General features: G+C 67.6%; 37 protein-coding genes and 2 pseudogenes. 13 read left to right on the plus strand and 26 right to left on the minus strand.

What is annotated here, in order from left to right:
• Both GKO32_RS40660 and GKO32_RS29800 read right to left on the minus strand, forming a co-directional pair.
• The coding region (locus tag GKO32_RS40660) for a transposase (RefSeq protein ID WP_376766011.1) at window positions 1-312 on the minus strand (312 nt) is incomplete at its 3' end.
• A gap of 528 nt (window positions 313-840) precedes the next feature.
• Window positions 841-1,134, minus strand: coding sequence for a hypothetical protein (locus GKO32_RS29800; RefSeq protein ID WP_154760241.1), 294 nt, complete (start codon window positions 1,132-1,134; stop codon window positions 841-843).
• A gap of 23 nt (window positions 1,135-1,157) precedes the next feature.
• Between GKO32_RS29800 and GKO32_RS29805 the strand changes: the two are divergent.
• Window positions 1,158-2,392, plus strand: a pseudogene (locus tag GKO32_RS29805) (IS3 family transposase).
• Between the two features lie 80 nt (window positions 2,393-2,472).
• Window positions 2,473-2,880: pseudogene (locus tag GKO32_RS39395) on the plus strand (DUF4291 domain-containing protein); the annotation flags it as partial.
• Window positions 2,881-3,065: 185 nt separating this feature from the next.
• Here GKO32_RS39395 and GKO32_RS39400 read toward each other — a convergent pair.
• From GKO32_RS39400 to GKO32_RS29875, 16 genes are all read right to left on the minus strand, one after another.
• Complete coding sequence (locus tag GKO32_RS39400; RefSeq protein ID WP_246244927.1) at window positions 3,066-3,563, minus strand: HEAT repeat domain-containing protein; 498 nt, start codon at window positions 3,561-3,563, stop codon at window positions 3,066-3,068.
• Window positions 3,564-3,668: 105 nt separating this feature from the next.
• Complete coding sequence (locus tag GKO32_RS29815; protein ID WP_154760242.1) at window positions 3,669-3,884, minus strand: hypothetical protein; 216 nt, start codon at window positions 3,882-3,884, stop codon at window positions 3,669-3,671.
• A gap of 467 nt (window positions 3,885-4,351) precedes the next feature.
• Window positions 4,352-4,657 carry a contact-dependent growth inhibition system immunity protein gene (locus tag GKO32_RS40665; protein WP_376766012.1) on the minus strand — a complete coding sequence of 102 codons (306 nt, stop codon included), beginning with the start codon at window positions 4,655-4,657 and terminating at the stop codon, window positions 4,352-4,354.
• Complete coding sequence (locus GKO32_RS40670) at window positions 4,644-5,021, minus strand: RNase A-like domain-containing protein (protein ID WP_376766013.1); 378 nt, start codon at window positions 5,019-5,021, stop codon at window positions 4,644-4,646. The genes GKO32_RS40665 and GKO32_RS40670 overlap by 14 nt, the downstream gene beginning before the upstream one ends.
• A gap of 79 nt (window positions 5,022-5,100) precedes the next feature.
• A protein-coding gene (locus tag GKO32_RS29820) for an IS3 family transposase (RefSeq protein WP_312868776.1) occupies window positions 5,101-6,290 on the minus strand; the annotation gives its coding sequence in 2 pieces (ribosomal slippage) (window positions 5,101-6,038 and window positions 6,038-6,290; 1,191 coding nt in all).
• 52 nt (window positions 6,291-6,342) lie between these two features.
• Window positions 6,343-6,624, minus strand: a complete 282-nt coding sequence (locus GKO32_RS29825) for a hypothetical protein (RefSeq protein WP_154760243.1) — start codon at window positions 6,622-6,624, stop codon at window positions 6,343-6,345.
• 479 nt (window positions 6,625-7,103) lie between these two features.
• Window positions 7,104-11,360 (minus strand): protein NO VEIN domain-containing protein, encoded by a 4,257-nt coding sequence (locus GKO32_RS40290; RefSeq protein WP_166459781.1) that lies wholly within the window; start codon window positions 11,358-11,360, stop codon window positions 7,104-7,106.
• Between the two features lie 168 nt (window positions 11,361-11,528).
• Window positions 11,529-14,321 (minus strand): pPIWI_RE module domain-containing protein, encoded by a 2,793-nt coding sequence (locus GKO32_RS29835; protein ID WP_154760245.1) that lies wholly within the window; start codon window positions 14,319-14,321, stop codon window positions 11,529-11,531.
• 21 nt (window positions 14,322-14,342) lie between these two features.
• Window positions 14,343-17,774 carry a pPIWI_RE_Z domain-containing protein gene (locus GKO32_RS29840; protein WP_154760246.1) on the minus strand — a complete coding sequence of 1,144 codons (3,432 nt, stop codon included), beginning with the start codon at window positions 17,772-17,774 and terminating at the stop codon, window positions 14,343-14,345.
• Window positions 17,767-18,873 (minus strand): pPIWI_RE_Y domain-containing protein, encoded by a 1,107-nt coding sequence (locus GKO32_RS29845; protein ID WP_154760247.1) that lies wholly within the window; start codon window positions 18,871-18,873, stop codon window positions 17,767-17,769. The genes GKO32_RS29840 and GKO32_RS29845 overlap by 8 nt, the downstream gene beginning before the upstream one ends.
• Window positions 18,874-18,904: 31 nt before the next feature.
• Window positions 18,905-20,404 carry a PD-(D/E)XK nuclease family protein gene (locus GKO32_RS29850; protein WP_154760248.1) on the minus strand — a complete coding sequence of 500 codons (1,500 nt, stop codon included), beginning with the start codon at window positions 20,402-20,404 and terminating at the stop codon, window positions 18,905-18,907.
• 813 nt (window positions 20,405-21,217) lie between these two features.
• Window positions 21,218-22,414: a tyrosine-type recombinase/integrase gene (locus tag GKO32_RS29855; RefSeq protein WP_154760249.1), complete on the minus strand. Its 1,197-nt coding sequence runs from the start codon at window positions 22,412-22,414 to the stop codon at window positions 21,218-21,220.
• Between the two features lie 123 nt (window positions 22,415-22,537).
• Window positions 22,538-22,876: a helix-turn-helix domain-containing protein gene (locus tag GKO32_RS38545; protein ID WP_208024586.1), complete on the minus strand. Its 339-nt coding sequence runs from the start codon at window positions 22,874-22,876 to the stop codon at window positions 22,538-22,540.
• 237 nt (window positions 22,877-23,113) lie between these two features.
• Window positions 23,114-24,001, minus strand: a complete 888-nt coding sequence (locus GKO32_RS29865) for a hypothetical protein (protein ID WP_154760250.1) — start codon at window positions 23,999-24,001, stop codon at window positions 23,114-23,116.
• 314 nt (window positions 24,002-24,315) lie between these two features.
• Window positions 24,316-25,311, minus strand: coding sequence for a TRM11 family SAM-dependent methyltransferase (locus GKO32_RS29870; RefSeq protein WP_246244929.1), 996 nt, complete (start codon window positions 25,309-25,311; stop codon window positions 24,316-24,318).
• Window positions 25,311-26,024: a hypothetical protein gene (locus GKO32_RS29875; protein WP_154760251.1), complete on the minus strand. Its 714-nt coding sequence runs from the start codon at window positions 26,022-26,024 to the stop codon at window positions 25,311-25,313. The genes GKO32_RS29870 and GKO32_RS29875 overlap by 1 nt, the downstream gene beginning before the upstream one ends.
• 1,121 nt (window positions 26,025-27,145) lie before the next feature.
• Between GKO32_RS29875 and GKO32_RS29880 the strand changes: the two genes are divergently transcribed.
• From GKO32_RS29880 to GKO32_RS39420, 10 genes are all read left to right on the plus strand, one after another.
• A complete protein-coding gene (locus tag GKO32_RS29880; protein WP_246244930.1) occupies window positions 27,146-27,976 on the plus strand; it encodes a hypothetical protein in 831 nt (276 codons plus the stop codon).
• Window positions 27,977-28,210: 234 nt separating this feature from the next.
• A complete protein-coding gene (locus GKO32_RS29885; RefSeq protein WP_246244932.1) occupies window positions 28,211-28,546 on the plus strand; it encodes a pilin in 336 nt (111 codons plus the stop codon).
• A 3-nt stretch (window positions 28,547-28,549) separates the two neighbouring features.
• Window positions 28,550-30,646 carry a TrbL/VirB6 family protein gene (locus GKO32_RS29890; protein WP_154760252.1) on the plus strand — a complete coding sequence of 699 codons (2,097 nt, stop codon included), beginning with the start codon at window positions 28,550-28,552 and terminating at the stop codon, window positions 30,644-30,646.
• A complete protein-coding gene (locus GKO32_RS29895) occupies window positions 30,646-31,680 on the plus strand; it encodes a PrgI family protein (protein WP_208024587.1) in 1,035 nt (344 codons plus the stop codon). Before GKO32_RS29890 ends, GKO32_RS29895 begins: the two co-directional genes overlap by 1 nt.
• A gap of 3 nt (window positions 31,681-31,683) precedes the next feature.
• Window positions 31,684-33,561, plus strand: coding sequence for a VirB4 family type IV secretion system protein (locus GKO32_RS29900; RefSeq protein WP_154760254.1), 1,878 nt, complete (start codon window positions 31,684-31,686; stop codon window positions 33,559-33,561).
• Window positions 33,558-34,793: a hypothetical protein gene (locus tag GKO32_RS29905; RefSeq protein ID WP_154760255.1), complete on the plus strand. Its 1,236-nt coding sequence runs from the start codon at window positions 33,558-33,560 to the stop codon at window positions 34,791-34,793. The genes GKO32_RS29900 and GKO32_RS29905 overlap by 4 nt, the downstream gene beginning before the upstream one ends.
• A 28-nt stretch (window positions 34,794-34,821) precedes the next feature.
• A complete protein-coding gene (locus GKO32_RS29910) occupies window positions 34,822-36,243 on the plus strand; it encodes a type IV secretory system conjugative DNA transfer family protein (protein WP_154760256.1) in 1,422 nt (473 codons plus the stop codon).
• Window positions 36,244-36,299: 56 nt separating this feature from the next.
• Complete coding sequence (locus GKO32_RS39410) at window positions 36,300-37,241, plus strand: replication-relaxation family protein (protein WP_154760257.1); 942 nt, start codon at window positions 36,300-36,302, stop codon at window positions 37,239-37,241.
• A gap of 10 nt (window positions 37,242-37,251) precedes the next feature.
• Window positions 37,252-37,830, plus strand: a complete 579-nt coding sequence (locus GKO32_RS39415; protein ID WP_154760258.1) for a hypothetical protein — start codon at window positions 37,252-37,254, stop codon at window positions 37,828-37,830.
• Window positions 37,831-37,836: 6 nt separating this feature from the next.
• Window positions 37,837-38,259 carry a M23 family metallopeptidase gene (locus GKO32_RS39420; protein ID WP_312868778.1) on the plus strand — a complete coding sequence of 141 codons (423 nt, stop codon included), beginning with the start codon at window positions 37,837-37,839 and terminating at the stop codon, window positions 38,257-38,259.
• A gap of 442 nt (window positions 38,260-38,701) precedes the next feature.
• Here GKO32_RS39420 and GKO32_RS29930 read toward each other — a convergent pair whose 3' ends face one another.
• Together GKO32_RS29930 and GKO32_RS29935 are read right to left on the minus strand one after the other, a co-directional pair.
• Window positions 38,702-39,505 (minus strand): restriction system modified-DNA reader domain-containing protein, encoded by an 804-nt coding sequence (locus GKO32_RS29930; RefSeq protein ID WP_154760259.1) that lies wholly within the window; start codon window positions 39,503-39,505, stop codon window positions 38,702-38,704.
• 1 nt (window position 39,506) lies between these two features.
• Window positions 39,507-40,013: a hypothetical protein gene (locus tag GKO32_RS29935; RefSeq protein WP_154760260.1), complete on the minus strand. Its 507-nt coding sequence runs from the start codon at window positions 40,011-40,013 to the stop codon at window positions 39,507-39,509.
• Window positions 40,014-40,300: 287 nt separating this feature from the next.
• Here GKO32_RS29935 and GKO32_RS29940 point away from each other — a divergent pair, with 287 nt between their 5' ends.
• Window positions 40,301-40,897 (plus strand): MarR family transcriptional regulator, encoded by a 597-nt coding sequence (locus GKO32_RS29940; RefSeq protein ID WP_154760261.1) that lies wholly within the window; start codon window positions 40,301-40,303, stop codon window positions 40,895-40,897.
• A gap of 674 nt (window positions 40,898-41,571) precedes the next feature.
• Here GKO32_RS29940 and GKO32_RS29945 read toward each other — a convergent pair.
• From GKO32_RS29945 to GKO32_RS29970, 6 genes are all read right to left on the minus strand, one after another.
• Complete coding sequence (locus GKO32_RS29945; RefSeq protein WP_154760262.1) at window positions 41,572-41,934, minus strand: hypothetical protein; 363 nt, start codon at window positions 41,932-41,934, stop codon at window positions 41,572-41,574.
• Between the two features lie 765 nt (window positions 41,935-42,699).
• Window positions 42,700-42,957: a hypothetical protein gene (locus tag GKO32_RS29950; RefSeq protein WP_154760263.1), complete on the minus strand. Its 258-nt coding sequence runs from the start codon at window positions 42,955-42,957 to the stop codon at window positions 42,700-42,702.
• A gap of 52 nt (window positions 42,958-43,009) precedes the next feature.
• Window positions 43,010-43,309, minus strand: coding sequence for a hypothetical protein (locus GKO32_RS29955; protein WP_154760264.1), 300 nt, complete (start codon window positions 43,307-43,309; stop codon window positions 43,010-43,012).
• Window positions 43,310-43,326: 17 nt separating this feature from the next.
• Window positions 43,327-43,608, minus strand: a complete 282-nt coding sequence (locus tag GKO32_RS29960) for a hypothetical protein (protein WP_154760265.1) — start codon at window positions 43,606-43,608, stop codon at window positions 43,327-43,329.
• A 123-nt stretch (window positions 43,609-43,731) separates the two neighbouring features.
• Complete coding sequence (locus GKO32_RS29965) at window positions 43,732-43,899, minus strand: hypothetical protein (RefSeq protein ID WP_154760266.1); 168 nt, start codon at window positions 43,897-43,899, stop codon at window positions 43,732-43,734.
• 769 nt (window positions 43,900-44,668) lie between these two features.
• Window positions 44,669-46,613: AfsR/SARP family transcriptional regulator (locus GKO32_RS29970; RefSeq protein ID WP_281354402.1), on the minus strand; the 1,945-nt coding region annotated here is incomplete at its 5' end.

The raw sequence follows: 46,613 nt of genomic DNA on the forward strand, positions 1-46,613 counted from the left end.
CGGCGGACTATCTCCCGACGAACACGAAGAGGCATGGCGCATCCGGCAACAGACCGGACCGGCTAGGCTCCCGGCCGAGCCGGACGAATCCTGATAACCAAGTCTCCGGCAAAGCGGGGGAACCACAAGCACGATGCGATCGTCGTCGCAGCGCGGTATCTGTTGGCGGGCAACAACATTCCGGAACCGGCCGATGTCGATCCGACCTTCGTTCACACCCCCATACAGAGCGCCGTGACCACGCCGGTGCTCCGCGGTCGGGGACAACTCGACCAGCGATGTGAACCGGCCCCTCAGTGCACAACGCGGCATCGGTCAACTCGGTCGGCGCCACAACCCGTGCGCGAAGCGCCGTCCCGACTCGTCCGAGAGGGCCTCGTCGAGTTCACCGCGAACAAGGGTTTTGAGCGCAGCTTGCTCGCCCGGATCACGTGCCCAGGCCGCCATGTACGACCTGATTTCGGGGACATCGGGCGAGGTTACGACGATGGATATGGCTGAGTTGATCCAGGAAATTCTGCCGGCCGGCTCGTTCAGCGCGGTCGCGCTGCGGCCGAGACAGCAGCCACAAATGTCCGGCCCAGCCGCCGCCCGTCGTCACATCGGTTACGCCCCTTCATGTCTAAGCGGGTCGATGTGTATAGACCTTCGTGGCCACCAAGCTGCCAACGCCCGTGCGCGCCATGGGGACGCATTGGATCCCTGTGGCGTAACGATTCCCAGCTACGCACCACTGTGACTTTGCATGACCGGAGCTGTGACCGGTCGCGGTAGCTGGCGGAACCGGCGACGGTAGCTCGGCGGGCATAACGTTTTAAAGCTGGAGGGATCGTGCGCGCCTCATGGGGGAAGTTGACCGCCTTGACTGGGATGCGGCTCTACGTCCTGTCCCGTTTGGATGGCGTGTCGAGCAAGTAATGACACCAGCGACTGAATTGGGTCGCGGTCCCGGCTGCGAAGCGGTTGTGTCAGTTGAGCAAGATGTGCCATCGCAGGCCAAGGGGCAGTGATGGTTGGGCATCCTGCATTGTTGGCCGAAAGCCGTAATGATTCCATGATGTCCTCGCCCACCCATCGACCGTTGGCTCCGGCAATATCAATGAAGTGTTCCGTACCGGGTTTGATGGAGATCATCAAGCCTGGATGGATGAGGAGTAATGGCCGCACCGAAGAAGTACCCTGATGAGTTGCGTGAGCGGGCGACGCGGATGGCCGTGGAGGCGCGCCGGGACCCGGCGGCCGCGACCGGGGCGATCAAGCGGATTGCTGAGCAGCTCGGGATTCACCCGGAGGCGCTGCGGACCTGGGTCAAGCGCGCGGAGATCGACGCCGGGGACCGGCCGGGCACCACGAGCGGTGACACGGAGCGGATCGCGCAGCTGGAGCGGGAGAACCGTGAGCTGCGGCGGGCGAACCAGATCCTGAAGTCAGCGGCAAGTTTCTTCGCAGCGGAGCTGGACCGTCCGTCGCGATGAAGGTCGAGTTCGTCGACTCCCAGCGGGAGGAGCACGGTGTCCAGCCGGTCCTGGAGGCGCTCGAGCAGACGCCCGCCCAGATCGCACCGTCGACGTATTACGCGGCCAAGTCCCGTCCGGAGTCCGCGCGTGCGGCCCTGGACAGGGAGCTGGGCGAGAAGATCGAGCAGGTGCACGAGGACAACTACGGCGTCTACGGGGTGCGCAAGGTCTGGGCTGAGCTGAACCGGCAAGGCGTGGATGTGGCCCGGTGCACGGTCGAACGGCTCATGCGCGAGATCGGGTTGCGTGGCCTGCTGCGGGACAAGTCCCCACGCACGACACGGCCGGCGGCGGAGACCGGCAGACCAGGAGACCTCGTCAAACGTGACTTCACGGCCACGCGCGTGAACGAGCTGTGGGTAGCCGACATCACCTACGTGCGCACCGCCGCCGGCTGGGTCTACGCGGCGTTCGTGCTCGACGTGTTGTCCCGCTTGATCGTCGGCTGGCAGGTCGCCACCAGCCTCTACACGGATCTGGCACTGGACGCGCTGCAGATGGCGCTCTGGCGCCGCCAGGCCGCCGGCGCGGACCTGACCGGGCTCGTCCACCACAGCGACCGCGGAGTGCAGTACCGGGCGGTGCGCTACACCCAGCGCCTTGCCGAGGCCAGCGCGGTCACATCTGTTGGCAGCAAAGGAGATTCCTACGACAACGCGCTGGCCGAGGCGTTCAACTCGTTGTACAAGGCCGAACTCGTCCGCAACCGAGGACCATGGCGCGGGATCGACAACCTTGAGATCGCCACCGTCGAATACATCGACTGGTACAACAACCGGCGCCTGCACGGCGAACTCGGGCACGTCCCGCCCGCCGAGCACGAAGCACTACACGCGATGACCCACCCGGTCACCGCAACCCTGGAAACCAGCTAATCCAGTCTCCACCAAACCCGGTACTTGACACGGAGTCGCAGCGCCGCGTGCGTGGGACTTTCACCGACCTCACGGTCACTGTGTACCAGGCATACTCGCCACCGATCGCCGACGCAGGGCTCGCCGCAGGCACGTTCGTGTCGCCGTTCAAGCGAGATCGGATGACCTGGATCAAGCCCTCGTTTCTGTGGATAATGTATCGCAGTGGGTGGGCCACCAAGCCGAGCCAGGAACGGATCCTGGCCATCGAGATCACGCGGGTCGGGTTCGAGTGGGCGTTAGCCCACGCCGCGCTCAGCCACCATGATTCCCACGTTTACCAAAGCCCCGACCAGTGGCGGCAACGCGTGCAGACCAGCCCGGTCCGGATTCAGTGGGACCCCGACCGTTCGATCACACTCCAGGCCCTGGATCAGCGCGCCATCCAGATCGGTCTGTCCAACGAGGCTGTCGACCGGTACGTCGAGACCTGGATTCAGGACATCAACGACGTCACCGATCTCGCCACCGAAATCCATCACCACAGCGATGTCGGCGACCTGGACGCCCCCCGCGCTAATACCGGCCGAGCACACCTACCCGCTCCCGGACTCGATCCGCCAGGCCATCGGCGCCAGCACAGCGACAACAGCGTGACCGCAGTCCTCGAACCACCGGGGAGGTGGCCGGGGAATCACCGTGGTATTTCTCGAAGGACACGTTCCGCGGACGATCGAATTCTTTCCCGGTCATCCGAGGCAGCAGCCTCCTCGATAACCTGCCACGCCGCCGGGGTGCCGACAGCGAGCAGCGTGTCCAACGCCTTGAACGCGAGATCGCTGAACTCATCGAAGTCTGGTTTCCACAACAGCGCGCGCCGCACCGACGCCACGCAACCCGGATCCTTGAGGTCCTGCAGACTGAGCAGTATCTCCGCCGGCTGCGTGTGCGGATCAAGAGTGTCCAGAGCCGCCGTGAGAATCGGCACGTAATCGGGTGAGGGAAAGTGACCGGTCAGACCGGTATAGCTCTCGAAATGCCGCCAATCTTTCTCTCGAAACGCTTTCTCGAGGCCCCGCTTGATGCATAGCGTTACGTCTCCCATATTCCTAAGAGCATCGACGCGCTCCGCCCTCGAACGGGCACTTGTTGCGCTCTCATCTACCTGAACACAACGGTTCGCCGACATCATGGCAACTCCTGGACCTCAAAGTAGGCGAGGTTTTCGTTGAACAACGCCGCAGAGCCCGTGTCCCACGAACCCCTTAAACCATAAGTGAGATAGTCCGCCTCGGTCTTAACGTGGACCTGCACCGTTGCCTCGCTCCAGCACCGGAAGACTGTCGAGACCGCGCCTGGCGAGATCATTTGACGGCTGTTTATCGCGCGCACCGGCTTCGAGAAGTTTCTGCTCGGTACCCTTCTTTACGTACATTTTCACCAGGACATCATAGCCGCCCTTGTGACGACTCAGCGGGATCCGGTCGCGCTGATAGCCGGTCTCGGTGGTCACAAAGCTCTCACCATAGCAGCGCACGCCCGACCGACGCTACACAGCCGGGGTCCTTGAGGTTCTGCAGACTGAGAAGTATCTCCGCCGGCTGGGTGTAAGTGTCAAGTGCCTGCGAAAGAATCGGCATGTAATCCGACGAGGGAAAAGTAGCCGCCCAGATCGTTATAGCTCTCGAAGTTCCACCAATCTTTTTCACGGAACGCCTTCTCGAGCCCACCCTTGATGCAGGGCTTAGCGCGTCGACCATTTTCGCGAGCGACGGAAAGCCTTTGACAATTTCATTCACCTGATCACGCCGGCTCGCCGACGTCATGGCAGCTCCTGCACCTCAAGTAGGCGAGGCTTCGTTGAGCTCAACACTTCCACGTGTCACGTCAAGATCGTGACGGTCGCACGCACCCTTACCCGTTTCGAGTGCCGTCTACCCACTTAAACGTCCGACAGATTGTCTCAACCCGATTTCGCCCTCACGAATGTCGACCACTAAGGACGGTTATCATCTGCGCAAACCAGCGCGAATAGGTTATACCGTCGACTTCTGGATCATAAGAAGATTGGAGGTCCTCCAGCCAAATCTTCTTTAGATCACTATCGGACAAACCTCGGGATTGAATGATGTTCAACTCCTCGATTAACGCGTCACAAAAGGCCCCCACTTCGTTATGGGCAAACTTTTCAACGACTCCAAGAGGTGCATCGGCCTCCAAGTCAAAGTCCTCATGGAAGTATCCACTAACAAGATACTCCAGCATCCCACCGCTACGGTGTCGCATAATTGGTATAGATAAGGAAGCCACCGGGCAAGTCCGACCTCCGCTCTATCACGGTCCTCACTCCCGTCGCTTCAACGAATTTACCTTCCTCCTTCAAGTATACACGAGCCGAGATGCCATCAGGCAATTCACTACCGATGGTCAGCCTGCGCGCAGGACCCTGGAGCCATTTCTGAATCCTTTCCTCGTTTAGGACAATGTTGTAGGTCGCCGCGTACTGAGCATTGGCGAGATCTGGGAATGTAGACGCCTTAGGGATACCGCGTCCGGTTAGATAGTCATCAGACTTTCCAACATGGCGTTCGATCGCATGCCCACCATTTGGCTCGTCAACAATTAGATTGCAGTTGTTGACGGAAAATATGGTTCTACACGAATCGTCGAAGTAGTCTTCGCCAGGTGAGGGGCCCCGGTCTTCCCGGACAGCTGGTTTGTGGTGTGACCTACGCTGCGTGCTGCCGGTTCAGGTACTCGTTGTAGACCTCACTGGGGGTCTTGTAGTCGATTCCTGAATGGAGACGTTGGTTATTGTAGCGCAGTTCTATGTATGTGGCGATATCCGCCATCGCCGCTTTCCGTGTGGGGTAGATCATACGATGAACGCGTTCATTCTTCAAGGTTCCAAAGAAAGACTCGGCCATCGAATTATCGTAACAGATCCCGGTCCGCCCGACCGATTGCCGGATACCAAACGCCCGAAGCGTGTGTGCGAACTGGGACGACATGTAATTGCTGCCGCGATCGGAGTGGAAGATTGCACCAGGTTTGATATTGTAATTGCGGACGGCCATCCTGATCGCTTTCTCGATAAGTTCGGTCTGGTAATTGTCATCCATGGCCCACCCGATCACGGCTTTAGTGTGACAATCGATGACCGTGGCGAGATAAACCCAGCCTTCCCAGGTGGGAATGTAGGTGATATCGCCGACCATTTTCTCACCGGGCGCGGTCGCGGTGAAGTCCCGGGCGAGCAGGTCGGGCAGCAAGCTGGCCGAGCCGTCGGTGAGACCCAGCCGCCAGGGCCGTGGCTGGCACGGCTCCAGGCCCAGCTCACGCATGATGCCGCGGACCAGTTCCGGGGTGCAGCGCTCACCCTGACGCGCCAGCTGCGCATGGACACGGCGGTGCCCGTAGGTCTCATCCGAGTCCACGAAGATCTTCGTGATCAGCTCGGCGAGACAGGCGCGACGCTGCGCGGTCGCCGATTCCGGGCGTGATCTCCACTCGTAGAAACCCGATTTCGACACACCCAACCACACGCACATTTTCGCGAGCGTGAACATGTTCTCCCCCGAATCGTCCACCGTGTCCTTCTCCGCCTCAATGAACTCGTAGAGTTCACTCACCGGTACTCGCTCGCGAAGAAGGCCGCGGCTTTTCCCAGGAACTCCTTCTCCATCCGAAGCTCACGGACCTCTTTCTCCAACTCCCGTAGCCGAGCACGCTCCGACACGGTCAACGCCGGCTCGTCCCCGGCATGCTGCTTCCGGTAGTCATTCACCCAATTACGCAGAGTCTGCTCGTTCACCTGTAACTCCCGCGCCACCGACGCGACAGGACGATTCGACTCGACCACCAGTTTCGCCGCTTCCTCCTTATACTCAGGAGTAAACGACCGACGATTCTTCGACACCTAACACCCTCTCTTCCGGACGAAAACCCTAGTGGGTTCGCTGTCTGGAAGATCAACAGCACCTCACATCGACCGCAGTGCCCATCCGGCTGCCCTTGTTGGCCTTGCACTCGACGAGAAGCCACTCAGCCTGGCCCGATTCATCGGTGCGGGCGGCCAGGACATCCACGTCCCTGCTTTTGAAATCCGTAATCCTCATCCACCCGGTATCGTCCAGCCACCGGCAGAACAGGGCTTGGACTCGTTCTTCGTCGTAGGCGAAGTGCTCGGGTATGCGTTTCGCGGCTTCCATGCCCGCCAGGAGCCGACCGAGCTCGAAGTCGTCGTTCACCACCACCACTCCGAAAACCCGTGACCGCGTCGTCTTCGCGCACGGCATCGATTCGCAGGAACTGACGAATTCGAACGTCCTCCGTGCAACTGGCGGCCAGAATCAGGCTCATGCCTGCAGATCATGCCCGGCCGCCAGTCCAGCGCGCCACCAGGTGTCGGGCGAGATCCCGCCACGTCACGTCAAACGCCTGGCAAGCGCTACGAAGATCCGAGTGGTCGCTCACCCGAGCATCATGCCGACGCAGTCCGATGATCGTTCCGGCGGTAGCCGCGAGCACGACGATGGCGGACAGCGTGGCCCCCATTGGCGATAGCACCCTACGCCAACATCGGCCGGTGTCCCGCTCGATCGTCCTCGGTGGACCAAAACGCCGAGCGTCCGGCAGCGACGACCACGTAGGGTTCGCTGATTTTGGAGCGCCACAACAACCCGAGGGTGACGCGGGCGATGACGGCGGTGGTCCAGTAGGTGACGGCTTGTCAGTCACAGGCGGCGTCATCCCCCAGCGTGAGCGTCATCTGCGCCTTCGAGAGCAGCAGTCGGCCCTTGCCATCCTTGATCAATCCGAGCGGATCTGGCCACCTTGTGATCGTTGGCACTGAGGTGTCGACGTCAGTGATCCGGTAGATGTAGTACCGGGTTCGGCGAACCATGGCCTCGATCAGTTCGCGGTGCGAGATGTAGAACATCTCGGCGGGATCGGTGCCCCTCGTAGCCTTGACCTCGATGTAGATCAACTGGTCGTCTTCATCAACGCTGGCCATGTCGTACGGCGACAGCTCGTCGACCTTGGACACCCAATGAACCGAGTCGGGATTCTTGCCGAGCTTCTTCAATCGATTTCGTTCGGCGTGGTACGCGACTTCCTCGCCACGCCTGCCGATGCGGCGGTTCTCTTCCTCGGTGTGCATGCTTGGCGCCGTGCTATATCCGCCTCCGCCGCCGCCTCGGTAACCGTTCGGCGTGGCGTTGCCGGAGTGGGCCGACTGGGCTGGTACGCCGTTGACGATGCTGACGGCCGAGAAATCGACGGGCGGTGCGGGAGTCTTCGCCGATGGCTTGCTCGCCGCCTCCTGCGCCCCCTCGGCCGGCGCGTTGTCGGCCCGGTCATCTGTGCTGCTGCTAGCTTCGAGGCTCTGCTCCGAGATGCCGCCCACTTGACTTCTTGCCAGTGCGGCCACGTCAGGCGCAACACTCTGGCCCTCCTCGCCCGGCTTGGGCAGGAGCGAGTCGAGGATGTTAGTGAATTCCTCCTCGTCCTCGCGAGCATGTCCGAGCAGGTGGTGGGCCTCCGTGATGTCGTGTTGCTGGATCTGGCGGTCGGCCATCATGCGCCTGCGGTCGTCGGGTGAGGCCGTCAGCAGCATGGTGAATGCATCGGCCAAGGTGGGCACGTTCAAGTACTGGGCCAGTTGTCGTCCAAGTGGGAACCAGTGCGGTTGGCCGGTTGCCGGGTCGAGTTCGAGATAGGCCGTGCCGATGTTGATGGCGCGGCGGCCTCGCTTCTCGGAGCGGCTCGCGATGTAACAGACGGCATCCTCGCGGGAAATCTTCGTGCCGTCGTACTCGTAGGTGAGGACCAGCCGTTCGCAGATGACGAGTTCCAGGTTCCGAAGCGCTGGGCGGACTCGGTTCTCAGCACTCGAGTTCTCTGCACGCACCAGCGCGAAGAGGTACGGCTTGATGCTGCTGATGCGCCGCATGATGTCGTCATAGACCGCGTCGTGGTGCTCCCCGAACGGAAGTGCCGAGGTGATCACGACGTCATCAAGCTTGGCCAGCGCAAAGTAGCGGGTTAGCTTCGTTAAACCGGCCTCGGCGGAGAGCAACGGGCGCTGCTTCTCAAAGGTGTCCCGCAGCAGCGGATCGTCGGCGTAGGGCGGCTGCGCCACGAACTGGGTGAGGCCGTCTTGGCTGGCCAGTAGCCGGACTGTCGATGGTGCAGGGTGCAGTTCTCCCTCGTCCCGGAGCACATCGTGCAACGTGCGCTGGACCCAACGTGCTGCCTGGTCGATCTCACGGTTCGTGCACCCAGCCGCGTCGGACTCATCGGCGATGCTCTCGAGCAGTACCAGCAGATCAGCGACCCGTGGACGGCCGGCGTCCGTCAGACGCAGCGCCGCGGCCAGGCCAGCGCCGCCGTGGGTTTGGTACATCGCCTCGCTGATCCGCGGGATGCGCACCTGGATCCGGCGCGGCGTTTGCGCCGCCTCGATCCACGCTTCCGACGGACGGACGAGCTCCGGCACATTGCCTCGATCGACTGGCACCCACTCCTGCGACCGCAACGTGTAGGCAAACAGAGACGGCGCGGGACGTCCGCGATCGCCGACATGGCTGCCGTGGACGCAGTAGAAGAGAGCCTCCATACCATCCTCGTAGACCGAGCCCCACCGCCGGGCGAGCTGATTCCAGAAAGCCATGAGCCGCACCGGATCCTTGGACGCGATGAGCTGTTCGTGGCGGTCCAGCCGGTAAGACTCCCGCAGCTGCTGCGACTGGGTGTGACCCTGTGGGCAAAGCTTCGCGGCCTTGACCTCTGGCAGCTCGAACCACTCCCGGAACAGCCCGCCGCGGTGGGGATGCCTGCCGGTATTGACCATGTAGCCGTATGTCTCAGCTGGCTTGGCAAGATCCAGGCGCGGATACGCAGCCACACCGAGCATGCGGTAGAAGTCAAAATCATCCTGGCGCCGTTCGGACTCATCGGGCGGCTCGATGTCGAGGAACTCCGCCGTGCCGAAGGGACCGTAGATGACTTCCAACTCATCGGACCCAGACCACGGTGCGCTGAAGTAGATCTCAGCTGCTGGGCGGAGCTCGCGGACGGAGCCGTCTGCCGTTCGCGCGGGAAGGAGCACTCGGCCAAGTACCGGCTCGAGATCTTCGTTGCCCTGTAGGCGCACCTGGTGATAGGCGCGCAGACCGGCTATGGCCGCAGTTCGCGCGTCGGGATCAGCTTCGGGATCGCTGAGAATCTTGATCAGAAATTCGCGGATGAGTTCGCGCCACTCGAAAGGTTTGACCCCTAGATCGCGGAGGAGCTTCGGCACGTCATCGACGGCGGGGACATACGCGATGGGAACCGGTAGGTCTTCCGGAATGGTGACCTCACTGCGTTCCCGCGGGAAGAAGATTGTGTCCGTGGTTGGCGTCAGCATCTGCCCTGCAGTAGTCAGGACTACCGGAGCCTTCTTGAGTTCGTTGACGAGTGTGGTTCCGATTGCCTCGCGCCAAGCGGTCAGGAAGCGGTAGTAGCGCTCGGCCGTCTCTCGTGTCGGCGCCGCAAGTAACGCGATGAACTCTCCAGGCCCCATTTCATCGGTGTCGGATACGCCGGCGAGGAACTTCTTGATCGCAGTGAGCCGCTCAACGTCCGGACGCAGCGTGTGGGCTGGATCGAGGTTGGTCAACTCATGTGCCGTGGAGTAGTCCGGCAGGCTTCGCGGGAGGAGACGAATATCGGCTGGCCGACGCAACGAACTGTCAGCAGCGGGAAGGAAGGGTGAATCGAGCAGCGCTTCAGTCCAACACTTGCGCATGGCGGTTCCGCCCACGCCGCCTGGGGGGTCGGTCGCTGGGACGAGTGCCTCGATCGCGGCCGAACTCGCCTGCGTCCGCCGGACGAGGTCTGGAGCGACTGTCGACTTCAGATGATCCGCCACAGCTCGGATCAGCGCTCGGTTGAAAGGAACAGCTTCGGGCGTCGTCGCGATCTGACGGCGGTCCATGCTCAGCATCCACTCGGCGTGGACCGCCACATGGAGCCCTGGTTGTTCGTCGGTCGGGAAGTAGACGTGCAGTGGGAACGTAGCGTCGACGCGCGGCTGGCGATGTTCGTCCACCGGCACGGCGATGGCGAAGTGAACCACCTCCATCCCCCGCCAGGCTTCTCCGAGCGGCTCGAGCACGGCAGGGTCGGGTACTACGGACCCTCGATAGATGAACCACTCTTCGGCGTGGCCGTTGGTTTCGAGCAGGACGTGCTCGGTGCCGGCGTCGGCGTTGCGGACAATCGCAGACGAGAAGTCGCCGCGTGTGCCATCCAGCTCCAGATGATCAACGTGCGGCAGAAAGAGCAGCAGCCGAGATGCGAGGTTCTCAAGAAGATCCTCTTCAACAGTCGACCGTTCGACGCCATCCCGAAAAGGAAGACGGATGACCGTCGTAAAGCCGCTCGCGCGCAGCGTCTCGACCTGCGCAGCGTCGGGACCGAGGTCCGCTCGCTCGACGGCGAACGGGAAGGCGTAAATCGGCAAGTTCTGACGCGCTGGCAACGAGCCGAGATGTTCGGTGACCGCAGCACGCACGCGCTCGGCATGGAACTGGAACGACGACAGCGCCGAAACGATCTGTGGATGGTCGGTGATCTCCCCGACGGACTTGAACCCGAGCCCCTTGTGACCGACCGATTCGCCCGGCCCCTTGGAAGATCTTCCAAGCGAGCAGATGGCTTCGACCTGCGGATCCCCAAACCCAGAGCCGTTGTCGGCCACGATCAAGGCGGTCTCGGTCAGGAGGAAGTGGGCGCGGCCGTGCGTACCGGTGTCGCGTGCGGCGTCGTTGGCGTTCTGCAGCAACTCGAAGGGGTAGCGGCCGGTGTACTGCTGTCGAACCAGCTCCTGTGCGCTACCACGCTCATCCAAACTCTTGAGTACGCTCTCTCGCAAGTCGTTGTCGACCTGGACGCGGATCGACGCCAACTCGCGCTCACGAAGTCTTGTTGTAACGTCCACTTTGCCCCTCTCCGACGAGCAGCCCATCGGAGCATGCTGGTTTGGTCCGACAAAATTCTCGGCGCCTGACAAAGCTAGCCACCGGACTCGAGGTCCGTGGGCACAGTATCTGGTCCCGCTCCGGGCCTCGTCTTGATTCGCGGCCAAGATCTGCTGGGACGCTCAACCTCACGCTGGCCGGTGTTCAGCTTGATCATCGTCGGACTCGGCCGGTTCGTCCGCGCCGTCGGGCTCATCGTCGTGCGGTAGTCCGTACTGGGAGGTGAGTTCTGCGACGTGCTGGATGAGCGGGAGCGCGAGCGCGTCGCGGTAGTCTTCGGCGAAGCGTTGTTGGTGGAGGAACATGGCCCAGTATTCGGCTTCGCTATCGTCGGGGAATCCAAGCATGGTCATTTCGAGGAGTTCAGGGTTGAATGCATTCTTTCCTGGACGGATTTCAGGCTCACCCTTGGCATTGATCCGATGAGTCAGCTTGGTTGCCTCTACGGAGAGGGTGTGCGTGCCCGGCTTGTCGCTGGTGCTGTAGAAGACGCGGCCACCCCCGTCACCGTTCGGTTGTTTCCACAGGCCCTTACTGATGCCACCGGATTCGTTACCCTTGGGCGCCCACCATTGTGGTGTTTCGTCGCGGTCGTTGGTGGCGATGCGGGCGAGGCGCAGGTTGTGGCCGAACAGCTTGATGCGTTGGGTCGGACCGTCCGAGCCGCCGAGTTGGATGCGGTCTGGGATGAGGCCGGTGTTGGTCAGCCACGGCCAGCGGCTTCGGGTGTTGTGTGCGTGCGTGACGACCAGGGTGGGTGTGCTGCGCATGGCGTACAGGATGTTCTGGACAAACGCGGCGACGGCCTTGGTTTGCTGGTCCTTTGTGGAAAGCTTGTCGGGGCGGACTTGGCCGGTGAGCGCGATGAGAAGCTGAGGATAAGGAACCCATTCGGTCATAGTGGGCGTGCGGCCGAGTATGCCTTTCCGCCCGGGCCGGATGAGCACGGCGACCGGGGTGAACTGGGCTCGTTCTGTTTCGCCGGTGACTTGTCGTTTGACGAGCCAGAATGCGAGCTGGTTCAGGTTGTCGGGGATGTTGTCGCCGAGCGTGTGGGGCGGGACGAGGCGCATTCCTAGTTGGCGTAGCCCGTCGGCCCATGCTGCGGCGACCCGGAACGGTGAATCATCGTCGTCGTCATCGCCGGGTTTCTGGTCGGCGGGGGTGAAGAACTGGCTGACCATGCCCGCGTCGGCGCAGCCAAGTCGGATGGCGAACTTGGGGTCGGTGGTGCGATGTTTGAATTTGTCCCGCCCGTCGAGCTCGACGAATGTGATGGCGGTGGTTTCGCCAAGGTCGGCGGCGAGGTCGCGCAGGCGGGCGGCGACGGCTGCGCGGCGTTGGCCGATCGCGGTGATGTGCTCGTCGCCCTTCTTCGGCGGCTCATCGCTCGTGCCGAGCGGTGCTCCGAATGCGCCGAGTTCGCGGGCGTGGATACGCACCTGGAGATCGGGTGTGCTCCAACTCCACAGCTGTGGGCCAGACGTGTCGCGGTGGTCGGCCAGCCCGAGGCTGGCTTCGGCGGCGTTGATGAGCTGGTCGCGCATGCGGGTGGACTGATAGAGCAGGACGGCGGTGAGGGGTCGTCCATCGAGGGCGAGCGCCGCGAACTCACGCCGCCGGATCGCGTTGTCGAGGTCGATGAGCTGATTGGTGGCGACTGCGGCCGCGACGTCTTCGTCGGTGGCGTCCTTCTTGGGAACGGGAACCTTCGGTGTCAGGAGCTTGGCCGGATTCTGGTTAATCTTGCTGCGAACCAACGGGGGTGCGGGCACAAATTCGGGCGCGAGCGCTGCGCCGGCCCATTCGGTCAGGCGGCGGCGTTCGGCGGGCATCAGCCCGGCGCCGACGCCGTGCCAGCCCATCATCGTGTGGTAGCTGGCGCCGCCTTCGACACCGTCTCGGCCGTCAAGCCAGGTGTCGGGTTCTTTGGCGAAGACGCCTGCGGCGGGCAAATTGTCGATGGCGCCGACGCGGACGAGCATACCTTCGGGCCCGCTTTGTGCCCATTCGATTTGGCGGGTGCGGCGGTTCCAGGCGAACCGCGCAACGGCGAACCGGCCGGGCTGCCGACCGCCCTCAACAAAGGGCTGCTGGGTGAGCAGATACGCGGACACGCGTCGGGTTCCCGGCATGAACACCTCGCCGGACACCCAGCGTCGGATTCGTGTGCTGATGTAGATCCGCGGTACCGGGGAAAACGGGACGGTGCGCAGCGACACGTTGATCACCGCGGAATACCGCCAGTCGCGGTGGGTCCCGTAGCGCTTCTGCGCGTCCTTGTCCTTGACCTTGGTGCGGTGCCTGAGCGGCGGCCAGGACATGAGCTCGGCGCCGTTGGCGCGGGCGTCCACGGCAACCCGGTGGAATCGAACGTGCTCGCCGCAGAACTCGTACGGAGGTTGTGCGGCGATGCGGTCGGCGAGGATTTCCGGGAGAACGCGATAGAGCCGCGGGGCGGGATCGCAGGTGCCGCCCGGTGAGAGGCCGTGTTCCAGCAGATCGACGGTGTCGGGTTTCCAGTCCAGTTGTTCCGGGTCGACCGTGCGGGCGGTGTCACGGAATTGCTGCCACGCCTCGGGACTGGGGGCCAGGCCGCGGAGCCAGGCACGCACGAGCCGGGTCAGCGGCCGCATCGGGTAGTCGGTGCGGCTGTACAGCCAGGGCTGGCTGGCATCGAAGGATGCGTTGGCGTCAACGGTAACCAGGTCCGGGGTGACGGTGCGGATCAGGGAGTTCAGGCTCCTGATCGGCACCTCCTTGATCCAGGGGCGCGCGGCCTCGGACCGTCCTGACCTGTACAAGTCAAGGACCGGTTCGCGCCAGTGTGCGGGAAAGGTCAGGGTGTGCAGGTCGACGGCGAATGTTTCGTTGTCGGGGTTGGGGATGAACGCGGCGGGTTGGAGTTCGTTGAAGACCATGGGGTTCCAGTCCGTGGTGGGTTAGTCGAGGTCGGCGAGGGCCTGGTAGAGGGGCTCGTAGAGGGCTTGTACGAGTGAGCGGTCGAGCGGGGTGGCGGCGGAGTCGTCCCTGAAGTAGGGCTCAAGGACGGCGCGCATGCTGGCCAGCAGGCTTGTTTCGGGGGTGTCCACCGCCTGGAAACCGGCCTGGCGGGGTGCGAACGCGGCGTCGACGCAGACCACCCGCGCGGGCACGCCGCCGCGGACCAGCCGACCGATGACCTGCCACATCACGACCAGCTGGTCCCAGGTGAAACTGGTCTTCTCATCGGGGGTGAGGCTGCTCCACGCCATCTGGCGGGTGAGGAGGCGGTTCCACTCCTTGCGGGCGGTGCGGCGGAACGCCAGTGCCGCCCGGTCCGGCGTTCCGGCCGCGCGGGCGTTGCGGTGGAAGGTCCGGGCTGGATCACGGACTTGGCGTACCGCCCAGTCGTTGATCGCGTGGATCGCGAGCGCGATGTCGTCGGGTCGCGGGTGGGGCCGGGCAAGGAAGTAGACGGTGCCGATGGCCGCCTTGCCGCCGGGCAGGACGATGTTGTGGCCGCGTTCCACGGCGAGCAGTGGCGCGACGAGGATTTCGCTACCGGTGTCGGGGAACTTTGTCAGCTCGCCGCGGCGCAACACCATCCAGCTGTTGTCCAGGTCGGCGTCGTCGGACACGAGCTGGGTGACCCGGCCGCTCCATTCCGGGATACGGTCGAGATGGCGTGCGGCGTGCTTGGCCTCGGCGTAGCTGCCGACGAGCAGCAGGATCCGACGTCGGTCCGGGTCCTCAATGTCGGCGAGTTCGGCGTCGAGCATGCTGGGCGCGTCGCCGAGGCTGCGGTCCGGGATGGCGAGCTGGTTGAGCATCTGCTCGAGAACCTTCTCGCGGTCGTCCGGGCTGCTTCCGGACAGTTTGAGCGGTCGCGGTGGTGAGCTGCCGGGCCAGTAGAGGAACTGCGTGCGCAGCGTGGTGTCCAGGATCGCGGTGACCTCGTCGTCGTGTGGTCGCAGAACCGCGTCAACCGGGGCGTGGACGTGGTAACGGGTCGAGGTGCCCGCCCAGCTGGTGGCCGACATGAGCAGCACATGCGGGCCGGGCCGGTCATCGACCGCCGGAAGGGCGGGCAGGCCGAGGAGTAGCTCGCGGCCGACACCGCTGCAGCGGAAGAACCGCAGCTCACCGCTCTGGTCGCCGTCGCTGGTTCGTTCACCGAGCTGGAACTGGAACCCCAGGACGTTACCCATCGGGGATTCCGGGATGACCGGCTCGTAGTCCTTCGGTGGGCGCCGCGACAGCACATTGGACGTCGCTTCCAGGTTGAGCGCGGCCTCCACCCGTGGCCACAGGATCGTCATCCGGTCCAGTCGATGGTGCAACGCGGCCAGGATGAGGGTCAGTTCGAAGCGTTGCGCGTGGGTCTCCAGGTCGTCGGCGATCCGCGGATCCCCTCCGACGAGGTCGAGCAGCACGTCCCGCAAACGGCGCCGGATCAACGAGTCGCGGTGCGCGTGCAGCAGCTGGAGCGTCAGGTGCACCAACGCGTTGGCGGCGGGCGTCACGCGATCGTTGTCGTCCTTTGGCGTGTCTTCCTCGAGTGGCTCGTCGCGGAACTTGTCGAGCACCGCCTCGACATACTCCATGCGCTCCTGGCGCTTCTGCCGGTCTGCCGCCGCTGCGCCCGGCGCGGGGGTGTCGTCGTGCCCGGTGAGGTCGGGAAACCAGGACCGGATCAGCCACTGGTGCAGGGTCATCGCGCTGAAGTAGTCCTCGGTGATCCACGTGCGCAGCGGCGGGGTGCCGATCAACAGCGCATACAGTCGGTCGGTCGCGGCCGACACAGTGTCCACGGCGCTGGTCCAGTCGTCCACGTCCTGGGCGGACAGTTGCAGGCGACCGCGGCGCGCCAGCTCGGCGACCTTGTGGCCGGCGACCTCGTCCAGCCACGAGTTCGGTGACCGTCCGGCCAGCGTGGTCGCGGGAGCGAACGCGCGGTCGAGCTGCATCTGTACGCGGTCGGCCTCATCGACGATCACAAGGTCGCTCAACCGGCACGCCAGCTCCAAGTGGCGCAGCCGCTCGGTGTGCAGCGCAGGAGGGACACCGCTGTGGACCAGGCTGGCCGGGTTGGCCACCCAGATCTGCGCGTCAACGAGGCTGCGGGCGCCGTGGTGGCGCGGACAGGCCGTCCATAGTGGACAGCCGTGCCGCTTCCTGCGTTCCCGATCGCGCGAACCATCAGTGCCGTTTCGCGTGCTGCGGAACAGATCGTCGGAGTCCGGGCCGGGATACTGCACCTCGTACAGCGCGTTGCACGGGGCTTCGCTGATCCGCAGCGGGTGGCTGGCGTTCACCCCGCGCAGAGCGTCGAGCGGGCACGCACTGCTGAGGTAGGCGAAGCCGGCGTGCTCGTGCCCGAGCATCGTGTCCGCCCCGGCTGAGGCCATGCGCCGGTGCAACCGTTCGAGGTGACGCTCGCGCGTCGAGTGCCCCACCACGGGGGCGGCCTCAACCCCGAGCCGGTTGAACTGATCGACGATCGCCAACGTTTCGGCCACGTCGCCGACCACGATGGTGATGCGCCGGCCGGTTTCGGTGGCCGCCCAGAACGCCAGGATGTCGCGCAGTGTCGATTTCCCGGCGCCGACCATGCCGACCAGGTTCATCAGCTGGTCGACGCGCAGACGCTCGGATTCGATGAATTCGCCCTGGGTGTCATCGCGAACCAGCAGTTTGACTCGCCCCAGGCGGCGGAGCCACTCGTTGGGTTTGCCGGTGAGGTTGTGCTCGATCGCGTCCATTTTGGCGGCGGCGTCCTCCAACTGCGCCCATGTGACCTCGACCGGGGCGCCCGCGCCGAGCGGCTGCGCGGCAAGGTCGTGCCCGACCGGCGCCGGGATGTCGGCGAGCAGCTGCGCCGGGAACGTGACCGAGTGGCGGCGGTCGCGGACATAGAACTCGTACTCGCCCGGCCCCGCAGGGGGCAGGGGCTGGCGGGCGAACGCCGGCGGCGCCGTCAGCAACGTCTCATAGACCTCGAACCGGCCAGCGGCCCGGCTGGGCTCACGCGGCACGGGCACGTCGTCCAGGCCATCCAGCACGTAGCCGCGCAGCTCCTCGGGAACCTGCAGGTAGGTCTCCACCGCCAGGCGCCATTCCCGGCGGCGCCGCATGTCCCACAGATAGTGCCGAGCCCGCATCACCCGCAGCGGCGCATCGACTGCGCCCGACCCGAAGGTCTCGCTGTAGGGGTAACCGCCGAACAGTGTCCAGGCGTCCCGCGCGGGGTGCTCGGGCATCACCGACCGGAGCAGGTACAGCCCGAGTTCTACGTCGAGCATCTGTCCTGGCGAGAACTCACGAAGTGTCGTGGGCCAGACCGGGTTGAGCTGTCCCAACAACCGGCTGTGCCATCGACTGCGGTCACGCATCGGCCGTCTCCTCCCGAAGCGTCGCGGCAGGCTCGCTCGGCCGGCTGCGCGCGAGTTCCCGATCTACCCGTGTGAGCAGCTCGGTGTCGGAAATCAACTCCAGCGTCCCTGCCAGATTGTCGCGCCGGTGGCGGGTGTAGACGCGGCCGTAGTCCTCGCGCTCGTCGAACCGGTACTGCGGCGCCACCAGGAACCCCTCGTCGTAGGGCGGGTCGCTGCGCAGCGGCAGCGCGCTGCGGCCCAGCAGCGCCGGATTGGCCCGGTCCTTCACATCCACCGCCCACACCCGGCCCCGCGGCAGCGTGATCCGCAGGTCGTAGGCGTCGAAGTTGGGCCACATCTCCGGGCGCAGTCCCCGGGCGACGAGCTCGGATTCGAGATCGGTCTCGGCGAGACCGGGACCAGTGATGAACATCCGCAGTGGCCGGTTGAGCTGGTACAAGCCGCTTCCCCGGCGCGCTTCGACCCTCCGGCCGACCCGGGGATGCTGATCGCGTCGGCACCGATCCAGCTCGCAGACGTAGCGGTCGTGCCCGATCGGCGCCAGCAAACAGCCGCACCGCGCGCACACCGCGTAGGAGCCGTCGCGCAGGTAAGACGCGGGCACCGGATCGTAGCAGCGCTTGATCACATCGTGCAGCAGCTCCAGCTCCAGGTCGTCGGCCAACGCAACGCGCTCGGCCTCGGTCAGCACCGGCTGGCGGATCAGCAGCCTGCGGAACGCGGTATAGGACTCCGGGGCGTGCGCGGCCTGGCATGCCGCGATCGCTTCCCGCATCAGCTGGTTCTCCACCTGCTCGGCGGCGACGTCGCGCGCCACGATCCGCCACTCCCAGCACTGCTGAGTTGGTGTCCGCGTCGAGCCATCCACCAGGAACGCGGACGCGCCATCAAAGTCGTCTGGTAACGTCCACGGCCACTCACCGATCGGGCGTTCCGCCGCCCACCTGACCATGTCCGGCACGCTGGCTGGCGGGGCATGGCCGTTGACCAAGCACAGCAGCACAAGCTGGTTGTAGGTGTTCTGCACCGTCGCGTCGTAGACCGGGTCACCCGGCCCCGGCTGCTGCGACAACCGCACGATGGCACTAGCCACCATCCTGAGCAGGTTCTCGCCGTCGAAGAAGCCCTCAGCCCTCGGCTGTCGTGGTAGCTCCTGCTGTCCGTGAAGCGGCACCGGTCTCGTCGTCCTTCTGATCGGGGTCTGGCCCGGGGTAACTCGAGCACCATTGAGATACAGGACACCACCGACAGTTTTGGCCGGGGCGTGGGTCGAACAAGTGGTCGGCACGCCAGGGACCAGCCCATTCACGCAGGACACGCTGCGCCGTTTTCACCCGTTCGGGGTCGGTCGGGTCGATCAGCACGATCTGCGCGCCCGACGGTCGCAGGATCTCCAGTTCGACCCGGCCGGCGCCGCCCGGGCCGAGCGCGTCCGCGGCCAGCACCGCGACGCCGAGAGCAAGCTGCGGGAACTCCTCCAACGGGTCGGAGTAGTACCACCGGGCCTTCTGGGTGGTCTTGAGCTCCCGCCACACCCACCGGCCCTCCTCCCGGTACACCAGATCGGGCTTCGCGACCACGACCGCGCGCGCCACCGTGTCGAGGAATGTCAACTGCGGCTCCACCCGGACGGAGTCCACCTCGGGTGCCTCTCGAAACGGACACACCTCGACGTGATGCGCGAGCATGCGCGCACCAACATCGGCGAACTCGCCCGTGACCCGCCACTCCCCTGCCGACCAGTCCGTGCCGGCCATCGGCATCGCCTCGAAGCCACACCCGTCTCGCTGGTTGCCGTGTACGTTCTCCAGCCAGGCGTGCACCGCCTGACCAAGCTCAGCTTCGGCGCTGTACTCGTACGCCCGCGGCAGGTGCACCGTGCGCATGTACGCCTGGGCAGGACAGTCCCGGTAATACCGAAGACCGCTGATCGAAATGGTTCGCAGCGGTCCCTGACCGGATTCAACCCCCAGCAGCCCCGGAGTTCGCACCGGCCCGCGGCACACCGCTACTCGCTTGCACCCTGCACACCCGAACCCTGGCACCACCTCCTCACCTGTCGCGATCTCGACGACCCGGCCTCGCCCATGCGCAGCGAAGTACGCCTCGACCTCCTCGGCGGTGCCATCCAGCAGCGGCTTCACCGATCCGTCGACCAACCCGACCTCGATCACCCGGACCCGCTGCGCGCCTGCCCTCCCACACGGTTGGAACGGCTCCGACCACGGCTCCGGCCAGGCGGCCGGCGCGCCGAACGCCGCGACGAACGCCGCGATCGCGATCTCCGTAGGACTACGCTCACGCGCTGATCCGAGACGAAGGAACCGGAACTCGCGCAGCGCGCCATCCGTCGACTCGTACCGGCGCCCCCACGCATACAGCTCCCACACCACCGAGGGCTGCACCCGCTGGGCGACCCACAGGTTTCGCACCGGCCGCAACCGACCGGCCTCCCGCGAACACGTCGTAAGGTAGGTCCGCGTCGCGTGCTCCGCGAAACGCTGCACCCCTGGATGCGAGGGCCTACCCTCACGCTGGACAAGCGAGACCGCCTCGGCCGGCGCGTCCCCGTCGAACTCGATCCTGTCCAACACCGCCATCACCGGACGCAACACGAAATCGTCCAACTGCTCCTTCGGGAACCGGCCGACCGCACGCGACCTCGGCCGCGTCCCCCACCGCAACGACGACGCACAGGTTGACTCATCGTCACGAGCGGCTGTGGCGCCCACCCGAACAAGATCAACAGTCGGGAGTGCGTTGCCCTCGTTGCCCTGCTCCGCGACCACTCACAACCTCGGCGCCGTGCCTGGGCGGAGAGCACCGCCAACGAACCTCATGGCGTCAAATCGTATCGACTTGATCACTAACCGTTGGAAACCACCGGCGTACACCACTCAATTGGCCCAGCCCTATCGATCGTCGCTCGCCTCGATAGTCGGCACCCCTCGCGCGACGGTTGCCACCGCATGGGGGGCTCCGCCACGGGGAAGTGGTGCGGGACTGTGGCCGTGATCCTGTGAGTGGCGGATGATCTTGATCATGCTGGAGCTGGTTGCTGCTGGTGGGAGAGTTCAAGGTTGACAAGCAAAGGGACAACGGAGGCTGCCGCGGTTGCCGTCGGCCGTGGTGCTGATCTTGTCGCCAGGCTTCGCCGTAGATGATCGACACAGAGAATTGCGGGCCGTCGTCGAGGATCTGCGCAGTGTCGAGCACGGGGACCAACCGGACTCGGTCGGTAACCCTCATAAACGTGCTCACCTTCAGCCCGCGCAGCTGAACTCGCAGAGCCCGCGCTATGCACTGCGTGGTAACACGACGTGACTTCCGCCGGTCGGCCCAGAGGCGAACGTCTGCATCTCGACCGCGTCGTCGAAGTAGGCGGCACCACCGGCGTAGAAGGTGGCGACGTTCGCCTACGGGGGGCTGGGGGCAGCGTTCTATGCGGCCGCACGCCAGGTGGTCTCTTCGGGAAGCGTGGTGCTGTCGGCGACGGCTTTGTCCCAACGGGCTTGAAGTCCGTCGAGGAGGCGTTGTTCGACGGCGCGAGCGACGTGGGAGTAGGTTTCCTGCACTTTGTCGGGCAGGACGTGGCCGAGGCGCAGGGCTTGGGCGATCTCGGGGACACCGTCGTCGATCATCCAGGTTTTGTGGCTATGCCGCAGTCCGTGAAACTTCAGCCCGGGCTTGACCGCGCGGAGCCGAACTTGGGGGTTGGCGATGCGTGCGTTGCCGTCGGCGGCGGGACGGAAAGCCCGGCGAGCGAAATTGCTGCGCCGGTGCAACTGTTTCTGCGGGGTGACGAACACGTGCGGATGATCGTGCGTGGCCAGATGCGCGCGGAGCAACCGCACGAGGAACGCCGGTAGCGTGATCGTGCGGGCGGACTCTTCGGTCTTGGGCGGCCCCAGGAACGGGACGCCCTTGTTCGGCTCGTGAAGTGCGCCGATATCCGGATCGACGACGATGTATCCGGTGTCGTCGTCAACCAGGTGCAGGTTGTGCCGTTGCAGGCCAACGAGTTCGCCCCAGCGGGCACCGGTCCACGCGGCGGCGACGACCAGAACCGCTCCCCCAGACCCGTATTTGACCGCGACCTGATCGGCGATCAGGAGCACTTCTGGTGGTTCAGCCCAGATCTTGCGGGGCGTGCGTTGAGTGCGACGCCGTCGTCCCCGGCGGCGCGCCTGGATGGGGTTGGCGGCGATGAGTTTCTCGGCTGCGGCGTCGGCGAGCAGGAGGGAGAAGCATTTGATGATGCTGTCGACGGTGGTCTTGGCCAGTCCGCTGGCGCGGAGTTTCTTTTCCCAGGTGCGGACTTTGAGGTTGGTGATGTCGGCGAGCGCGGTGGTGCCCCACCGGGGCTGGATGTGCTTGTTGAGGAAGCTGCGGTAGTTTTCCTCGGTGCGCTGGTCGATATCCAGTGATTCGATCCAGTCCGGCGCCCACGCGGATACGGTGATTTGCCCGGCGGTGGGGTCGATCCAGGTGCCTTTGCGTTGCTCGACTTCCATCTCTGCGATGTAGGCTTCGGCGGCGTCCTCGTCCGGGAAACCGGGGATCGCGCCTTTGGTGCCGTCCGCGCGGCGATAGCGGACTCTCCAGGTGTTGTCTCCGGCTGGTTCAGGCCACGGCATCATGCACTCCTTCGCTGTGGTGTGGGGTCGGGCCTATGTGGACGTCCATGAACGCTCCATTCGGGACAAAGGGCCAGTGGTTGTCGCCAAGAAACTCGCTATGGCGCCAAAGAACTTGTGTCGTCAATGAGGCCGACCACGTCGGCGCGTGCATGTGCGGCGGGTTCGGCGGAGCTGTGTGTCGGCAGGGCGGCTGCCGGAAGCGACGATGGCCTGCAGGTCGGCATCAGAGAACCGCAGGCGTTTGCCGATGAAGGTGCACGGGATCAACCTGAGTCCGGCCTTGCGGCGCAGCCAGGACTCGGTCGTGGCGAGCTTCTCTGCCGCCTCGGCGGGCGTGTACAGCAAGGGAGACCCTGTCGCCGCGCCGTTGTGGACAGGAGCGACACCGTTGTGGACGGAAGGGGATTCCTGCGCCAGAAACCGGGTGGTGTCCGGCGGTGGGTTAGTCGGTGTGGTCACGCCACCTCCCGCAACGCGTCGGTTGTGTCGTGAAGGGGCCTGTGCCGCCTCCTGTCGACAAATCCGCTCACCAGCCCGCGCCTCCGCCGGGTACGGCGGCGTCGGGAGGCCGGCAACCAAGACGGCTCCGGCCAAGGCGGCGGGAGGTATCCCTCGCCACGCAACTCGTCGTCCACGGCCCACGGCAGCGCCGTGATGATCTCCGGATCAGCCCATCCGGGCGGTAGCACGCCGTCATCAAGCGGCCCTCCAATGTTCCAGCGGCGGGTAGTCCGCGGCCAGATCCGCGGTGAGCACGTCAACGGGCTCGACGTGCGTCCAGTCCACGCGGCGAAGGTCGCCGAGGTTGGGCACGTCGTGCCAGCGGGCGGCGATGACCTGGCGGACATATGGGTCTGGGTCGGCGCACCAGACGAGCCGGCCACTGCCGAGGGCGGCCAGCGCAAGGTCCAAACCGCCATGGCCGGTGCATGGCGACCCGATAACGAACGGGTGGCACAGTGACGTTGACGTCGATCGCGTGCTGTCACTCGCCACCCCGCGAGTAACCGGCCCTCCTCGGTGCGGTCGTGACGACGAATCCGAGGTTGACGGGATTGTCAGCACGCCGCGCGCGATCCGCAGTGTCCACGATCGTGATCGGCCGCCGACCACCGGAGGCGGATACCGGTCGGGATCGGTGGCGAGCCGGGCTGCGATCGCCGATGGCCCGTGGCCATCGAGAAACCACTCGAAGATCAACGGCACGATGGGCGCACGGCTGGTATCGGGGACCAGGCGGCGCAGTCGCCGGGTGAAGCCGCTGTCGTCGCAGACCCGATGGGTGCGGGTCCGATACCCGTAGGGCGGTAGGCCAGCCCACCATCCCTCGAGGGCGTGCATCTGGCGGCGGAGGTGCGAGCGGTGGGCCAGCTCCTGCTGGCATCCGCGCATCGCTTCGGTGTCCGTGCGGTGGGGTTCCTGCTCGGCCACCGGCCAAGCCAGCTCGCGGACGAAGCGGTAGAGCCACACGCGCAACGGGCGCCGCTTGGTGTCGAGGATCTCGACGCGCGGTTGTGCCCAGCCGTCATCGTGTTCGACGACGATCGGCGCGTGGTCGGCTGCGCGGGATACGGGCATACTCACCGGGTGCTGGTTCCTTCCCGTTGTCGGCGCGAGGGAATGGGTTGGCGAGTGAGGTGCCAGGCGCGGCAATGCGGGCAGCGATAGGCGCGGCGCTCCAGACGTCGGCTGGGGTGCGGGCACGCCCAGATCAGGCCCAGCACCTCCTCGGCAACCTCCTAACTGGGGAAGGCGCGCTTGCCGACCTGGCCGCAAACGGCCGCCGATGTACCGGCAACGCCGCGCGACGGACAGTCGGTAACGCAACTCGCGCAGCGACGCGCCCCGGCGCCTCTGGCCGGGTGCCGTGTCCGACACGGTGCCCGCAGCGGGCGCGGTCACCGGATCTCTCCGTCCGACGCGGACGCCCGACCGTCAGCGTGCGATACTCGGTGCGCCACGCGGTCACGCCCACGAGGCTTCAGGTTTCCTGAACTCCCAGGCCTTCGGCCGCCCCTGAGAACCAAAATGTCCTCGTGCGCGATGACCCAGGCGGGCACGCCGCGGTCGCGGAGCTTGCGTATGTAGTCCAGCTGGAAGAACGACGAGCGCGGGACGAGCTTGCCGTCGCGCAGTCCGGCAAGGAGCCCGACGCAGCGTTGGACGGGGTCGAGTCCGGCGTTGATGGCTGCGTCCAACGTGAGGGACGGGAAGTCGATGAGTTCGCCGTCGACGCGGAACGGTCGGGTGGTGATGGCGACGACCCCACCGGGCCGAAGCAGCGGGAGGGCGCGGCGCAGGATGTCGGTGAACCCGCGCAGCAGCATGGGCAGGCTCCGGTGGGCGAGGTTCGCGCGATCGCGGCTGTAGCGGTTGTCGTGCTTGCGCACCGGGCGGTGCCCGGGGGCGTGTACTTGGCCGTGGACGCTGGCCCCGTAGGGCGGGGAGGTCACCAGCAAGCCGACTCGCCCGGCGTAGCGGTCGGCGAGGTTGGGCAGGACCTGTCGGGCGTCGCCGACGTGCACCTCGCCCCGACCGGTTCCGCCGTCGCAGGCGGCGAGGGCGAGGTTGGCTTCGCTGACCGCGGCCCACCGGTTCTCGTACTCGATGCCGAGGGCGTCGCGGCCCTTGTGGACGGCTTCGACCAAGGTGGTGCCGACCCCGCACATGGGGTCGAGGACGAGGTCGCCGGGCGCGGTGAAGGTGTCGATGGCGTGCCGGACAATGGCGGGCAGCATCTTCGCCGGATGCGCGGTCGCCTCGGGCACGTACCGGGTGCCGCGCTGGGTGCGCGCCGCCTGCTGCGCCGTCGGCCACACGGTCACCGGCAGCTCGACCAGAGCGTCGCTGCCTCGGGTCAACGCCTGTTGCGGAATCGGCTCGTAGGTACTCATCAGGCGGCGCCTCCGAAGTCGGTGTGGAACACGAGCAGATCCGTGTGGGCGTCGGCGTGCACCGCGTCGGCGAGCAGCGTGACCGAGGCCGGCGGACTCGAGACAAGAAGCCGCTCGCCCTGGATGTGGGCGAGCACGGCGATGATGTGCTGCAGGTAGCTCAGCCCGGCGGTGGTCGCGGCGGTCACCACCGCCCCGGTGTGGTCGGCGAACCGGCCCGCCCCGGCTGGGTTGCGCGTGGCCACGGCGAGCACTCCACCGGGCGCCAACCAGCGCGCCCAGGTGGTGTAGGGCTCGCCGTCGACGTCGATCCACGGGGCGGGCAACTCGGCGGCCAGCAGCAGGTCCACCGAGCCGGGTTCCGGCGTCTGCGCACCCCCGCCAACCCGGTCCCGGCGGCCACCGACGGTGACCGTCTCGGGGTCGACGCAGAGGACTCGGCGGTCGCCGACTGTGTCGGCGACCGCGGCGATGCGGGCGGCGTCCGGACCGGTCACCGCGACCGTGTTCCCGCGACGGGTGAAGGCGGTCACGGCCTGGGTCACGAGGCTGCGGGTGAGACCCGCGATCAGCGGCGGCAGGCCGTGCTCGTCGGCTAGCGCGGGTGCGCACAACCAAATTCCCAGCGGCACGGCAGCGCTTTTCCGTGGCTGCGGCTCAGGGTGCGCTTCGATTTCTGTTGCGGAATCCGGCGAGAAAGGAACAACGCTCATCGGGAGTGTCCTCGCAATTCGCGGTTGCGGGCTCTGACACTGCTCTAAAGCGCGGTGTTGCGCCGGATTTTGCAGACGAGTTTGAACTTTTTTCCGGACGGCCCGACGCGCCCTGCTCGGCGGGCGTGCTGCTGTGGGCGTGACGCCTGTCCCGGGCATCGCAGTGCCCCTGCAACCGCGCTGGCGTCACAACCGGAGGGTGCGCGCCGACCACAGGAGCGCCTGCGTTCGCGCCCGGCAGGAGGCACGGTCAGCGGGGCGCGCACACCCGGGTGGAGTCTTCGCGCTGCGCGCCGCGGAGGGCCGCGCGCGCTGAGGGACCGGGTCGGTCACGGTGTCGGATTCACCCGCGAAGCTCTCGCCTTCGATGCCCGGTGCTCGCGCTCCGGGCGGCGCATAGTGCACGGCTTCGCGCCGCAGGGGCGCGGGCCGGGACCGAACGAGCAACGTCCGGTGCGCGGCGCCCCGGCGAACGAGCGTCATCGGACCGCGAGACGCGTCGCGCAGGATACCCACGCCCGTGCCTCGTTACGGTCGAGTCACCGCGAACTTCGGAGGGCTGGCAGGGCGGCGGCGCACCGACTCCGGTGTCCGCTCACACCCGCCGCGCGAGCCGCGGCGCGGCTGCCCCGCGAATGCCTGCGTCGTGTCCACCCGGCGCCGCTGGAGCCATCACCCGGCTCCACCGCGAGCGCCCCAGACGTGGCCGCGCGGGGCCGTGTCGGGGCGGTCGCTCACGGCGGCGTTCACAACCCCGAGTCCGGCATCCGCGCCCCACTTCGCCGCACCCTGTTCCGCGTGCTGCCTGCGCAAGCAACCAGCCTGCAAGCGACTCAGCGACCGGGTCTTCAAGATTTTTTCGGAGAACTTTGGGCGAGATCGGTGACCGCTCGGCGGGCGCTTGCGGTTTCCTTGCGCCGCTGGTCAAACGGTACGCGAGTCTGATCGGCAACCGGTGTTGAGCGATCGGGGTGATCCCTTGCGGTTTCCTTGCGCCCCGGTTTTCAAGATCAACAGGGAAGGAAAGCGCAAGCGGGCTCCGGCGGCATGGACGGCGTCCCCGTCCACACCGATCCGCCCGGTTGTTTCCCGCGGATCGGCTCGCACAAGGGAGTCCTGCGATGCCGTCCATGCACTCGGGTGCCCGCCTCCGGGAGCCATCCCGTGCCCGCCACCGCGATCGTGACACCAGCGTCGACTCGGTGGAGTTCGTCTCGGCGATGGACGCCGCGGAGTCGGCGTTCCGTCTGTTGTGCACCGGCCCGGAGCCACTCGCTATCGACTGCGAGCGGATCGGGCTCGGGCTGCCGCAGGAGCGCGTGCCGTTGGTCGAACTGCGCGACGTGCTGCTGGACCGGGCTACCACCGAAGCCGCCCGGGAGGCGGTGTGGCGGCAGTTGGTGCTCGCCGCACAGACCGAGGATCCGGCGTGGGTGCTCGGCGCGGTCGGTGTCGCGATGCCGGGGTTGCGCAAGGCGGCTGGGGAGCTGGCGACCGGCTACAGCGGCGATGTCGAGGACATCGACGCGGAGATGCTGGCGGGGTTCACCGCGCGGCTGAAGGAGATCGATCCGGACGCGGGTTCGCTGGGGCCGCGGTTGGTGTGGGCGGCGCAGCGCGCTGGGGCGAAGTGGCGCGCGGCGGAGTGGGACTACGCCGCCCGCACAGTGCCCCGGTGGGAGTCGTTCGAGCCGCGCCAGCCCGACCAGGGCCACCCCGAGCTGGTGCTCGCCGAGGCTGTGCGCGACGGCGTGCTCACCGAGGCCGAAGCCTCGTTGATTGCGGACACCCGGCTGGATGAAATGCACCTGTACGAGGCCGCCGAAAAATTAGGTGACTCGTATTTCCGCGTGCTTCGCGCCCGGGAAAGGGCCGAGTCCGCGCTCATTTTCTGGCTCGGTGCCGAGCGCCCGCCAAAAAAGTCGAAATCCGTCTGCAAAAAGTCGGCCTGAACCCCGCTTTAGAGCGGTGTGAGGGGAATCAGGTCGAGAACCGGGCAGACGCGCACTGCGGCAGGTGCCCGCCACCGCCGCATCCGCTGGGCACCCCGGGCCGCAGGGCCGGTGACCGGCTCCCTGATTCCCCTCACATCCACCTCGCCCACCCGCGACCGGTGTCCTCGGGAGGGATCCTGGATGTCAGCCTGGATGTTTCGGCGATCACCGCGCCGCCCGCGCAGCATACCCATGCGCGCGCTACGCACGGTCACCGTCCTGGGCGGCGTGGTGGGGGTGCTGCTGCTCGTCGCCGTCGCGCCCGCGTCGGCCGACACGGTGGTCCTCGCGGCACCTCCCGGGTCGCTCGCGGATGTCATCGACCGGCTTCGCAACTTCCTGATTGGCTTGGCGGCTGGCCTGGCCACGTTGTTCTTGACGATCGGCGGGGTGCGGTACCTGACCGCGGATGGTGACCCGGGCGAGGTCGAGCGGGCGAAGAAGGGCCTACGCAACGCCGCGATCGGCTACGGGGTGGCCATGCTCGCACCGGTTCTCGCGGCCATCCTGCAGAGCCTGGTGGGTTGACCGATGCCGACGCCCATCATGGTGAGCACCACTGCATGGCGACACCGGACATGGCGGGGTGCGGCACGGCTGCGCGTCGCGGTCCTGGTGGGGCTGGTGTGCGCGTTCGTCGCGGCGCTGTTGAGTGCCTCGGTCGGGCAGGCGCACGCCCAGCCTCCGGTGCTGCCGCTGCCGCCCGTGGCCACCCCTGGCCCGGAGATTCCGCTCCCGTCCCCTCCGCCCGCGCCGACGCCGGTGCCGCCGAGGGTGAACCCGTCGGTTCCGCTGCCGCTGCCGCCGAATCCCGACCTGGGATGGCCGAGCGAGATTCCCCCACCGCCGAACCCGGGCGGGCCACCGCCGACGTGGAACCCGCCGATCCCACCGCCCTCGTCGAGCTCGGTGCAGCCGCCGCCGATCGTGGTCGACCCGAACCATCCGGTGGCGCCGCCACCGCCGCCTCAGCAGCAGGAGCCGCAGCCGCAGTCCGGGGCGACCGATTGCGGGTGGCTCGACATCGTGTGCAAGGCCGGGCAGGCGATCAACACGTGGTTCACCAACCTGGTCACCTCGGCGATGGACCCGGTGCTCGACCTGGTCGGCCGGACCTCGATGACCACCCCGGATCTGGCGGGCAACCCGCAGATCTCGCAGTTGTGGGACATCACCCGTTGGGTGGCGAACTCTCTGTTCATCTTGTTCGTGGTCGTCGGCGGGATCGTGGTCGCCTCACACGAGACGTTGCAGACCCGGGTGACGGTGAAGGAGACGCTGCCGCGGATCGTGGTCGGCTTCATCGCGGTCAATGCGAGCCTGTCGCTGATCGGACTCGCGATCAGCTTCGTCAACGGCATTGCCACCGGAATCCTGTCCGGCGACTCGTCGGGCGGCATCACCACCGGGGTGAAAGTCGAGATCCACCGCCAGCTCGAACAGGGCGGGATCTTCATGATCCTGGTCGCCCTCGTGGTGCTCATCCTGGCCGTGGTGCTGCTCGCGCTGTATGTGCTGCGGCTGACCGTCACGATCGTGATCGTCGTGGCCGGGCCACTCGCCTTGGTCTGTCACTCCTCCCCCTACTCCGAGGGCATCGCCAAGCTTTGGTGGCGCGCGCTGTTTGGAGTGCTGGCGATCCAGATCCTGCAAGCGATCACGTTGATCGTGTTCGTGAAGGTGTTCTTCGTCCAGGGCACCTCCGGCCCCGGCGCCAGCCAGTTGCTCGGTGTGTCGGGTGGGCTGATGAACCTGGTCATCTCGGTCGTCCTGCTGTTCATCCTGATCAAAATCCCGTCCTGGGTGATGCAGCAGGTCGGCCTCGGTGGGCGCTCGGCGATCGCCTCGATCGTGAAGTACGCGCTGCTCGCCAAGGGGATGGGCGTGCTCGGCGTCGGTAAGGGCGCGGGCGCCGCCGCGGCCCACGGCAAGACCGGTCGACGCGGTTCCGGGAGCGCATCGGCACGGCCGCGGGGTCGTGGCCCGACCGGTGGCCGACGTCCTGGCGGTGCGGCGCGCCGTCGCCGCGCAGGCGCGACGTTCGGCACCGGTGCGCAACGAATGACCCACGGCGCCGCGCGGGCGGCGCGGGAGCGTGCCGCCCGTGCGTGGGCCGCGCCCGCACGCATGGCCCGCGACGCGCGTACCGCTGCCCGTGAACGCCAGCAGCCGCTCAGCGACGGCGGGTTCGCTCCGGCATCCGTGGCGTACGTGCCCGCGCCGATGTCGACCACACCGTCCGCGGCGAGCGTGGCGCCGCCAATCGAGTCCACCCGCTGGGGCTCGCCAGCCGGCCCACGCCGGTCCACCACCGCGCGGACGCGGTCGGCGGCAGCGTCGCGGGCACCGCGCCCGGCGACCGCGAGCCAAGCCCGCGACCGGACCATGCCCCGCACCCCGCCGCGCAGCACCGGCAGGGCCTCGGCGGCTCGCCGGAGCCCGTCGCCGCAGGTGTATACGCCCACGTTCCAGGCACCCGGTGCCGCGCCGTCTACCCCGAGCGCGGCAAGCCGCGGCGCACGCGCGGGCAACGGCAAGGGCCACGGCGCGGCACGGCAACAGCCGGGCGCGCCGCGCGCCGGAGCGGCGAAACCACAACCACACAACCCGAAGAAAGGGGGTCGCTGATGCGCAGCGACGAGGACGTACCGATATCGGCGCGGGTGCCCGCCGATGTGGAGAAGCCGGACAAGATCGTGTTCGGGTTGACCGCGCGGCAGGCCGGGATTCTCGGCGTGACCGGGCTGCTGCTGTGGGGTCTGTACCAGTCCGCGCACAGCCACATATCGCCGGTGGTGTTCGCCGTGGTGGCGATCCCGATCGCCGGGCTGGCGTTCGCGGTGGTGACCGTGCGGCGGGACGGACTCACGTTGGATGCGTGGCTGCTGGCCGCGTTGAAGCAGAGGTGCAGCCCGACACGGCTGGTGCCCGCCGACAGCGTGGGCGGTGACACCGTGCCCGACGCACCCGCCTGGATCGCGGCGAACGCCGGACCACTGCCTGCGCCACTGCGACTTCCCGCCGAAGCGATCTCGCCCGAGGGCGCGATCGACCTCGGTCCGCAACATGGCACCGCGCATGCCGCGGCCTGCTCCACGGTGAACTTCGGGCTGCGCACCGCCGGGGAACAGAACGCGCTCATCGGCGGCTTCTCTCGCTGGCTGCACAGCCTCTCCGGCCCGGTGCAGATCGTGGTGCGCGCCCAGCGCCTCGACCTCGAACCCTACCTCGAGACGCTCGCCGACGAGGCCGGCGGACTTCCACACCCCGCGCTGGAACAAGCCTGCCTGGGACACGTGGACTTCCTGCGCGAGCTGTCGGCCAGCCGGGATCTGTTGCGCCGCCACGTCACGGTCGTCGTCCGGCAACCCGCCACCGCACGGCATGGCCGCGACACGAGCGCGGCGCAGACCGTAGCGCGGCGCGCGCAGGAAGCAGTTCGTGCGTTGAGGGGTTGCGAGGTCGTGGTCGCCCCGCTCGATGGTGCCCACGCCCATGCCGTGCTCGGTGCTGCCGCTGACCCCAACGGCGGGCCGCAGGCCACCCGCGCGGGCACCGCCTCCGGCGTGGTCACCGCCCAGCCCGATCTCCAGCACTCAGCTGCGCTGCACCCACCCACGAGCGACACGGTCGTCGACGTGGCCGAGGACGTGGAGGTCTAACCGATGAATGCACAGAGCACCAGCGGACTCCTGCGCCGTACCGCGCGCCGTGTACTCGGCCGCCCTCGCTTGTCCGGGGCCGGGGCCGGGGCGGGCGCGGTGGCGGGGCCGGACGCGGTCGAGGTCGGGCCGCGGTGGCTGCGCGTCGGCGACGGTTACACCGCCACCCTCGCCATCACCGGATACCCGGCCGAAGTCGGCGCCGGGTGGCTCGAGCCGTTGCTGTCCTACCCCGGCCGATTGGACGTCGCGGTGCACATCGACCCGCTCCATCCCGCGACCGCGGCGAGGCGGCTGCGCAAGCAACAAGGCCGCCTGGAGTCCGCGCGCCGCTCGGCGGCGGAGAAGGGCAAGCTGGACGACCCGGAGACCGAGGCCGCCGCCGCAGACGCCGCAGACATGGCCTTCGCCCTCGCCCGCGGCGAGTCGAAACTGTTTCGTGTCGGGCTGTATCTCACGGTGCACGCCCCCACACGCGAGGATCTCGATGCCGAAGTCGACGAGGTACGGTCGCTGGCGTCCTCGCTGCTGCTGGACGCGCAACCGGCAGCGTGGCGGTCGGTGCAGGGCTGGACCTCCACCCTGCCGCTCGGGGTGGACCTCCTGAGGATGCGCCGCACCCTCGACACCCCCGCCTTGGCCGCGAGCTTCCCGTTCACGTCACCGGATTTGCCCGCGGCGGATCCGTCGCCGCACGCCCCGCTCACCGGTCGCCTGTACGGCGTCAACGCGTCAAGCAACGGGTTGGTGTTGTGGGACCGCTGGGGCCAGGACAACTACAACTCCGTGACCCTCGCCCGTTCCGGCGCGGGGAAGTCCTACTTCACCAAACTCGAAGCCCTGCGCTCGCTCTACCCGGATCCGCACCGGCCCACCCCGGAGGGCGAAGTCGGCGTGCAGGTGTTCGTCATCGACCCCGAAGACGAGTACCAGCGCCTGACCGAGGCGGTCGGCGGCACCTATCTCCACCTCGGCGCACCCGGCGTGCGGTTGAACCCGTTCGACCTGCCACCCGGGGCGCAGCAGATCCCGGACGCGTTGACCCGCCGGTCGCTGTTCATCCACACGCTGCTCGCCGTGATGCTGGGCGAGCCGCTGTCGCCGCAGGAGAGGGCGGTGCTCGACCGCGCGGTCACCGCGACCTACGGCCGGGTCGGTATCACCGCCGACCGCCGCACCTGGACGCGCCCCGCCCCGGTGCTTGCGGACCTCGCCGACGCCCTCGACGACGACAGCACAGAGACTGGCAACCCGGCCGGTGCAGACCTCGCGGCGCGGCTCACGCCGTATGTGTCGGGTTCGTTCTCCGGCTTGTTCGACGGCCCCACGACGCGCTCTCCGGACGGGCATCTGGTGGCGACCTCGTTGCGGGACGTGCCCGACGAGCTCAAGTCGGTCGGGACATTGATCGCGCTGGATGCGGTGTGGCGGCGCGTGCTCGATCCGCACCACCGGCGCCGTCGGTTGGTCGTGGTGGACGAGGCGTGGTTGCTGATGCACCAGCCCGAGGCTGCGAAGTTTCTTTACCGGCTGGCGAAATCGGCGCGCAAGTACTGGGCCGGGCTGGCGTTCGTCTCCCAAGACGCCGGAGACGTGCTCTCCACGGACCTGGGCAAGGCGATCGTGTCCAATGCCTCCACGCAAGTCCTGTTGCGACAGTCCACTCAGGCCATCGACACCATCGCCGAAGCCTTCCGCCTGTCCGATGGGGAACGCACCTACCTGCTCGTTGCGGGGCCGGGCGAAGCGCTCCTGGTCTCTGGCACGAATCGGGTTGCCTTCCACGCATTGGCCTCCGACGAGGAAGACAGCTTAATCACGACTGACCCGGAGTTCCTGGCAGGAATCTCGACCGAGGACGAGGACGACGTCGAACCATGAGCACACCCTCGAACATCTCTGCCTCGATCACCAACCCTACGTCCGCGATAGCCGATGCGCTCAGCACGGCCTGGAACCGCGCCTGCACGTGGACGCAGCAGCACCTCGTCCTGCTGATGGTGCTCGCGGTGCTCGCTGTCGCCTGCTTCGCCGTAGTGGAGAGGTTGCGGCGCGCGGCGCGGCGCCGGTGGTACGCCAGGGCGCGGGTGGTGACCGTGCTGCCCCCAGCCGGAATCGACCCCGCCGCGGCAGTAGCTGGAGCGCGCCGATTGTGGTGGGACCTGCCCAGCCTCGCCCCACCGCGCTGGAAACGCCTCTTCACCGCGGTGCCGCACCTGGCCCTCGAGTACCACCTGGCCGCGGGCATGGATCTCACCGTCCGCGTGTGGCTGCCGGGGCCGGTGCCGACCAGCCGGATCGACGCCGCGCTGCGCGCCGCGTGGCCCGGCACCCTCGTCCTCGACCACACCCCAACCACGCCCCGGTCCGGGCAGAGCGGCGAGGCGGCGCACGCGAGCACCACGAGGCTGGTAGTCACCGGGGGCAGCGTGCGCCCGGAACGGCCCGAGCACCTGCCACTGCGCGTGCCCGAGTCGCGCGACGAGTCGGCCGATCCGTTGCGGGCGCTGGAAGCCGTGACCGGGCAGCTCGCCGAGGGCGAGTCCGCGGTGGTACAGATCCTGGCTCGGCCCGCGGTCGGACGCAGGCTGCGCCGCTACCGTCGCACGGTCGACCGGTTGCACTCCGGTCGACCGGAACGCCGCTCCGCGCTGGCCAGCTTCGTGTCGGTGCTGGTGCGCGAGGTGATGGAGATCGTCACTGGCAGCAACTCCACCGCCGCCACCAGCGACCACACGCCCCGGCGACTGGACCCGCAGCAGACCGAAGAGCTACGGGAGATCCGGGCGAAGAAGCAACAGCCGCAATGGGAGGTCGCGCTGCGCTACTACGCCGCCACCACCGCCCACGGGCCACAGGCCGCCGACCGAGTCCGCGGGATCGCCGACTCGCTGTTCGGCGCCTTCGCGCTGCTGGCCGGACGCAACGCCCTGGCCCGCCACCGCCTGCCCAAACCCCGGGCAGTCGTCGCGGCGCGGCGGCTGCGCCGCGGGGCGCTGCTGTCCGCCGGGGAACTGGCGGCGCTGGCGCACCTGCCCGCCCGCACCGACGCCCTGGCCAGCGGCCAGGCCCGCAGCGTGCCCGCGCCCGCGCACACCACCCGCCGCCTCTAACTCCCCCAACAGCGAAAGGGAGTTGTCGTTGCCCACCACCAAGAAACCCGCCTCCACGGCCCGACGCACAGACTCCGCGGCGGTAGTTGGTCCGGCGCGGCTCACGCTGCGCCCGGCCAGCGACCGACGCCGCCGCACACCGAAACCCCTCGGTCTCACCGACGCCGGGCCAACGCGCAAGGTCGTGCTCCCCGTGGTCGATGCCCGCCACCACCTGCACATCGCCGGTACGACCGGGAGAGGCAAGTCGACCGAGCTGCTACACCTCGCGCTCGCCGACATCGAGGCCGGGCGCGGGGTCGCGGTCATCGAGCCCCGCGGCGATCTCATCCGCGACCTGCTCGACCGGATGCCCAAAGACGCCGGCGAGCGACTCGTGCTCATCGACCCCGACGAAGAAGTCGCGCCTGCGGCCCTGAACGTGCTAGACCCCGCGGGGCTCGGCGGGGAGACCGTCGCCGAGCACCTGGTGTCCACTCTGCACCGCATCTTCTCCTCGTGGTGGGGGCCGCGCGTCGAGGACACGCTGCGCGCCGCGGCCTACACCCTCATCGGGCGGCCCGGCTCCACGCTGGCTGACATTCCGCTGCTGCTCACCAATTCCCGCTTCCGCACAGAGGCGACCCGCCGGATCCGGCGGGAAGACCCGACCGGGATCGGGGCGTTCTGGGCCGCCTACGACAAACTCACACCGTCGGCCGCGGCGCAGCAGGCGGGTCCGGTGCTGTCCAAGCTGCGCGCGGTCACTGCCCGCCGGTTCGTCGCCGACCTCTTCGGCACCGCCACGAGCTCGTTCGATCCGGCCGACGTGCTCGACGGCGGGATCTTGCTCGCCCGGCTACCCAAGGGTGAGCTCGGCGAGGACTCCGCGCGGCTGGTCGGGTCGCTGCTGGTGGCTTCGCTCTGGCAGGCCGCGCTCGGCCGGTCGCACCAGCCCGAGCACACCCGCGCCGACGCGACCATCCTGATCGATGAGGCACAGAACTTCCTGAACCTGCCCACGCCGCTGGGGGATGCGCTGGCCGAGTCCCGCGGCTACCACCTCGGCTGGGTGCTCGCCCACCAGCACCTCGACCAGCTCACCCCAGCCCTGGCCAAGGCGCTGGACGCTAACGCCCGCAACAAGCTGTTCTTCGGCGTCTCCCCGGACGATGCCCGGCATTTGGCCGCGCATGTCGGCCCGCACCTCGACGCGGGCGATCTCACCCGGCTGGCCAAGTTTCAGGCCGCGTGCCGGTTGTCGGTCGACAACCGCGACACCACCGGATTCACCCTGCGCACGATCGCTCCGCCGCCGGTGATCGAGGGTCGGGCCGACGAGTTGCGCGCCGCGTCCCGCGCGCACGGCATCGACCGGGCCACTCGTGACCGCGCCCGCAGCCGCCGCACCTTCGCCACCCGCGCCCCGCACGAAGGCACCGACGTCGATCTCGACGGCGACCTCGACTGACGCATCCCCACGGATGCACTGGTCGTCACCCCGCAGGCCGTTACTGGAGGATTCCTATGCCTGACAACGGAAACAGGCCCGCAACGAGCCATCCTGCGCGCCGCCGGGTTCGCCACCGGGGTGGGGCCGCCGACCCGGTCGGGCTGGCGTCCCGGCTGACCGAACGGGACCGGAGCCTGCTGCGGCTATTGGACGAGCACCGCGTGCTCACCAGCAACCAGATCGCCGACCTGTTGCCGTATCCCAACCTCAACCGGGCACAGCGGCGCCTGCTCGCCTTGTGGCACTGGCACGTGCTCGACCGGTTCCGTCACCCCGCCGCGAACGGGGCACTTACCGGCTGGCGCTACACCCTCGGTGTCGCCGGGCACGGCGTGCTCGCCGCCATGCGTGGCCTCGCCCCACCCCGGCCCAGCTCGGTCCGCGAGCAGGTGCTGCGCCTGGCTACCGACCCCCGCCTCGATCATCTGCTCGGCCTCAACGACGTTTTCGCCGCACTCGCCGCGCACACCCGCGGCAGCGAGGATGCCGAGCTGCGGTTGTGGCACGGCGAACGGTCCGCCGCCGCTGACTGTGGCGGCCTGGCCCGTCCCGATGCGCTGATCGTCTACCGCGAGCAGGGCGCACAGGTGGTGGTCTGCTACGAGCACGACACCGGCACCGAACCGCTCACCCGTGTGATCGAGAAACTTGACGGCTACGCCGAACTCGCCCGTGCGGGCGGCCCACGTCCGGCGCGGAAAACCCAGCAACGCCAAGGGTTCTGGGTGCTGTTCGGACTCCACTCGTCCGCCCGCGAGGCGAATCTGCGTGACCGGCTGGCCGCGGTCGACCACACTGCCCCCGCGCTGGCCGATGGGGACGTCGGCTGGCGCATCGCCACCGCCAGCGCCGACGACCTCCACGCCCCGGCCGGACCAGTCTGGCTGCCCCTGCACACCCGGCAGCGGCAGCGCCTGGCTGACCTCGCCCGCACCCGAGGCCCCGCCGACAGATGAGGAGGACCGCGTGAAAGCCAGCGTGAAACTCGCCGTGACCGCAGGCTGCGTAGCGCTCGCGCCGGTCCTGCTCCTCTCCGCCACCCTCGGCGCGGTCCTGGGCACCGACGTGGCCAGCAGCGGTCCAGGCGGAGTCATGGCCTGTCCCACGACCGGCACACCCACCGGCGGCGTGGCCGGGTACGGCCCCGACCAAATGGCCAACGCCGCCACCATCGTCGCCGTCGGCAAACAGCTCCAGGTTCCCGAATACGGCTGGGTGATCGCGGTCGCTACGGCGATCACCGAGTCCGGGCTCCGCAACCTGAACTACGGAGACCGGGACTCACTCGGGCTGTTCCAGCAGCGCCCTTCGATGGGCTGGGGCAACGCGCAACAAGTCACCGACCCCACCTACGCGGCGAGCCAGTTCTACCGGCACCTGCTCGCGGTGCCGAACTGGCAACAGATGGGCCTCGCCCCCGCCGCGCAAGCCGTGCAAGCATCTGGCTTCCCCGACCGGTACGCCAACAACGAGCAGGCGGCGCGACAGATCGTCGGCGCGCTGACCGGCGTGGCCTGCGCCCCGGCCCCAAACTCCACCGAGTAGCGGAGGGTGGGTTGCACCGACCGCGGGGCGTTGCACCTCGGGCTTCGGGCCGCGGGGCGGGAATTCCACCGCGGGCAGGACATCACCGCGCCGATCGACACCCCGATCGTGGCGGCCAGCGGCGGGCGCGTGATCGCCTCCGGCCCGGCCAGCGGCTACGGCCTGTGGGTCCGTATCGAACACGCGGACGGGGTGATCACCACGTATGGCCACAACAACCGCAACCTCGTCGCCGTCGGCCAAAAAGTCCACACTGGACAGTCGATCGCCGAGGTCGGCGACGGTGGCGAGTCCACCGGCCCGCACTTGCACTTCCTAGTCGAGCCAGCGGACAACCCGTCGACCCGCAGCCTTCTACCGGGAGCAGAACGGGCCGCCGCTATGTGCCCCGTAGACGGGCACCGAGAGATCCGGGTGGGCATTCGATGAGCACCCGTGATTCGGGTTGAGCCAGGTCTGGTTGCCGCGCGTCGGAGGCGTTGTTCGTTCGGGCGGCGAAGGTCAACGCCGAGTCCGGCCAGCTCGTGGGCGGCGTTGTGTAATGCGCGGTGGTCCGACGCGGTACATGGGAGTGCCGGTGTACCGCCGGGCGACGCGACGCGCCAGTGCTTTCCGCGGCGGCCAGCCCGCCTCCGGCCACCCGCAGCCGGGCGCGGCCTGGTGGGTTCGCTGGCGGTATGGAATGCGACGAAGCACACCACGCCGTCGGCGGTTCGTACCCGCAGTTCCCAGTCGTGGCGCCGATGGCGAGCAGGCCGGGCGCATAACGAACCGGGGCCATCCAGTACGGGCCGCGGCAGGTTGCGAGCACGGCCCGCTTCGCGTCCGGTGTGGGCACTCGGCATGCCGCACCCGGGGTCATGCGGGCACCTCACCCCACAGCGTGACGTCCGTCCATAATGGACTTATAGTCGTCGCGGAGTTCCCAGAGGGTTCGGCCGTCACGTGCGCGGAACCAGAAGTGCCATCCGTTCTGGTGCGGGCTGCCCAGCGCGGTGGTCGCAGCCGAGGGCGTGGTGAACAGGCGACCGTCGTCCAGCCGCAGCATGCCCTGCGCGGTCACCTGACCGGTGCGATGTACGCCGAGACCCGGCCGCCGGTAGGCCAACTCTTCACCCGCATCCAGCAGGCCCGCGGCGAGCAGGTCGCGCAGGCTACCTCGCGCCACCGACCCGTTACTGGACACCCACATCGGCCACGGTGCGGGCGGATCGGCTTCCGCGGCATCGATGTAGCTGCCCTTGATGGCTGCGGCGGCAGGGGCCACCGCGGCGGGCCAGTCACGGCCGAGGCGAGCCCACATTCCCGCGGGCACCCACCGGCCGTGGTCGGCCAGCGCGAGCCGCACAGCCACCGCATCGTCGTCGGCATCGGGCGCCGCGGGCGGGGCCAGCCCGAGGACGAGGTCGCCATCGCACCCGGAGGCCAGGTACTCCTCGCACCATTCCCCGGCGAACAGCACCACCTCGCCGCTGGCAGCCCACCGATCCGCGGCAGTGACCAGCAACGCCCAGGCACCAGGCGGCATCCGCATCGGGACCGCCGGGATGCCGCCGTCGGCGATCAGCACCGCGGCCTCGCGGCCCAACGCTTCGGCGACCCGGAGGTCCGCGAGGCCTCGTACGCCGTCCGCCGGTGCCGGTGTGGCGGGGGCGACCTCCAGCCGGACAGCCATGTCAGGCCACCCCCTCGGCCACGCCTGGCGCAGTGTCCGGCCCCGGTGCGACGGTCGCCACGGGGACCAGGTCAGTGCGGCGCAGCGGGTGAATCCGCAGCCCGGCGCGGTACGCGCCCGACCGCGCGGCATTCGTCGCCTCGGCGATCCAGGCCCGCGCCGCCGTGACGGTGGCGAACGGGCCGACGAACAACGCCAGCCGCGGAGCGGGCGGGTCGATCAGCAGCGACACCACCACCGCGCCCGCCGGGTCCGGGTCGTGGTCGTGGGCAGTGAGCAGGTCGGCGACCGCGGCGGGCAGCTCGATCACGTCGCCGGTCATGTCGGCGGTGGCGCGGGTGGTCAGCGGGTCGGTGTCGGGCGGGTGTAACGCGATGGGGTGCGCGAAGGTGGCTTCGTCGGTCAGCCAGTCGGCGGCCGACGCCGCGTCGCCGTGCGAGCCGAACGTGCCGTGCACGTCGAAGTCGCCGGCGCGCACCGACAGGGTGGCGAACAGGGGCGCATTCATGGGTCGGCGTTCCTTCCGTGTCGTGGTGTGTGCCGGGTGTTCCGGCCACCAGATGGACGCTCGACTCGACGCGGAATGTCAAGCGCAGGAACGTCAAGTCCCCCAACGGAAAACGGCCGCTACGGAAAGACGTATGTCTTGTTTGGACGGACCCGTTGACTTCACGTCGGGATGGAGTGTTGATGGACGTCGTAGCCCGCACGACCCCGGTAGCGCACCGGAGGGCTACAGCCCCCGGGGGCATGACCATCCACAACCAATACCCGATTCAAAGGGAGTGCATCGTCATGCCACGCACCAGAAAGACCACGAAGACCACCAAGACCGCGGCGAACGGCAGCACTGGCGCGTTAGCCGCCGACCGGCTGCGCACCGCGTTGCGCCGCAACCCGGGCAAGACCGCCCGGGAACTGGCCGAGCTGGCGGGCATCGGCGGCTCGACCACGACCAAGCTCCTTGCCGTGTGGGCCACCGACGGCCACGCCGTGCGGCTGCCCGGCGAGGACGATGGCGGGCGCAAGGCCGCCACCCGTTGGGCGCCCCCGGAGCCGGTCGACGACAGCGCGAAACCCCGCAAGCGCGACGCCACCGCGCCCCGGCGCATGAAGGACGACACGGCCGACACCGAGGCCACCACGGCGACCTCGGCCACGGACACGCCGCCGAGCGGCAGGCTGCCCAAGGGCGCGCTGCACGGCCTGGTCGAGGACTTCCTGTCCGAACCGGAGCGGCGAGACAACGCCTACACCGCGGGCGAGATCGGCCGCAAGTTGGTCCGATCCTCCGGCGCTGTGCGCAACGCCCTGGACAAGCTCGCTGAGAAGGGCACCGTCGCCGTGGTCCAGGAAGAGCCACGCCGCTACCAGCTCGCCGACGCCGACTAACCACCGCCACCCGGCCGGGCGGGGGCGCCGCTGACCTCGAAGGCTCCCCCGCCCGCCATTTCGGTCGATGCCCATTCGCAGGAAGGACTTCTCATGCAGTTCACCCCGCCCTACCCGCTGCCGCTGTTGCGGGCGGCGCACCGCGGTTGGATCACCCACGCGACCGTCGAACGGGGGGCGGCGACGATGACCCGCCGCACCTACCGGCGCGGCGACACCACGACCGAGCCCGCCGTGCTCGTGCGCCGCAACAGGATCCAGTACGCCGTGCCGACCTACCCGTGCTGCGGGTACCGAACCTGGGTCGACGCCGCCGCTGCTGGCCTACCACCGGCTGGTGCCCGAGCGGCCCCTGACAATGCGCTGCGGGCGCCGCTACGACCACCGCAAACTGCCCGGCCGTGTGGGCTGCGACTGGCCCTGGACGATCACCATCACCCCGGCCGACGGCGACAGCCCGGCCAGCTTCACCTGGACCGCATAGGCGGCGAACCGCTACCCCGACGGCCAACCCGAGGCCGTCGGGGTAGCAGCACCTCGACCGACACATGACAGACCCGTGACCGGGGCCGGGCAGCTCACCACGGCGAGGGCATGCACGGGCACACCTGGAGCCAACCGTCTATTGTGGACTTCAAGTGTGCCCGCGTTGCTCGGTACGGCATCACGCCGTGTCAGTGTTCGACAAGTGCGCGGAGCGCCGCGAAGGAGTCGGCCAGCTCGTCGATCAGCTCCTCGAACTCACCGCCGGGGATGTTCAGTTCGACTAGGGCGTCCACGGCCCGGCCGAGGCGGGCGAGAGTCTCGGTGTGCTCGCGCACGTGTCCGTAGCGGGGTCGGTTCTGGTAGCGCAGCACGCCGCACTGCCGGTGCAGGACATAGCGCTCTTCCGGCGCCGCCAGCTCGCACACCCGCACCACCACCTCGCCCTCGACCAGGGCGCGACCGCAATCCCAGCAACCCTCCATACTGCCGGGGCCGACGGACTCGACCGCGACCACGATCAAGCCACCGGGCACCACATCATTCCGCTGCACGGGCGGTACCGTCGCGCGAGCCTCTGTCGGGCGCGGCTCGGCGAACCCGTCACACACCCATCCGCAGTTCCCATCGTCCTGGGGACGGTCGCGATCCCACAGCTCGAGCTGCACGGTCCGGCGTCGCGGTCGGCGTCGCGCTGCGCGGCCCGGTCACGCGCAGCACGGGTGTTGTAGTAGGTGGCTCGGTAATCGACGTTCGCGCCGCGGATCGTGCGGAATGTGCGTGCGTGACGGTAGTCGTTCGCCGCCATGGTCATGGGTTACCTCCGGGTGCGGTCGAGAGTCCACTGTGGACTCATATGGTTGGCGCCTGGTGAGCTGGCATGTCGGGTTCGATGACGTGCCATTCCGAGTCCCAGGACCACTGTTCGCGGCACCCCAGTTCTCGTCGGCCGGTTCGGCGTAGTGCACGTTGACGAGCGGCTGGTCGTGTTGGTTGACCATGCCGTTTTCAGTGACACCGGCGACGGTGCGCACCGGGCGCATGATCGGTCGTCGGTACGTTGTGCACGGCAATGATCCGCGGTGTGGTGTCGCCGGTCGGGTCGCACGTCACGCAGCGCCATGCCGCGCCGATTCGCGCGAAGCCAGACTCCGCTAGCGTTCGGGAAATCCGGGTAGCGGAATTCGTGCCCGCACAGCAGGCGCACGGTCTGGATCACGGTGTCAGTGGCGCCTGCCGCGGCTGCGGGCTGGTCGCCGGTTTCCGTAGTAGTCATCGGTGCCGTCCCTTCTAACGTCTAGTCCACTGTGGACTCTTGTCTAGTTGTCGTCCTCGGCGTCGCAGCAGGGGCACGAATCGGTCAGGTAGTAGCCGTGCCCGCAATCGGTCCGGCTGGCGATGTCACGGCCCGGACCCCAGATGAAGTAGACGTCGTACTGCTGGACATCGCGCCGGGTGATCGTGCGGTCGAGCAAATCCTCCGGGGGAACGGACGCCTTCTCGACCTCGCGGGCCTGTGCTCGCGGAGCGCTTTCATGCCAGCCTTGAACACCTCGTTCATGATCACTACCTCTCATTGTCCACTGTGGACTCTTACGGTCGGTGTCTACCATGCCGATGACTGCCCAGCTACACCCAGCTCTTGAGTGATGGAATCCAGGGCAGCGAACCGTAGTATTCGCACCAATAACGGCCACGTTCACCGTAGTCGAATTCGCCCTTGACCTGTTGGATGCAATTCTCGGCGACGTTCGCCGCATCACCGAACATCTCGCACGCGATCGCGGCCATCGCTTTCGCCTGGTAATCCGGCAGTCCCCAATCGTAGGCACGGTGGTAGATCGCGCTAAACGTCCCTGAGCCGTACACGCCCGCCGGTTGGTACGCGTGCCCGTTCGCCATGGTTTCGGTAGTGGGAATGTCTTCCATTGTCATCACACCTCACACTATCCACTGTGGACACGGCTAGCTAGTTGTGGGTCGGCCGCGCACAGGGCGGCGTCGAGGATGTCGACGGATGCGTTGTCGAGCACGTCCGGTTCCGCGTTGTCGATGACCACCTTCCAGCGGATGAGCTGGGGACTGAAGGCCGTCAGCGCTGTCACAGTGAGCGAACCGTCCTGGTCGTTCACGTTCACCGAAGCCAGCCCATCGGGGCTTCGAAACGTCGTGCCGTCGTTGACGCGGGTGAACCGGTAGTCAGCGAGCAACTGGTGGTAGTCGGACATGATCTCCGTTATCGCTTTCTTCGCAATCCATTGTGGACTCCTGCGGTGCTGCGTGATGTCGCGGGCGTACGTTGTGGTGACTCGGGGGTGGCGGTCAGTTCCGGAGTGAGTTCGGGTTGTCGGTCACGGTGATCGTTCCCGGCCCCCGGCGCTGGGCGCGTAGCTGCGGGCGCGGTAGGCATCAGGGTCGGTGGCGGTTAGGGCTAGGCGCGCGGGGCCGACCGCGGCCACGCCCGCGGGGTAGCTGTCAGGTTGCAGGGTGCCGAGCCAGGTGGCATCCAGCCCGGTCACAAATTGGGCGTAGGTGCTCATGTGTTTCCCCGTTCTACCGTTCGGGCATATTTCGGCCGGGGTGCCGAATTGTTTTGGTTTTGCGGTTTTCGTTCCCGCTGATATTTCCACGCTAGCTCGATGCGCTAGCGGTACACAATAGTCGGGCGCCGGGTTTTTTCGGGGTTTTTTGGCTAGCCGCGCCGAGCGCGTGAGGTGCGGGAATGCGCGCGCACGCGCGTATGCGACGCGGGAACACGACGGGAATTGCGGCACAGATTCCGCCGTTTTTGGCGGAATTGTTTTGTGTCGCATTGCGACACAAAACAGCGGCGGAAGCCGCAGGGAGGTGAGCAGCATGTGAGGTGTGAGGCCCCGTACGGAGTGGTTATCGTGACCAGTCTGGCTCGTCGGCCACCCGGCGCAAGGCGGATTGAGCTGCGATGCCTGGGGGCGCAAGGGGGTCAGTGGGGGGTCATCCTTAAGACGACGTGCCTTCGACGTCCAGGACGACGTCCCGGATGACCCCCCACTGACACCGTCCTTGGCGGCCGTACCGCCCTCGAATGGGCCCCGGCAAATGGGACTGGTTGCCGGAAGCCCTGCGCTCGTTGCGATGAGGTGAATTGCTGGAGTGTGAGCTCTTTCGTCCGCCGACGCGGTTCTATGTGGTTGTGTCGACGGAACATGTATATACTCATTACGGGGCCTGGTTGCCGATGTTTTTGGGCATTTCGTTGTGTCTGGACCGGAGTGGAACACACCTTTATGTAGAGCGGAACCGCGAAATTTAGTGCTGCGGAACGGGTGCTTTATCGAGCAGTGCGGTGGTGTCGGGATCGGGTTCGAGGTCAAGATCGCGAAGATTGGCTTGCAGGCGCCGGTAGGTGGCCTGCGCGGCATCCAGGCGGCCGAGATCGCGTTGCAGGGCAATGGTTCTGCGGTAGAGGGCTTCGGTGTAGGGATCCCAGGTGATGGCCACAGCCAGCGCGTCGAGCGCCTCGTCGGGGTTGTGCTCGCGGACTTCGCTGGCGAGGGCGACGAGGGCGTCGACAGCCTGGCTGCGCCAGTGCTCGGCCACCGGTTCGGCCCACGAGTACGGTGCGCCCTGAAGCGGTGCTCCGGCCCGGCACACACGCACGACACGGCGCAGTGCCTCCAGGCGGATACCGGGGTCGCTGCTGGTGCGGGCGCGAGTAAGAACGTCTTCCAGAGCCCATACGTCCGCGGTGAGGGCGTCGGGGTCGAGGCGGTAGAGGCCGGACTCGGCGACCACGAACGCCGCCTCGTTCTCGCCGGTGGCGGTGCGCAGCGCCTTGCGGGCGTAGGAGATGGCCTCGTGTAGGCGCGCGGCGGGCTGGTCGGGCAGGACGGCCTCGCGCAGCGTGTCCGCGGTGGTTCCGTGTTGGTGGGCGGCGAGGTAGGCCAGGACTTCGCGGGCGCGGGCGCGCAGTCCACGGACGTGGCTGCCGTAGGCGTGCACGCGCACCCCGCCGAGCAGCTGCACCACCGCGGCCGGTTCGTTCTCGTTCGCCGTCGTGGTGCGCGCCGTGTCGTGCGGGGCGCTGGCGGCGGTATCGGAGTTCACGCCGCGATCGCCGGGAGCGTCGTCTGCCTTCCACTGGTCGTCCAGCGTGGTGTCGTCGCGGGGTTGGCCGGGCGCGGGGGTGCGGGCGGCGGCCAGCAGGTGCCAGATCTCGTCTGCTTCGGCGGGGGTGAGGGTTTCGGCTCGCGCTCCGGCCACCGCTTCGGTGCCGGGGCCGTGCGCGGCGGTGATGGTGCCGTCGGCGTCGAGGGTGAGGTATGTGAAGTCGCCGGCCTGGTGAAGGTGCGCGTCTAGGAGCAGGGCGTGGATGCCGACCGCGCGGCCTTGGTCGAGCAGCGTGGCCCATTCGCGTCGATGTGGTGGGGACGGGCGGGCTGCCACCAGTAGCAGCTGCACCGGCTCGGTGCTCTCGCCGGGCCGGTGCTGGTGGCTTTCGTCGGGGTGGAGGTCGGCGTCGAGTTGGTGGTCGTCGCGCAGCCGGGTCCGGCGAGCGAGTTCGGTGCGCAGCCGCGCCAGCGCCGCGGTCTCGTCGTCGGCGACCTCGACTCCGGGAGCCTGCTGCAGCGCGAAGTCGTCGCTTCCGGCGACCAGCTCGGCGGTGGCGGGGTCGGCGAGCACTGCCTGGGCCGGGTAGCGCGCGTCGACGGCCAGCACGGTGGCCAGCACGGCGCGGACGGCAGGCGCGGCGCCGGGGCCGGTCAGCGCGAGCCCGGTCGTGGCCGACAGGTCCAGCGCCTGGGAGGTGGTGTCGGTGTGGGCGGTGATCACCGGCGCGGGTGGTGGCCAGACCCGTCGTCGTCCGGCCGGGAGGGCGTCGGCCCGGTCGCTGCGGTCGAGAACATCCTCGTCCTCGCCTTCGTCCGGCTCAGTGTCATGACGGTGTGTGGCGCGCTGCACGGCGTGGTCGAGGGTGGCGATCACCGAGCCGGGCTGCGCGGGATCGGGAGGCCCCGGGTGGTTTTCTGCTGGGGTGAGTCGGCCGGTCGGGGTGCGGCGCGCGCGGCGGCGCCGCCGCGCGAGGACGAGCAGGACGGCAATGCTCAACGCCAGGCCGAGCCCGATCAGCCCACCACCGGGAAGGTCCACCGGCGTGTTCTGGTCAGCCTGCGCGCCTTTGTCATGGTCCGGGCTCGACGAGCTGGTGGGTGGTGAGCTGCTCGGCGGCGCGGGCGTCGGTGGGGGCGGGCTG

Origin of the sequence: Amycolatopsis pithecellobii (assembly GCF_009707865.1) — a bacterium.
GTDB lineage: Bacteria > Actinomycetota > Actinomycetes > Mycobacteriales > Pseudonocardiaceae > Amycolatopsis_E > Amycolatopsis_E pithecellobii.

Excerpts from the sequence above, each read along its gene's own strand:
- GKO32_RS29900 (WP_154760254.1), top strand. The coding sequence starts at position 31,684 with ATGAATGCACAGAGCACCAGCGGACTCCTGCGCCGTACCGCGCGCCGT.
- GKO32_RS29940 (WP_154760261.1), top strand. The coding sequence starts at position 40,301 with ATGCCACGCACCAGAAAGACCACGAAGACCACCAAGACCGCGGCGAAC.
- GKO32_RS29845 (WP_154760247.1), bottom strand. The coding sequence starts at position 18,873 with ATGGTGGCTAGTGCCATCGTGCGGTTGTCGCAGCAGCCGGGGCCGGGT.
- GKO32_RS29870 (WP_246244929.1), bottom strand. The coding sequence starts at position 25,311 with ATGAGTACCTACGAGCCGATTCCGCAACAGGCGTTGACCCGAGGCAGC.
- GKO32_RS29840 (WP_154760246.1), bottom strand. The coding sequence starts at position 17,774 with ATGCGTGACCGCAGTCGATGGCACAGCCGGTTGTTGGGACAGCTCAAC.
- GKO32_RS29890 (WP_154760252.1), top strand. The coding sequence starts at position 28,550 with ATGCCGACGCCCATCATGGTGAGCACCACTGCATGGCGACACCGGACA.
- GKO32_RS29880 (WP_246244930.1), top strand. The coding sequence starts at position 27,146 with ATGCCGTCCATGCACTCGGGTGCCCGCCTCCGGGAGCCATCCCGTGCC.
- GKO32_RS40665 (WP_376766012.1), bottom strand. The coding sequence starts at position 4,657 with ATGCGACACCGTAGCGGTGGGATGCTGGAGTATCTTGTTAGTGGATAC.
- GKO32_RS29930 (WP_154760259.1), bottom strand. The coding sequence starts at position 39,505 with ATGGCTGTCCGGCTGGAGGTCGCCCCCGCCACACCGGCACCGGCGGAC.
- GKO32_RS29895 (WP_208024587.1), top strand. The coding sequence starts at position 30,646 with ATGCGCAGCGACGAGGACGTACCGATATCGGCGCGGGTGCCCGCCGAT.
- GKO32_RS29950 (WP_154760263.1), bottom strand. The coding sequence starts at position 42,957 with ATGAGAGGTAGTGATCATGAACGAGGTGTTCAAGGCTGGCATGAAAGC.
- GKO32_RS29875 (WP_154760251.1), bottom strand. The coding sequence starts at position 26,024 with ATGAGCGTTGTTCCTTTCTCGCCGGATTCCGCAACAGAAATCGAAGCG.
- GKO32_RS29800 (WP_154760241.1), bottom strand. The coding sequence starts at position 1,134 with ATGATCTCCATCAAACCCGGTACGGAACACTTCATTGATATTGCCGGA.
- GKO32_RS29855 (WP_154760249.1), bottom strand. The coding sequence starts at position 22,414 with ATGCCGTGGCCTGAACCAGCCGGAGACAACACCTGGAGAGTCCGCTAT.
- GKO32_RS29955 (WP_154760264.1), bottom strand. The coding sequence starts at position 43,309 with ATGGAAGACATTCCCACTACCGAAACCATGGCGAACGGGCACGCGTAC.
- GKO32_RS29885 (WP_246244932.1), top strand. The coding sequence starts at position 28,211 with ATGCGCGCGCTACGCACGGTCACCGTCCTGGGCGGCGTGGTGGGGGTG.
- GKO32_RS29905 (WP_154760255.1), top strand. The coding sequence starts at position 33,558 with ATGAGCACACCCTCGAACATCTCTGCCTCGATCACCAACCCTACGTCC.
- GKO32_RS39400 (WP_246244927.1), bottom strand. The coding sequence starts at position 3,563 with ATGATGTCGGCGAACCGTTGTGTTCAGGTAGATGAGAGCGCAACAAGT.
- GKO32_RS29935 (WP_154760260.1), bottom strand. The coding sequence starts at position 40,013 with ATGAATGCGCCCCTGTTCGCCACCCTGTCGGTGCGCGCCGGCGACTTC.
- GKO32_RS39410 (WP_154760257.1), top strand. The coding sequence starts at position 36,300 with ATGCCTGACAACGGAAACAGGCCCGCAACGAGCCATCCTGCGCGCCGC.
- GKO32_RS29960 (WP_154760265.1), bottom strand. The coding sequence starts at position 43,608 with ATGTCCGACTACCACCAGTTGCTCGCTGACTACCGGTTCACCCGCGTC.
- GKO32_RS29835 (WP_154760245.1), bottom strand. The coding sequence starts at position 14,321 with ATGGTCTTCAACGAACTCCAACCCGCCGCGTTCATCCCCAACCCCGAC.